This window comes from Aeromonas sp. V90_14 (assembly GCF_029967615.1).
GTDB classification, from domain to species: Bacteria; Pseudomonadota; Gammaproteobacteria; order Enterobacterales; family Aeromonadaceae; genus Aeromonas; species Aeromonas hydrophila.
Genome location: NZ_JASCAS010000008.1, coordinates 1 through 57,671, shown reverse-complemented (window position 1 = coordinate 57,671; position 57,671 = coordinate 1). Strand labels below are relative to the sequence as shown.

The following is a 57,671-nucleotide window of genomic DNA, read 5'->3' as shown; positions in this document are numbered from 1 at the left end:
GGGGCGGCCGGAGCCGCTATGCTGGCGGCACGCGCATCCGCGCCACAGTCTGGGTGTCATGCCACCATGCAACGCATTCTTTTTGTTGAAGATGATCCCGAGATAGGCCAGCTCATCAGCAGCTGGCTGGCCCGCCACGACATGGAGGTGCTACTGGAGCCGAGGGGCGATCGGGCGCTGGCCAGGGTCGAGGCCGAGCAACCGGACCTGGTGCTGCTCGACATCATGCTGCCAGGTCAGGATGGTCTATCCCTGTGCCGGGATCTGCGCCCGCGCTTTGCCGGCCCCATCGTCATGCTCACCTCGCTGGACAGCGACATGAACCAGATCCTGAGCCTGGAGCTGGGTGCCAACGACTATATCCTCAAGACCACGCCGCCCCCCGTGCTGCTGGCCCGGCTGCGGGTCCAGTTCCGCCAGCAGGGACAGCAGGCCCCGCAGCCCGTGGTCGCCAGCACGCCGCCCCAGCGCCTGCAGTTCGGCCGGCTGCAGATCGACGGCCCGGGCCGGGACGTGCGCCTTGACGGCGACAGCATTCCGCTCTCCACCGCCGATTTCGATCTCTTGTGGGAGCTGGCCTGCCACGCCGGCCAGATCCTGGGGCGGGAGGCGCTGTTTCGCAGCCTGCGCGGTCGCGACTACGACGGCCAGGACCGCAGCATGGACGTGGCCATCTCCCGCCTGCGCCGCAAGCTGGGGGACGATACCAGCAACCCGACCCGCATCAAGACGGTGCGCCAAAAAGGCTACCTGCTGGTGCCCCACGCCTGGGAATAAGCCCCGCCGAATGACCTTGATGCTCTCTGCTCCCTTCTCCCCTTGCGGGAGAAGGGTTGGGGATGAGGGGGCAACAAGGCAATGCCCAGACGCCACCCAGGCAAGAGGAGAGCCCGATGCGCCGCCTGTTTATCCAGTTCTATCTGCTGCTGATCGGCTGTTTCACCCTGGCCATTCTGCTGGTCGGCATGGTCTATCAGGTCACCGCCGAGCGGGCGGGAGATCGCTATCTGGAGCGGATGATGCAGGGCTCCCTCGGCCTGCTCACCGGCGAGCTGGCCCGCTTGCCGCCGGAGCACTGGCCCGCCCGCATGGCGGAGCAGAGCCGCCAGCTCACCCTGCCGCTGCAGATCGGCGCCCTCGCCAACCAGCCGCTGGCCAACGAGGATCAGGCCTTCCTGGAGGCCGGCAACATCGTCATCGTCGAGGAGGATGACACCTTCCTGCAGCGCATTCCGGGCACCGATCAGGTGCTGATCGTCGGCCCCGTCCCCTATCTCTCCTACCTGCACGAACTGCACTGGGTCGACGTGGGGCTGCTGCTGGTCATCGGTCTCTCGCTGGGGCTGCCGATCCTGCTCTGGCTGCGCCCGCACTGGCGCGGCCTGCAACAGCTCGAACAGACCGCCCGCCGGGTCGGCGACGGCGATCTCTCCTGCCGCACCCGTTTGCCGCCCGGCAGCAGCCTGGGCCGGGTCGGCCGCACCTTCGACCAGATGACCGAGCAGCTGCAAGCCATGCTGGCCAGCCGCAAGCAGCTGACCGACGCCATCGCCCACGAGCTGCGCACCCCGCTGGTGCGGCTGCGCTACCGGCTCGCCATGCTGGATCCGGCGCCCTCGGCCGAGGAGCAGCAGGGGCTGGAGCGGGATCTCGGCGCGCTGGACGCCCTCATCGAGGAGATGCTCACCTACGCCAGGCTCGATCGCCCCGAGCTGCCGCTGCAGTGCAGCGAGCTGGAGCTCGGCAGCTGGGCCGGCAGCCGCCTTGCCGACTGGCAGGCGCTGCGGCCGGACAAGCGGCTCGACTTCGTGCGCCCGGCCATGGCCCTGCCCTGGCGCGGCGATACTCGCCTGCTGGATCGAGCGCTGGAGAACCTCATCGGCAACGCCCTGCGCCACGCCGCTGGCCGGGTCACCCTCAGCATGGCGCGTCAGCAGGATCACTATCTGCTGGAGGTGGCCGACGACGGCGCCGGCATCGATCCCGCACTGGCGCCGCAGATCTTCGAGCCCTTCGTGCGGCTGGATCAGAGCCGCGACCGACGTACCGGCGGCGCCGGGCTGGGGCTGGCCATCGTACGCAGCATCGCCCGCCACCACGGCGGCGAGGTGCAACTGCTGCCGAGCAGCAGCGGTGCCCGTTTCTGCCTGATGCTGCCTGTACATTTGGATACAAACCGTCACCAGTCACTCACTGAACCGCAGGTCGAACAGCCCTAGGATGAAGTCATGGAGAAACGCTCCATGTCATCAACCCGAATGAGGAACTGGAATATGAACAAGCTGATCCCCCTGAGCCTGGCTGCTGTCTTCGCCCTGACCTCCGGCTTCACCATGGCTGCCACCCCGACCAAGGCTGCCGCTCCCCAGACTACCCAGACCAAGGTCGTGAAAAAACACCACAAGGCTGCCCACGCCAAGGCGCCGGCCGTCAAAGTTGCTCCCAAGACCAAGTAATCGACCAACAAGCTTCCCGTAATAAAAAGGGGCCCCGACATGGGGCCCCTTCTGTTTTCTGCGCGCTTGCCTTGGCTCAGCCCAGCATATAGTCCGCCGGCAGGGCGATGCGGGCCACCCCGGACTCCACCGCTGCCAGTGCCACGGCACGGGCGACGCGCGGCAGCAGACGGGCATCCATCGGCTTGGGAATGACGTAGTCCTTGCCGAAGGCGAGCTCGCTGACGCCGGCGGCGGTCAGCACCTCGGCCGGTACCGGCTCTTTGGCCAGACCACGGATCGCCTCGACCGCGGCGATCTTCATGGCATCGTTGATGCGGCTGGCACGGGCGTCGAGGGCGCCGCGGAAGATGAAGGGGAAGCAGAGCACGTTGTTGATCTGGTTCGGATAGTCGGAACGACCGGTACCCATGATGAGGTCACCGCGCACTGCGTGAGCCAGTGCGGGCTTGATCTCGGGATCCGGGTTGGAGCAGGCGAAGATCACCGGGTTGGTGGCCATCAGCGCCACCGCCTCGGCGGGCAGCACATCCGGGCCGGAGACACCGACGAACACGTCCGCCCCGTCGATCACCTCCATCAGGGTCCGCAGGGGGGTGTCGTTGGCGAAGCGCTGCTTGTACTGGTTGAGATCGGTGCGACCGCTGTGGATGACGCCCTGACGATCCAGCATGAAGATGTTGTGGGGCTTGGCACCACACTTGATCAGCAGGTCCATGCAGGCGGTGGCGGCAGCCCCGGCGCCCATGCAGACGATGCGGCTGTCGCCAATCTGCTTGCCCTGCACTTCCAGCGCGTTGAGCAGGCCGGCGGCGGTGACGATGGCGGTACCGTGCTGATCATCGTGGAACACCGGGATGTCGCAGCGCTCGATCAGTGCCTGCTCGATCTCGAAGCACTCGGGGGCCTTGATGTCTTCCAGGTTGATGCCGCCGAAAGTGTCAGCGATGGCGGCAACGGTGTCGATGAACTGCGCGCTGGTCTCGTGCTTCACTTCGATGTCGATGGCGTCGATGCCGGCAAAGCGCTTGAACAGCAGGGCCTTGCCCTCCATCACCGGCTTGGAGGCCAGCGGACCCAGATTGCCCAGCCCCAGAATGGCGGTGCCGTTGGAGATGACGGCCACCAGGTTGCCCTTGCCGGTGTAGCGGTAGGCATCGGCCGGGTTGGTGGCGATCTCGCGCACCGGCTCGGCAACGCCCGGGCTGTAGGCCAGCGCCAGATCGCGGGCGGTTTCGGCCGGCTTGGTGAGGGCGATGGCGATTTTGCCCGGTACGGGCTGGGCGTGGTAATCGAGTGCTTGTTGACGAAGATCGTGACGCTGATCGGACATGGGGGACCCCGATACGGTAGTGAATTGAGTGGTGCATTGGCTCGCCCACAGGCGAGGGCTGGGGATCATAAAGAAAACCATCGGGCTTTCACAGAGGAAAGTATCGTCATCCAGCCACTGACAAGCCAGTAATTAGCATGTCATGCCAACCTAGAATACCCATTTAGTTATAGATATGGTTTCACCCCATCACCGGGATGCCGGCTTTCGCCTCCGCCTGTCTGGCGATCGCCTCCGTCATGCCCTGGAAGATGAAGAGGTGGAACGGCAGCATGGCGAGCCAGTAGGCCAGTCCCCAGGCTCCCTGTGGATGCCAGTGGGCCGTTACCTTGAGCCGGGTCAGCCCCGACTCCTCCGGCAGGATGTTGAACTCCAGCCGGCCGACGCCGGGGGCCCGCATGTTGAACAGCAGATCCAGCCTGCGCCCCTCGTCCACCCCGAGGATCTGCCAGGAGTCCAGCATGTCCCCCTTCACGAAACGATCCGGATTGGTGCGGCCGCGAGTCAGCGCCGGGCCGCCGATCAGGTGATCCATCCATTCCCGCACCACCCACAGCTGGTTCATGTAGAAGTAGCGCTGCTCTCCCCCCAGCTGCTGCAGCACCTGCCACACCACCTCGGGCGAGGCGAGGCAGATGGCATCGCCGCTGGCGGTGCGGTCATAGAAGCCGTACTCGGGGTGGCGCCAGCGCAGGCCGAGCGGGGTCTCCTCCCCCTGCTGCTCGGCGCCCAGCTGCTGCTCCAGAGAGAGGCTCTCGGCCAGCGCCTCGTCGAAGCTGAGCAGGGTTTGCGGCAGCAGGGCCCGCAGCGGGCCGTCGTCGGCCGGGATGTCATGCTTGAGGCCGCCCACCAGCGCCTTGGCCACCGGCTGCGGCACCGAGGTTACAAACTGCAGCCACCAGGCGGAGAGGCGCGGGCTGAGAAACGGCAGCGGGATGATGGGGCAGCGCTTGCCGATGTGGGCGGCGAACTTCTGCAACTGCTGCTGATAGCTGAGCAGCTCGGGACCGGCGGCGTTGAAGATCTGGCCGTCCACCCCGTCGGCTTCCACCAGTCCGCCCAGATAGTGCAGCAGGTTGGAGAGCGCAATGGGCGGCGTACGCGAGCGCACCCATTTGGGCGTCACCATCATCGGCAGGTTGAACACCAGATCCCGCATCACCTCAAACGCCGCGGAGCCGGGCCCCACTATGATGCCGGCGCGCAGCTCCACCGTCGGCACGCCGGCGCTCCGAAACAGCTCGCCGCAATAACGGCGGGAGTTGAGGTGACGGCTGTTGCACTGCGCCGGCTGGATGGCACCCAGATAGATGATGCGGCGCACCCCGGCGGCGCGGGCGGCGGCGGCGAAGTTCTTCACCCCCTGCTGCTCCAGCCGGTGGAAGTCGGCCCCCGCCCCCATGGCGTGCACCAGATAGAAGACGGTGTCGATGCCGGCCAGGGCGGGCAGCAATGTGATCGGCTTGAGGCTGTCGGCAAGGCGAAACTCTACCCCGGGCGGCAGACGGCAGGGGCGCCGCGCCCCGGCAATCACCCGATAACCCAGTTCTTGTAGATGGGGCACCAGGTAAGAACCTATGTAGCCCGCCGCCCCCATCACCAGACAATCACGCATCTGCACACTCCCTGTTTTGCCCATGTTACCGCCCCTCATCTCCGCCCCTGCTCCCGCGAAGGGAGAAAGGAGAGTTCCACCATAGGGCAAAGCGGGCCGTTACAGAACGCCGACCAATAAAAAAGGCGCCCATCGGGCGCCTTTTTCAGAATTCTTCAGAAGTAAAATTACTTCTTGGTGGTCATCGCACCGAAACGCTTGTTGAACTTGTCTACGCGGCCGCCGCTAGAAACTTCTTTCTGCTTGCCGGTATAGAACGGGTGGCACTCGGAGCACACGTCCAGGTTCAGATCTTTACCCAGGGTAGAGAAGGTGTTGATGACGTTACCGCAAGAGCACTTGGCGGTGATGGCTACGTAGTCAGGATGGATACCAGCTTTCATGGACAACCTCAATTATCAGGCCGTGTCGCTATCCGATCTTCTGTCGGACACCACACGATTGTTGAACACAGTTTCAAAGGCTGCGAATAATATAGGAAATGCCTGAGTTCAGGCAAGTGGCTTCGCAGAAAAAATAGGCAATCTCTGGTGAATTCTTCCCAAACGCTGGATCTGGTTCGTGTGGCTGTGCCGGTGCCGTTACGCCGTCACTTCGACTATCTCTCCCCCCTGCCTTTGCCTGCCCCCGGCTGCCGGGTCGAGATCCCGTTCGGCCCGCAAACCCTGGTCGGGCTGGTGGTGGATCATCCGGTCGACAGCCAGGTGCCGCGCAACAAGCTCAAGCCGATCAAACGCGTGCTTGATAGCGCCCCTGTGCTGGGGCCTGACATTCTGGCGCTGATGAACTGGAGCGCCAGCTACTACCAGCACCCACTGGGGGAGGTACTGCCCCACGCCCTGCCGGTGCTGGTGCGCAAGGGGGAGCCCGCCGCCTATCGCGAGCTGGAATTCTGGTTCGCCACCGAGGCCGGCATGGCGGTCGATCTCAACGAGCTCAAGCGGGCAGCCAAGCAGCAGCAGGCGCTCGCCCTGCTGCGCAAGGGGCCGCAGACCCCCTCCGCCCTCAAGCAGGAGGAGATCCAGAGTGCCGCCCTCACCGCGCTGGAGAAGAAGGGACTGCTGGAGAAGCGCTCGCTGGAGCCGAGCCATGACGGCGACTGGGCCGCCCGCTTCGAGCCGGGTGAGGGGCTGCGCCTCAACGGCGAGCAGGCGCTGGCGGTCTCCGCCGTCACCAGCCAGAGCAACCAGTTTGGCGCCTTCCTGCTGGATGGCATCACCGGATCCGGCAAGACCGAGGTTTACCTGAGCATCCTCGAGCCCCTGCTCAAGGCAGGCAAGCAGGCGCTGGTGATGGTGCCCGAGATCGGCCTCACTCCGCAGACCATCAACCGCTTCCGGCGCCGCTTCAACGTGCCGGTGGTGGCGATGAACTCGGCCATGAACGATCGGGAGCGGCTCGATGCCTGGCTGGCCTGCCGCGACGGCGGTGCCGCCATCCTGATCGGCACCCGTTCTGCGGTGTTCACCCCGTTTCACAACCTCGGCATCATCATCATCGACGAGGAGCACGACGGCTCCTTCAAGCAGCAGGACGGTTTTCGCTACCATGCGCGGGATCTGGCGGTGATGCGGGCTCATCGCGCCGGCATCCCCATCCTGCTTGGCTCGGCCACCCCGTCGCTGGAGACATTGCACAACGCCCGCAGTGGCAAGTATCACCACCTCACTCTCACTCGCCGCGCCGGCAATGCCCAGACCGCCCGCCAGGTGATCCTGGACATCAAGAACGTGCGGCTGCAGGCCGGGCTCTCCCCCCAGCTGGAACAGCTGATGGCGGAGCATCTGGCGGCGGGCAACCAGGTGATGCTGTTTCTCAACCGCCGTGGCTATGCCCCGGCCCTGATTTGCCACCAGTGCGGCTGGAGTGCCGCCTGCGAGCGTTGCGACGCCTGGTACACCTGGCACCAGGCCGGACGGCGGCTGCACTGCCACCACTGCGACAGTGTGCGTCCGCTGCCCCACCACTGCCCCGAGTGTGGCAGCAACGAGCTAATCGGCTCGGGAGTGGGCACCGAGCAGCTGGAGCAACTGCTTACAACAGTGTTCCCCCAATATCCGGTGGTGCGCATCGATCGGGACAACACCCGTCGCAAGGGGGAGCTGGAGACCCACCTCGGCGACATCAAGGCGGGCAAGTACAAGATCCTGATCGGCACCCAGATGCTGGCCAAGGGCCACCACTTCCCGGATGTGACGCTGGTCGGACTGCTGGATGTGGATGGCGCGCTGTTCAGTGCCGATTTTCGCGCCGCCGAGAAGCTGGCCCAGCTCTACACCCAGGTGGCGGGCCGTGCCGGCCGCGCCAGCAAGCCGGGGCTGGTGGTGCTGCAGAGCCACCATCCCGAACACGCTCTGCTGCAGGATCTGACCCAGAACGGCTATGGCCATTTCGCGGATACCGCGCTCAAGGAGCGTCGCCTGCTGGGGCTGCCGCCGTTCAGCTATCAGGGGCTGTTTCGGGCCGAGGCCAACGGCCGCGACGAGGTGCAGTTGTTCCTCACCCGTCTCGCCGATACCCTGCGCAGCGCCCGTTATCCCCATGTTCAGGTGCTGGGGCCCATCAGCGGTTTCATGGAGCGCAAGGCGGGCAAGTTTCGCATGCAGTTGCTGGTACAGGGGCCGAACCGGGCGCCACTGGCCCAGCTGCTGGATTGGGCGGTGAAGGAGCTGGAGGGGTGGCCCGAGACCAAACGGGTGCGCTGGAGCCTAGACATAGACCCCACCGAGCTGAACTGAGTCGGATTCTGGTCGCTGACGGTGAAGCGGTCGCGGGCGCGGGCGCGCGGCGTCAGCGACCGGGTTTGCCATGCGGGTGCAGGGTTCAGACTCGCAGGTCGACCTGCTGCACCCAGCCGCCCTTGCCCTGCTCGGTCACATAGAGACCGGACTGGCGCAGTACCCCCTGATTGCCGCTTTCCCCCAGATGGTTGAAGGGGGTGTCGAGGGGATGCAGCAGGATGGCGCCGATCCCCAGCTCCACCAGGGCGATGGGGGACTGCTCCGGCTGCCAGAACTGCAGCGCCGAGAACTGGCTGTCCCGCTCGTCCAGCACCCCGTTGCCATCCTCATCCAGGGTCGCCAGCTCGCCAAAACCGTTGCCGGAGCGGGCCCCGAACAGCTCGCCGCCGTCATCTATGGTGCCGTTGCCGTTGCGATCCAGCGCCACGAAGCCGCTCCCTTCACTCAGGCCGGGCAGGCTGTCCGCCTTGCCATCCTGATCGATGTCGAAATTGACCCGGGCGTCGGTCAGGCCGGCTATCTTGCCGTCCAGGCTGAGCACCAGCGGATCCTTGAGGGCATTGAGGGTGGTGCGACGCTGGCTGATATCGAGCTGACGCCAGTCCAGCACAAAACCGAGATCCAGCTGCAGGGTCTGGCCATCCTGGGTCTGCACGTTTGCCGCCGCCACTACGTTGAGCTGCTCTTTTTGCAGCAGGCTGTCGGTCACCTCCACCAGCTGATCCGGCTCGGCGGCGGGCGGGGTTCCCTCGCCCGTCGGCGCAGGGACTCCCTCCGCGCTCTGGTCGGCCGGTTTGATCGGGTCCGGCAGCTCTATCTCGTGGCCCAGCATCGCCTCGATCATCAGCTTGATGAGCCGCTGGCGGTTGTCGAGCCCATCGTTGGGAATACCATCCTGTTCGCCCTTGTCGGTCTCGGCAGGCTTGGTTGGCGCCGGTGTGGGGGCCGCGGGCACCGGGCCGGCCGCAGTGCGGCTGGCCATCTGCAGCGTCAGCAGGCTGCTGCGGGTGAAGGTGAGCTGGCTGCCACCGGCCGCCGCTGGCGTCGAGTCCGCCGGCGCCGTGGCAGGGGACTGCGCCTGGCTGGCAGCCGGAACGGGGCCGAGCCGGCGCACCTTGCGGGACTGCGCCTGTTGCTGCTGGTATTGCACCTCCCCCTGGAGGTCGTAGTGATCGATGCGCATATCTTCGCCCTCGGCGCCATACATCTGGTCAGTTATCGACCAGTTGTCGGGGTAGGCTTAACACCGATTGGCTATATCAGGAGGCTGCGGCATCGGCCTCTGCACATAACCGCTCCTGCTGGCGGCAATGAAAAGGGAGGCCTGGGCCTCCCTTGTCGTTCATGCTGTCACCGTGGTCATTGCGCCGGTTGGGAGACCCCTTCCAGCCGCACTTCCACCCGCCGATCCGGCGCCAGACAGGCGATCAGCGCCGGTTTGGAGCCGCTACTGCAGTTGTTGCCGGTGATCGGGGAAGACTTCCCACGCCCCTCGACCCGCACCTTGTCGGCAAACAGTCCCTTGGCAATCAGGTAGTCGGCAACGCTGCGGGCGCGCTGCTCGGAGAGCGCCTGGTTGTAGGCGTCGGAGCCGATGCGATCGGTGTGGCCGATCACGGTCGCTACCCCGTCTTTCGGATTGGCCGCCACTATCTGGCTGAACAGGTTGTCGAGCGCCTGGCTGGCGGCCGGCTTCAGGGTCGCCTTGTTGAACTCGAACAGCACGTCCGAGCTCAGGCTGAAGGTCTTGGGCACCACCACCACGGCGGGAGCAGGCGCCGCAGCCGGGGCCGGTGCGGGCGCAGCCACTTCGCCGCCCTGCTGACCGAAGCGATAGAGCATGGCAAACGCCAGCATGCCGTTGTCCATCTCGATGCCGGCACGATCGAGGGAGGTATCCCCGAGCGGGGTGGTGTACTGGTATTCGAGGCGGGCGGCCCAGTCACGGTCGATGGCGTATTCGGCCCCCAGCGCCCCGACGAACACGGCGCCATGCTTGTTGCCGGTATCCTTGATGAAGTCGGTGGCCGTCTGGGCCGACAGTTCGCTGTTGGTCCAGGCGTAGCCGCCGCCGATCCGGCCATAGAGATCCAGCGCATCGTTGACCGGGAACCCTATCTTCATGGTGGTCTGGATCATCTGGCTCTTGGCTTCCCCTTCCACCCTCACCCCGCTCAATTCGCCGGACGAGGTGTACTTGCCGAACCAGTCATAGCCGAATTCGAAGCCCAGGTTGGGGTTGAGCTGATAGCCGGCAAAGGCGCCCAGCCCGAGCGTATCCTTGCTGGTACTGGTGTTCTGCAGTGCCCCCAGGGTATCGGAAACGACCTGCTTCTGATCCACGTCGAAGAACTTGGACCAGCCGGCCTTGCCGCCGGCGTACCAGGTGTTGTCCTGAGCGGCAGCCTGCACGGCCCCGCTGACGAGCAGGCCGCTGACCAGCACGGCAAGTATCGATTTGTTCATGGTGAAAGCCTCTGCAATGAGTCGTGATGGGCGCTCTTGCGCCTCTCTTCCCTGATGGGGCAAACCCGGCCCCGTCCATCAGGTTATCCCATCTGTTGCCAGCCTCAAATGACTTGGGACTCAAGAGTGTGAAGCGCACGGCATTCCCGGCAGGAAAACGCCCCATGCAGGGGGTATCTGCAGATGTGCCGGCCAGCACCATGAAAGAGGGAGGCCGATGGCCTCCCTCTTGTTGCTTGCAACCCACCTAGCTGGCCAGAAACAGCCGGTAGGCGGGGTCGTCGCTCACCTCTTTCCAGCCGTAGCCAATCTCGTGCAGGTAGTCGTGGAAGGCGGCCACGTCCTCGTCCGGCAGCTCGAAGGCGCAGAGCACCCGGCCGTAGTCAGCACCGTGGTTGCGGTAGTGGAACAGGCTGATGTTCCAGCGACAGCCGAGGGTCTCCAGAAAGCGCATCAGGGCGCCAGGCTGCTCCGGAAACTTGAAGCTGTAGAGGCGTTCACCGAGGGGCCGGGCCGGGCGGCCGCCAATCATGTAACGCACGTGGTTCTTGGCCAGCTCGCTCTCGGTCATGTTGACCACCGGATAACCGTTGCCGCCGAGTTGATCGATGATCTGGCCCAGTTCCTCGTCACCGCCGGTGAGGCGCACCGAGACGAACAGCGATGCCTGCTCGGCATCGGCGTAGCGGTAGTTGAACTCGGTCACCATGCGCGGCCCGAGCTGACGGCAGAAGTCGAGGAAGGCCCCCTTGCGCTCGGGGATGGTCACCGCCAGCATGCCCTCGCGCTTCTCGCCGATCTCGCAGCGCTCCGACACGTAGCGCAGGCTGTGGAAGTTGACGTTGGCGCCGGAGAGAATGGCCGCCATTCGCCCCCCTTTAACCTGCTCCCGCTCGCTGTAGGCCTTGAGGCCGGCCAGCGAGAGGGCCCCCGACGGCTCGGCAATGGCGCGGCAGTCGTCGAAGATGTCTTTCAGCGCGGCGCAGATCTGGTCGTTGGAGACGGTCACCACCTCGTCCAGATACTGGTTGCACAGGCGGAAGGTCTCTTCGCCGATGCGCTTGACCGCCACCCCGTCGGCAAACAGCGAGACCCGCTCCAGATTGACCGGCTCGCCGGCCACCAGTGCGGCCTTGAGGCAGGCGGAGCCTTCCGCCTCCACCCCGATCACCTTCACATCCGGCAGCAGCTGCTTGATGTAGACCGCCACCCCGGCGGCCAGTCCGCCGCCACCCACCGGCACGAACACGTGGGTGAGGTGGGTATCCTGTTCCAGCAGCTCCTTGCCGATGGTGCCCTGGCCGGCGATCACCTCGACGTCATCAAACGGCGGGATCAGGGTGTAGCCCTCCAATTCAGCGAGACGGCGGCTCTCGCCGTAGGCCTCGTCGAAGCTGTTGCCAAACAGCATGACGTTGCCGCCCTGACGGCGCACCGCGTCAATCTTGATATCCGGCGTGGTCTTGGGCATCACTATGATCGCCTTGATGCCGAGCTTGGCGGCCGACAGGGCGACCCCCTGGGCGTGGTTGCCGGCGGAGGCGGCGATGACGCCGCGCGCCTTCTGCTCCTCGGTCAGGGTGGCAATCTTGTGGTAGGCACCGCGCAGCTTGAAGGAGTGGACCGGTTGCAGGTCCTCCCGCTTCAGACTGACGTGATTGCCGAGCCGCTCGGAGAGTTTCTTCAGGGTTTGCAAGGGGGTAACCCGCGCCGCCTCATAGACGGGGGAGAGCAACACCTTGCGTAGATAATCCGCCGCAGAGACCATGGTTTATTCCCCCAGCATCGAGCGATCGCGCCACACCAACCCCTTGTCGGCACAAAGGCCGACCAATCGGGTCGATTGCTCATATTTCATATTGGAATTCATCTTTATTCCCCCAGCATCGAACGATCGCGCACCGCACCTTTATCGGCGCTGGTGGCGAACATGGCGTAGGCGCGCAGGGCAAAGGAGACCTGACGCTGGCGATCGAGCGGCTTCCAGCCCCGAGCCTCGACGGCGACGCGGCGGGCAGCCAGCACGCTGTCGGCTACCTCCAGCACCATGCTGCGGGCCGGGATGTCGATGTTGATGATGTCGCCATCTTCCACCAGACCGATAGTGCCGCCGGAGGCCGCCTCCGGCGACACGTGGCCGATGGAGAGGCCCGAGGTGCCGCCGGAGAAGCGGCCGTCGGTGATCAGGGCGCACGCCTTGCCGAGACCCATGGATTTCAGGTAGGTGGTGGGGTAGAGCATCTCCTGCATGCCGGGGCCCCCTTTCGGGCCTTCGTAGCGGATCACCACCACTTCACCGGCCTTGACGGTGCCGTCCAGAATGCCGGCAACCGCCGTGTCCTGGCTCTCGAATACCCGGGCCGGGCCGCGGAAGGTGAGGTTCTCCTCATCCACCCCGGCGGTCTTGACGATGGCACCGTTCAGCGCCAGGTTGCCGGCGAGCACGGCCAGGCCCCCTTCCAGGCTGTAGGCGTTGTCCAGCGAGCGGATGCAGCCCTCGGCGCGGTCCAGATCCAGCTCCGGCCAGCGGCAATCCTGGCTGAAGGCCTTGGTGGTGCGGATCCCGGCCGGGCCGGCGCGATAAAAGTCCACCACCTCCTGACTCGGTTGGCGGCTGACGTCATATTCATTGAGCTGTTCGACGAGGGAGCAACCCAACACGGTACGGGTATCGCCATGCACCAGACCCGCTTTTTCCAGCTGGCCCAGAATTGCCATCACCCCACCGGCGCGGTGCACATCTTCCATGTGGTATTTCTGGGTAGAGGGCGCCACCTTGCACAGCTGTGGCACCTTGCGCGACATGCGGTCGATATCGGCCATGGTGAAGTCGACGCCCGCCTCCTGGGCCGCCGCCAGCAGGTGCAGCACGGTATTGGTGGAGCCGCCCATGGCGATGTCGAGCGCCATGGCGTTCTCGAACGCCGCCTTGGTGGCGATGTTGCGCGGCAGGGCCGAGGCATCGTCCTGCTCATACCAGCGTTTGGCCAGGGTCACGATGCGCTGGCCCGCCAGCTTGAACAGCTGCTCGCGGTCGCTGTGGGTCGCCAGCAGCGAACCGTTGCCCGGCTGGGAGAGACCCAGCGCCTCGGTCAGACAGTTCATGGAGTTGGCGGTAAACATGCCGGAGCAGGAGCCGCAGGTGGGACAGGCACTGCGCTCCACCTGTTCGCTCTGGGCGTCGGAGACCTTGGGGTCGGCGCCCTGGATCATGGCGTCCACCAGATCCAGCTTGATGATCTGGTCGGAGAGCTTGGTCTTGCCCGCTTCCATCGGGCCGCCGGAGACGAAGATCACCGGGATGTTGATGCGCAGGGCGGCCATCAGCATCCCCGGGGTGATCTTGTCGCAGTTGGAGATGCAGACCATGGCGTCGGCGCAGTGGGCGTTGACCATGTACTCCACCGAATCCGCGATAAGCTCGCGCGATGGCAGGGAGTAGAGCATGCCGCCGTGACCCATGGCGATGCCGTCATCCACGGCGATGGTGTTGAACTCCTTGGCCACCCCGCCGGCGGCTTCGATTTCGCGCGCCACCAGCTGGCCCAGATCCTTGAGGTGGACGTGACCCGGCACGAACTGGGTGAAGGAGTTGACCACGGCGATGATGGGCTTGCCGAAATCCTGATCGGTCATTCCGGTGGCGCGCCACAGGGCACGGGCCCCGGCCATGTTACGTCCGTGGGTGGTGGTGGCGGATCTCAACTTCGGCATGTCTCTACTCCCTGAATGCCCAGCGGGCTCATTATCTTTGGAAATGAAAAAGTGACTCTCGGATCGGGAATCGATCCTGGTGAGGACACAGCGCAGTGCCCTGACCGGAAGCGACTCGGGGAGGCATGACGCCTCCCCTCTCTCATCAGTCGTTGACTGGCGTCAGCCAGCCCCACTTGTCTTCGGTCTGACCGTTGAACAGGCCGAAGAAGGCGTTTTGCAGCTGCTCGGTCACCGGGCCGCGGCAGCCAGCGCCCACCTTCATCCGATCGACGGAGCGTACCGGGGTCACCTCGGCCGCCGTGCCGGTCATGAAGATTTCGTCTGCGACATAGAGCGCCTCACGGGGCAGCGCCTGCTCGCGCACCTCGTAACCCAAGTCACGCGCGAGTGTCATGATAGTGTCACGGGTGATGCCGGGCAGGATGGCGGCGGTAGCGGGCGGGGTGAACAGCACACCGTTCTTCACCAGGAACAGGTTCTCCCCCGCCCCTTCGCTCAGGTAGCCGTTCACGTCCAGCGCCAGCCCCTCGGCGAAGCCGTTGCGCTTGGCCTCGCGGCTGATCAGCTGGGAAGAAAGGTAGTTGCCGCCCGCCTTGGCGCCGGTGGGAATGGTGTTGGGAGCGAGCCGGTTCCAGGAGGTGACGCAAACATCCACCCCGTTTTTCAGCCCCTCTTCCCCCAGATAGGCGCCCCACGGCAGGGCAGCCACCATCAGGTCGGCCTTGGCATCCAGCGGCGGATGCAGCCCCAGCCCCACGTTGCCGACAAAAGCCAGCGGGCGCAGATAGCCGCTCTTCAGGCCGTTCTCGCGCACCACGGTGCGGCAGGCTTCATTCACGTCGGCCTCGCTGTAGGGAACGTCCATCCAGTAGATCTTGGCGGAGTCGAACAGGCGGCGGGTGTGTTCCTGCAGGCGGAAAATGCAGGTGCCCTTGGGGGTGTCGTAGGCACGTACCCCCTCGAACACCGAGGAGCCATAGTGCAGGGCGTGGCTCATCACGTGCACCTGGGCATCCTGCCAGGGCACCAGTTTGCCGTTGAACCAGATGTATTGGGGGTGAGTGGCGGATTGGGAAGGCTGTGACATTGGCTTGGCTCCTTAAGCTCTGATCCGGGGTTGCTGTTCCAGTGCATCGACCCGGGAAACGTCCACCAGCTTCACCAGCTGGCTCCACAACTGCTGGATGGGACGCACCGACTCGACAGTAACCGTGATCCGCAGTTGTTGGCAATCCTGCTCCATGTTGAGGGCGCAGAGGTTGAAACCGCGGTGACGAACCACCCGCAGCACCCGCTCCATCACTTCGGGTCTGGGCTGGGCATGGATTTGCAAGGTATTGAACTGACTCATGGGCGTTGCTCCATCATCTGGTGGTTGGCGACTCCTGGCGGAACCAGGGGCCAGACGTTTTCTTCCTCTGAAATGGCCACATGCAGCAGGTAGGCACTCTCGCTTGCCAGCAAGCGATCGAGAGCGCCGGCTATCTGATCCTTGCATGTGATGGTTTCGCCGGGGATGCCGAAGGCGGCAGCCAGGGCGATGAAATCGGGGTTGTCGGAGAGGATGGTCTCGCTGTAGCGGCCGTCGAAGAACAACTCCTGCCACTGGCGCACCATGCCGAGGCGCTGGTTGTCCAGCAGCACCATCTTCACCTTGAGCTGGGCCCGGCGGATGGTGCCAAGCTCCTGCACATTCATCATGAAAGAGCCGTCACCGCTCACCAGCACCACTTCATCCTCCGGGCGCGACATCTTGGCGCCGATGGCGGCCGGCAGGCCGAAGCCCATGGTGCCGAGACCGGCGCTGGAGAGGTGGTTGCGCGGGCTGGTAAAGCGCATGTGCTGGGCCACCCACATCTGGTGCTGACCCACGTCGCAGGCCACCACGCTGCTCTCCGGCAACCTGGTGGAGAGCTGCTTGAGCAGCGCCGGGGCATAGATGGGCTGGCCAGGATGGTCGTAGCGAAAGGCATACTCGCGGGCCATGTTCGCACAGTGCTCACGCCATGGCTCGATGGAGAGGGACATGGCGATGCGCGGCAGCACCTGTTTGAGATCCTGAGTGATGCCCACCTCGGCGGCGCGGCGCTTGCCAAACTCGGCAGCGTCCACATCCAGATGGATCACCTTTGCTTCGGGGGCAAACTCCTCCAGCTTGCCTGTCACCCTATCGTCGAAACGGGCGCCCACCACCAGCAGCAAGTCGCACTGCTGCACCGCATAGTTGGCGGCCTTGGTGCCATGCATGCCGAGCATGCCGAGATAAACGGGGCTGTCGGGGTCGAGTGCACCTATCCCCTTGAGGGTGGTGACCGCAGGCATACCGGTTGCGGCAGCAAAGTCACGCAACTGCTGCTCGGCATTGGCCATGCCCACCCCGCCACCGACGTAGAGCACCGGGCGCTCGGCGGCGGCCAGCAGGGTGCGGGCGGCCGTCAGTTCGGCCTGGCTCAGATGCTCGGGCTCTGCCACCGCAAACAGCGGGCTCTGGGTTGGCACCTTGGCCAGTTGCACATCCTTGGGCAGGTCGATCAGCACCGGGCCCGGGCGCCCCTCACTGGCGATGGCGAAGGCTTCGGCGATCACCTGCGGTAGATCGGCCACATCGGTCACCATGAAGGAGTGCTTGGTGCAGGAGAGGGACATGCCGAGCACATCGACCTCCTGAAACGCATCGGTCCCGACGGCGGCGCAGGGCACCTGACCGCTGATGGCCACCAGCGGCACCGAATCGAGCAGCGCCTCCGCGAGGCCAGTCACCAGATTGGTGGCGCCGGGGCCGGAGGTGGCGATACAAACCCCCACCTGACCGGAGGCGCGGGCATAACCCACCGCCGCCATGGCGGCACCCTGCTCGTGGCGACAGAGCTGATGGGCCAGGCCACCGTCATACAGGGCATCGTAGACCGGCATGATGGCCCCGCCCGGGTAACCAAACACCTGAGTCACACCCTGTTGCTTGAGAGCCTGTACCAAAAACTGCGCGCCGTTCATCTGGAAAATCCTGTCCTGTGGTCGAAAAAAAACCCCCGAGCTGTGAGGCTCGGGGGTCGCTTGTTTCGTTCTGTCCGGTGGTGGGTCTATCCCTTGTTCCGTGCAGCTAAACGAGCCCCGAGCGGTGAGATAATAATCACCACTAGGACCACAATAATGCTGACGAAACGGGAGGCCATGTTCATAGTTACAACCGGAAATCCTGTGAAATTGGGCGGTTTTTACCGCGAATGGCTATTAGAACTAGCACGGTGATTTTTATTGGGCAAGCGTTTTTTGCCTGACAAGACTCTGATTTTGACTGAGTCCGAACGCGTCGATTGGAACAAAAAACTAATAAAAAACGGTTAACCAGCACATACATCAAACCAAGGACGGGATTTATGTCATTAGCTGTGGTTTATAGCCGTGCCAGCTTAGGTGTCGCGGCCCCGCAAGTGACGGTGGAGGTGCACCTCTCCAACGGTTTGCCCGCCTTCAACATGGTGGGCCTGCCGGAAACCTCGGTGAAGGAGTCACGGGATCGGGTGCGCAGCGCCCTGCTCAACGGCAATTTCGAGTTCCCGAGCAAACACATCACGGTCAATCTGGCCCCCGCCGATCTGCCCAAGGAGGGGGGCCGCTTCGATCTGGCCATCGCCATCGGCATCCTCGCTGCTTCCAAGCAGATACCCGCGAAATACCTGCTCGATCACGAATTTTTAGGGGAGTTGGCCCTGACCGGCGAGATCCGTCCCGTGCTCGGGGTGCTGCCCGCCGTGCTCGCCTGCCGGGATGCGGGGCGTACCCTGCTGGTACCGCGAGAGAACGGTCCCGAGGCCTCGCTGATCCAGGATGCCGAGGTGCGCACCGCCCATCAGCTGCTGGCCGTCACCGCCTGGCTGGCGGGCCAGTACGAACTGCCACTGCCGGATCCCCAGACCACGGATGCCCTGCCCGATGTACCAGACCTGCAGGACGTGATCGGCCAGTCCCAGGCCAAGCGGGCGCTGGAGATCGCCGCCGCCGGCAGTCACAACCTGCTGTTCATCGGCCCGCCCGGCACCGGCAAGAGCATGCTGGCCAGCCGCTTGCCCGGCATCTTGCCGCCGCTGAGCGAACAGGAGGCACAGCAGACCGCCGCCATCCACTCCATCGGTGGCCTCACCCCGCGGGCCGGTCACTGGCATCACAGGCCCTATCGCACGCCCCATCACAGCGCCTCGGCGGTGGCGCTGGTGGGCGGCGGCAGCCACCCACGGCCCGGTGAAATATCCCTGGCCCACAACGGGGTGCTGTTTCTGGATGAACTGCCCGAGTTCGAGCGCAAGGTGCTCGACTCCCTGCGCGAGCCGCTGGAAACCGGCCACATCACCATCAGCAGGGCCGCCCGCCAGGTGGATTTTCCCGCCCGCTTCCAGCTGGTGGGCGCCATGAACCCCAGCCCTTGTGGTCACTATGGCGATGGCCAGACCCGCTCCAGCCCGGATCAGATCCTGCGCTACCTCGGCAAGCTCTCCGGCCCCTTTCTCGACCGCTTCGACCTGACGGTGGAGGTGCCACTGCTGCCCAAGGGCAGCCTGACCGGCAAGGCGGAGCGGGGGGAGTCAAGCCAGCAGATCCGCGAACGGGTGCTGGGGGCGCGGGAGCAGATGCTGAACCGCAACGGCAAGCTCAACAACCTGCTTGATAGCCGTGAAATCGAAGAAATTTGCCGCTTATCGCCGCAGGATGCCGAGTTTCTGGAGAACGCCATCCAGAAGCTGGGGCTCAGCATCCGGGCCTGGCACCGCATCTTGCGGGTATCACGCACCATCGCGGATCTGGCAGGACGACAGGCCATCGAGAAGGAGCACCTGATCGAGGCGCTCGGCTACCGGGCCATGGACCGGCTGCTGTCACGGCTGCGCAGCGGCTGATACGGGGCAGGAGACGACCGCGATGGTCCCTCGCATGGTCTCGCGGGCCGTCGGCTGATATTATGGCCACAGATCTGACCACTTGATGGCCCCTTATCGACAGCAAGACGGACCCGACCCATGCCCAACAAGCTGATTGAGCGACTGCGCGGCAGCCTCTCGACCCTGCTCTATTTTCTCAACACCCTGTTCTGGTTTATCCCCATCCTCACGCTGGGCCTGCTCAAGCTGTTGCTGCCCCTCAAGGGCTGGCGCACCCTCTGCAACGCGCTGCTGGATGGCAGTGCCAGCTGCTGGATCGGTTTCAACAACCTGATCCAGAAAACCATCATCAAAACCCCTTTCGATGTGGTCGGAGTGGACAAAGGGCGCCGGAATGAGTGGTATATGGTGATTGCCAACCATCAATCCTGGGTCGACATACTGGTACTGCAGCGGATTTTTAATCAAAAAATCCCCTTCCTGAAGTTTTTCCTCAAGAAAGAACTGATTTGGGTACCTTTTCTCGGCCTGGCCTGGTGGGCGCTGGATTTCCCCTTCATGCGGCGATATTCGCGCAAGTTGCTGGAAAAGAAGCCGCATCTGAAAGGAAAAGACATAGAGACCACGCGCCAGGCCTGTGCCAAGTTCCGCCATATTCCGGTGAGTGTGATGAACTTCGTGGAGGGCACCCGCTTCACCGCCCGCAAACACGACAAACAGGCAGCACCCTATCGCCACCTGCTGCACCCGCGGGCTGGCGGCATCGCCTTCACTCTGGCGGCCATGGGTGATCAGCTGCACAAGCTGGTGGATGTAACCATCGCCTATCCGGACGGCATCCCCAGTTACTGGGACTTCATGTGCGGTCGGGTCAAGGAGATCAAGGTTCGAGTCCGCTTTTTGCCGATCGAACGCAATCTGGTGGGGGATTACTTCAATGACCCCGAGTTCCAACAAGAGTTTCAACAGTGGCTGAACGGGATCTGGCACGAAAAGGACCAGACCCTGGATCAGCTGCTGGCGGACAAGACGCCCTCAACGACGCCATGCTAACCCTGCTCCCGGGTCCGCTGGTGCTGCTCATCAGCGCCGGCCTGACCATACTGTTTACCGCCCTGTGCGCCAGCCTCATCCTGCTGGTGTCACTGGCCAAGCTGCTGCTGCCGAGCCCGGCCTTTGGCCGTGCCTGCAGTCGCCTCAACAACCGTTTCATGCGCCTGTGGCTGGCCTGCAACGCCCTGGTGATCCGCCTCACCACCCGCATCGACTGGCAGGTGGAGGACGACACCCGGCTGCGCAAGGATGGCTGGTACCTGATCGTCAGCAACCACATGAGCTGGACCGATATCGTGGTGCTGGGTCATCTGTTTCGCGACCGGCTGCCGGTGCCCAAGTTCTTCATGAAGCACGAGCTGATCTATATCCCGCTGCTGGGGCTGGCCTGCTGGGGGCTCGACATGCCCTTTATGCGTCGCTACTCACGGGAGTTTTTGCTGAGGAACCCGCATCTGCGGGGCAAGGATATCGAGACCACCCGCAACGCCTGCGAGAAGTTTCGCCACATCCCCACCACCGTCATCAACTTCGTGGAGGGGACCCGCTTCACCGAGGCGAAGCGCGACGCCTCCCGCTCCCGTTACCAGCACCTGATGTCACCCAAGGCGGCAGGGCTGGCCTTCACCCTGGCGGCCATGGGAGAGCAGTTCGACAGCCTGATCAACGTCACCATCAGCTACCCGGACAACCCAGAAACCCCCTTCAAGGATTTCCTGATGGGGCGGATGAAGCGCATCCGGGTACGGATCGAGGAGCTGCCAGTGGATGAGCAGCTGGTGGGGGATTATTTCAACGACAAGCAGTTCAAACGCGGCTTCCAGCAGTGGCTGAACCAGCGCTGGCAGGAGAAGGACACCGTGCTGGCGCAGTGGCAGGCAGCCGATGCGGCGGCTCAGGCCGAGCCGCAGGCAGCCAAGGCGAGTGCCGAGGCCAGCTCGGGCAGCTGATCCTCGCTGAACACCCGGATGCCGTGGCGGCGCAACAGGGCCGTGGTCATGCCCTCACCCGCCACAGAGACACCCTCGAAGCGGCCGTTGTAGATGCGGCCGCTGCCGCAGGAGGGGCTCCCCTCCTTCAGCAGGGCGAAGCGAATGCCCTGAGCCTGGCAGAGTTGCAGCGCCAGCCGGGCGCCGTGATCGAACTCTGCCGTCACATCCAGTCCCCCCTCGGTTACCACCCGCTCGCCTTGCCGTTCGGCAGGGGGGCGCGGGGTCGGCAGGCCGCCCGCCACCTCGGGACAGAACGCCAGCGCGCGTCCTTCAGCCCCCAGCTCGCGCAGCCAGTCGCTGACAATGCCCTTGCTCTGACCGTCGTAGCGCACCGGCTGGCCCAGCAAGCAGGCGCTGACCAGCACCTTGTGCACGCTGGTCTCACTCATGCTTTGCTCCCCGCTGGCTAAAACCTGGGCCACTCATGCCTCCGCTCCGTTCATCACCTGATCGAACATCACGCAGCAGGGGCTCTCCATCCGGTAGAGAATGGCGGGGCGCTGCTTGCCGGTGCGCTTGCGACCGGTATCCAGCAGGATGCCGGCGCGGTGGATCCGCTTGCGAAAGGCTGCCGTGTTCATCGGCGTCTGCAGGATGATTTCGAAGGCCCGCTGCACTTCGGAGAGGGTGAACTCGGCCCCCAGCAGTTGCAGCGGCAAGGTGCTGTAGCGGCTCTTGATCCGCAGCCGTTCCAGCCCCCGGGCGATCAGCTGGGTGTGGTCGAAGGCGAGGCTGAGCCCCGGCAGGTCACAGAGCGGGTGCCAGCAGCCGTGCACCACTTCGACCTCGGAGTCCACCAGGCAGAGATAGACCAGGGTGGTGGACCAGCCACGGGGATCCCGCTCCAGATTGCCGAGGGTGCAGACCTGCTCGCTGTAGCAGTGGCCCAGCCCCCACTCGGTCAGCAGGCGATGGCGAGCCGCGTCCAGATCCCGATCCCGGGTCTCGTCGATGCGCAGCGCCGGCAGTTGCCAGCAGTGGGCAAAGGGTGGGCGATCGCGGGTCTCAAGCAGCAGCTCGAGCCGCTCCTCGTTCAACCGCAGCACCACCATATCCAGACTCATTCTCAACATGCCGATCGCCCTGCTCGCCTTCGATTAATGTTTGGTAGATAATATCACACGAATAGTATGTGCAGGAGCCACTCAATGGGAACCGTCGCCAGCCTGGATATTGATGCGCAGAAGGGCTTTACCCCCCTCTGCCCGAACGAACTGCCCGTCGCGGGCGGGGATGATATTGTGGCTGCGCTCAACGCTCAGGCCACCCTCGCCAGCCTGCGGATTGGCAGCAAGGATTCGCATCCCGCCAACGCCGCCTGGGCCGTCAGCGATCCCGCCGGCATGTTGCTGCCGCTGGACTTGCCCAACGCCGACCTCACCTGGCCGGTGCACTGCGTGCCGGGTACCCGCGGTTTCGAACTGCTCGACGGCCTGCCGGCCCCGGTCGATTACGACTTCTTCGTCTGGAAGGGGGTCGAGCCGGATCTGCACCCCTACGGCACCTGCTTCCACGATCTGGCCGAGCACCGCAGCACCGGACTCATCGAGTTTCTGCACGCCCGCGGTGTCACTACCGTACTGGCCGGCGGCCTTGCCACCGACTACTGCGTCAAGACCAGTGTGCTGCAGCTGCGCCGCGCCGGTTTCCGGGTGATCGTCCATCTCGATGCCTGCCGTGGCATCGCCCCCGAGACGGTTGCCAGCGCCCACACCCAGATGATCGAGGCCGGCGCCGAACTCGCCCAGAGCCTGATCGATGTACAACGCCTGCTGGACGCCTGATATGCCCCTCATTCTCATCAGCCTGCCCGATACCGGCGTCTGCAATCTACAAAAGCGGCAGGGGAGCGCTCTTGCGTTCACCCGCCTGCGGGGAGTCTGATATGCCACCCATACTCAACAGCCTGCTCGATACCGATGCTTACAAGCTGCACATGCAGCAGGCGGTGTTCCATCGCTATCCGGATGCCGAGGTGGTGGCCGAGTTCCACAGCCGCAACGAAGAGGATCTGCTGCCCATGATGGGCCAGATCGAGGAGCAGCTGCACCTCGCCGGCTCCTTGCGGCTGACCAGGCCCGAGCTCAACTTCCTGGCCGAGCGCCCCTTCTTCACCGCCGATTACCTCGACCACCTGCGCCGCAAGCCTCTCGATGCCTCCCTGCTCAAGGTGTTCGAACAGGACGGTCGCATCAACGTGCGGGTCGAGGGCCCCTGGCAGGACGTGATCCTGTGGGAGATCCCGGTGCTCGCCATCATCAGCGAGATGCGCAACCGCTTCCGCTACCCCCAGTTTGGCGTCACTCAGGCGCTGGAGCGGCTCGATCAGAAGATCGACAAGCTGGAGCGGGAGCTGAGCCGGGAGGAGATGAACGAGTTCAACCTCATCGACTTCGGCACCCGGCGCCGTTTCTCCCTCGCGGTGCAGGATGCGGTGGTGGGTCGTCTCAAGGAGCGGCTGCCGGCGTTTCGCGGCACCAGCAACTACCTGCTGGCCCAGAAATACGGCCTGCCGGCGGTGGGCACCCAGGCCCACGAGTGGTTCCAGGCCCACCAGCAGCTCGGCTTCCCGCTCGAGCACAGCCAGCGGGCGGCCCTCACCAGCTGGCTGGATGAGTTCACCAATCACCTCGGCATCGCGCTCACCGACTGCATCACCATGGATGCCTTCCTGCGCGACTTCGACTTCGAGCTGGCCAGCCGCTATCAGGGCTTGCGCCACGACTCCGGCGATCCCGTGGTGTGGGGCGAGAAGGCCATCAGCCACTATCAGCGGCTCGGCATCGACCCCACCGAGAAGACGCTGGTGTTCTCCGATGGCCTCAACCTCGACAAGGCGGTCGAGTTGTTCCGTCACTTCCGCGGTCGCATCAACACCAGCTTCGGCATCGGCACCAAGCTCACCTGCGATCTGCCCGGCGTCAGCCCGATGAACATCGTGTTCAAGCTGATGGAGTGCAACGGCGGCCCGGTCGCCAAGATCTCCGACAGCCCCGGCAAGACCCTCTGCCGGGATGCGGACTTCATCCGCAACCTCAAGCAGGCGTTCCACGTCGGGGTGTAACGCGCCTTTTTGCGGGGCCCATCTTGCGCAGAGCGCCGCTGGCCCCCTACCATGACCCCTTTGCAAGGTCCGACTCGTGTCGGGCCTTTCTCTTGCCCGCACGACAGACCACAAGGAACTGCCCATGACCTCAAAATGGATATTTGCCCTCACCACCCTGCTGACCTGCCTGGGCGCCACCGCCGCCGAGCCGCTGCGGGTCTCCGCAATCCCGGACGAAGCCCCCACCGAACTGCAGCGCAAGTTTGCCCCGCTGGGCGAATACCTGGCCGAGAAGACAGGGCGCGAGGTGGTGTTCGTGCCGGTCAACGACTACGCCGCCGTGGTCGAGGCGCTGGCCGCCGGCAAGCTCGACATGGCCTGGCTCGGGGGCTTCACCTATGTGCAGGCCCATCGCCGGGCCGACAAGGTGGTACCGCTGGTCCAGCGTCAGGAAGACGCCCAGTTCACCTCCAAGTTCATCGCCAACGCCGACAGCGGCATCAAGACCCTGGCCGACACCAAAGGCAAGGACTTCGCCTTCGGTTCCCCCTCCTCCACCTCGGGCCACCTGATGCCGCGCCACTTCCTGGCCGAACAGGGCATCAACCCTGAGCGTGACTTCGCCCACGTCGCCTTCTCCGGCGCCCACGATGCCACCGTCGCCTGGGTTGCCTCCGGCAAGGTACCTGCAGGCGCGCTCAATGCCTCGGTGTGGGACAAGCTGGTGGAAGAGGGCAAGGTCGACACCGCCAAGGTCAAGGTGATCTGGACCACGCCGACCTACTTTGACTACAACTGGACGGTGCGCGGCGACCTGGACCCGGCGCTGCAGGAGAAGATCAAGCAGGCCTTCCTCAGCCTGGATCCTGCCGTCCCGGCCCAGGCCGAGATCCTCAAGCTGCAACGGGCCAGCCGCTTCATCGAGACCAAACCAGAGAACTACCAGGGCATCGAAGCGGCCGCAACCCAGGCCGGTCTGCTGAAGTGATCGCCGTTGCGCTGGACGGGACAGGGCTGCGGCTCGGCGAGAGTCGCATCCTGCATCCGCTTTGCCTGCAGATCGAGGCGGGGGAGTGTGTCGCCATCATAGGACCGAGCGGCGCGGGCAAGACCAGCCTGCTGCGGCTGATCGGCACCGAACTGCGCGGTGAGCTGGCCCTCTCCCTGTGGGGGGAGGACCCCTGGCTCCTCTCCACCCGGGCCCGCCAGCGGCTGCGCAGCCGGATCGGCATGGTCTGGCAGCAGCCCCCGTTGCCCGCCTCCCAGCCGGTGCTGACCGCCGTGCTGGCCGGTCGTCTCGGCCAGTGGTCCCTCGGCCGCGCCCTGCTCTCCCTGCTGCGTCCCTGTGACCCCGAAGGCGCACGAACCGAACTGGCCCGCCTCGGCCTCGCCGACAAGTGGCAGCAGCGCTGCGGCGAGCTCTCCGGTGGCCAGTTGCAGCGGGTCGGCATCGCCCGGGTGCTCTATCAGCAGCCGGACCTGATGCTGGCCGATGAGCCCGTCTCCGCCCTCGATCCCGTGCTCGCCAAAAGCAGCCTGGACGCCCTGCTGGCGCAGGCACGCGCCCGTGGCAGCACCCTGATCGCCAGCCTGCACGCGGTCGAACTGGCGCTCGATCGCTTTCCCCGCATCATAGGTCTGCGCGAGGGGCGGGTGCAGTTCGACTGCCCCGCCACCGCCGTCACCCCGGCCATGCTGGCCGAACTCTATGCCGGCGAGCAAGAGGCGCTGCCGTGCATCGGCTGATGAACCGCTGGCGCCATCCCCTGCCCTGGCTGTTGCTGCTGATCGGCTACAGCCTGTGGCAACAAGCCGATGGCTGGCTCGGCCTGCTCGAAGGCCAGAGCTGGCGACAGATAGGAAATTTTCTCGCCGCCAGCTGGCCACCCCGGGTGGATCAGGACTTTCTCGCCCTGACCCTGACCGCCACCCTGGAGAGTCTGGCCGTGGCGACTCTGGGGCTGGCCGGCGCCCTGCTGCTCGGCATCCCGTTCGCCCTGCTCGGCTCGCGCGCCCTGTCGCTGGCCGAGCTGGGCCCCATCCCCAACCCGCTGCGCGGCGCCTTGCGCGCCTTCAGCCGGCTCATCGCCATTTTGTTGCGCAGCCTGCCCGAGCTCATCTGGGCGCTGCTGTTCGTGCGCCTGTCCGGGCTAGGCCCCCTGGCCGCCATCCTGGCCATCGCCGTCAGCTACGGCGGCATGCTGGCCAAGGTCTACAACGAGATCATGGAGAGCGGCGCCCTGCAACCGGCCCGCGCCCTGCTGCTCGGTGGCAGCAGCCGGTTGCAGGCACTCTGGTACGGCGTGTTGCCTGCGGTGCGCCAGGAGCTGCTCTCCTACAGCGTCTATCGCTGGGAGTGTGCCCTGCGCGCCTCCGTCATCATGGGTTTCGTCGGTGCCGGCGGGCTCGGCCAGCAGCTCGAACTCTCCCTGCGCATGTTTGCCGGCGGCGAGGTGGTGACCCTGCTGCTGGCCTTCATCCTGCTGGTGACCCTGGCGGATGGCCTCAGTGCCTGGCTGCGCCACACCCGTTCCCCCGGCCTGCAACTGCTGGCCTGCCTGGGACTGGCCAGCACCATGGCGGTGCATCAGCTCGACTGGCGCATGCTGAGCTTCTCCCTCGGCGGACTGGGCCAGTTCATCGGCGAGTTTCTGCAACCGGACTGGTCACCCCCCTTCCTGCTGACGGTCGGCACCGGCCTGCTCGATACGGTGCAGATGGCGCTGCTGAGTACCCTGTTGAGCGCCCTGCTGGCGCTACCGCTGGCCTGCCTCGCCCGCCACTGCTGGCCGCTGCGGCTGTTGTTCAACCTGCTGCGATCCGTGCCCGAGCTCATCTTCGCCAGCCTGCTGGTGATCGCGGTCGGACTGGGGCCGGTGGCGGGCATACTGGCGCTCACCCTGCACACTACTGGGGTGCTGGCCCGGCTGTTCGTGGAAACGCTGGAGAACGCGGATCAAAACCCTCGCCTCGCCCTGCAATTGAGCGGCGCGGGCCCCGTTGCCAGTTTCTGGTACGGTCTGTTTCCGCTGGTATCACGCCAGTGGCTGGCCTACAGCCTCTATCGTGGCGAGATGAACCTGAGGGCCGCCACCATACTCGGGGTGGTGGGCGCAGGCGGGCTGGGGCAGCAGCTCTATGTGTCGCTGAGTCTGTTCCGTTACGATCAGGCGGCCACCCTGATGCTGGCCATCCTGCTGCTGGTCTGGCTGGCGGAGGCCATCAGCAGACGCACCCGGTTGCCGCGCCCCGCCCCCTCCCAGCGAGACTGCCAGATCTAAGGCAGCGCCATGCTGGCCAGGCTCAGGCCAGGAAAAACAAAAAGCCCGCCGGTTTACACCGGCGGGCTTTTTTCATCGGGTCGGGCGGGATCAGTCTTTCTTGGCCAGCAGGAATTTCACCAGCTGGTTGAACTGCTCCTGGGAAGTAATGGATTCGATCTTCACCATGTACTTGCCGTTGACCAGGAAGGCCGGTACACCGCGGATGTTGTAGCTCTCGGTGTTGCGGTCAAACTGGGAGACCATGCCAGAGACGGCGAAGCTGTCAACGGCACCGTCGAACTCCTCGGCCGGCACGCCGTTGTCCACGAAGATCTGCTTCACGTCGGCACGGCTCTGCGGGTACTGACGCTGGGTGTGGATCTTGTCGAAGATGGCCGGGGTCAGCTTGCCTTCAACATTCAGCAGGCTGGCAACGGCGTAGGCACGCTGCATCTCCGGGCCCATCTCGCGGCCCAGGAAGGCCACCGGGTTTTTCTTCATCGGCACGCCTTCCGGCAGGTTCTTCTTCAGATCCTCGGCAATCGGCTCGAACTTGGCGCAGTGGGGGCAGTAGTAGGAGAAGAACTCCAGCACTTCCGGTTGGGCGCTACCGGTCTGTTTGACCACATCGTAGTTGACGCCTTCCTTGAATTCGGGGGCGGCGTGAACCATGGGGATCATCAGCATGGCAGCAAGGAAAAATAGTACTTTTTTCATGACGTTTCCTGTTAAGGGATCACTGTGAGGCACGCCCGGCGAACCGAAGCAGTGCCAAGCCTATTGCGTCACCACTGCGCAGTCAATGGTCAAGCTGGGTGTGCGAGTCCCGTCTGCCGCCCGCTCTCTTTCCCTCATCACCAGCCGGGTGTCAGCGTCAGGGGTGGTGCCTTGAGCGCTTCCAGCTGGTCGTGCAGGGTCGCTATCTGCTGGCGCCAGTAGTGATCGGTGTTGAACCAGGGGAAGTGGCGCGGGAAGGCAGGGTCTTCCCAGCGCCGGGCCAGCCAGGCCATGTAGTGAACGATGCGCATGGCCCGCAGCGGCTCGATCAGCGCCAGCTCGCGCGGGTCGAACTCCATGAACTCTTCGTAGCCCGCCAGCAGGGTATCGAGCTGGATCAGCTGCTCGTGACGCTCGCCGCTCAGCATCATCCAGAGATCCTGGATGGCGGGGCCGCTGCGACAGTCATCGAGATCGACGAACATGGGGCCGTCGCGCCAGAGGATGTTGCCCGGGTGGCAGTCGCCATGCAGGGAGATCTGGGCCACGTCCAGGGTCATGGCGTCACTGACATGCTTGATCAGCTCGTCCAGCACCCCGAAGAATTGCTTGGCCAGCCCGCTCGGCAGCCACTCGCCGGACGCCAGCAGCTGACGCGGTTCGTGCAGCATGCTCTCCACATCGAGCCGGACTCTGTGGTGGAAGGGACGGCTGGCACCAATCTGATGGATGCGGCCGAGGTAGCGCCCCACCCACTCCAGCTGGTCTAGATTGTCCACCTCGAACTGGCGGCCTCCCACGCTCTGCCAGATGGCGAAGGGGTAGCCCTGATGCTCCAGCAGGGTCTCGCCGGCAAAGGCGATGGGGGCGGCAACCGGGATCTCCGCCTCATTGAGGCGGGCGGCAAAGTCGTGCTCTTCGAGGATCTGGGCCCGGCTCCAGCGACCGGGACGGTAGAACTTCACCACGTAGCGGCGACGATCTTCATCCTGAAACTGGTAGACCCGGTTTTCGTAGCTGTTGAGTTCGATGAGACCGGAGTCGATACGCAGGCCGCTGAGGTCCAGCGCATCCATGATGAGATCGGGATTGAGGTCGGAATAGTTGAAACGCATGTCATCCACCATGAGAAAGGGGCGCCGTTGCGCCCCATTCTATCACTACTGCTTATCATTGCCGCGCCAGATGACCGGCTAAAACCGGCCATGGCGACGGCGGTCACAGCCGGCTGATGAACTTGCTGGGCTGGCGCAGGATCCCCTTGCTGTCGTCCGCGGCCGCCCCTTCGCGTTTGAGCACGAAGCGGATGTCCAGGGTCGGTTTCTTCAGATTGAAGGGATCCACCGCCACGCTCACCGGCAGGGTGAAGATCTCGCCCGCCTTCAGAGTCACCTCGCGCGGGCCAAACCATTCGTGCTCCGGCAGCCCCTCCACATCCAGCTGATAGGTCTGGGGATGCAGGGTCTTGTTGAGGATCTTGAGGGTGTAGGTGTTCTCGATGAGCCCCTCGCTGTTCTCGCGGAACAGCTGGTTGCGATCCCGCAGGATATCGAGCCCCATCGGCATGATGGACATGGCGTTGTAGACGAACACCCCCAGCATCACCGCCATCACCAGGCCATAGCCAATCAGCTTGGGCCGCGCCACGTGGGTGGAGTCGTTTGCCAGCTTGTGCTCGGTGGTGTAGCTGATGAGCCCCTTCGGATAGCCCATCCGCTCCATGGTCTGATCGCAGGCATCGACGCAGGCACCGCAGTTGATGCACTCGTACTGCAGGCCGTCGCGGATGTCGATGCCGGTCGGGCAGACCTGCACGCAGAGGTCGCAGTCGATGCAGTCCCCCAGCCCCAGCGCCTTGGGATCAGCCTTGCGGGCACGGGCGCCACGGGTTTCACCGCGCTTGGCGTCATAGCCGACGATGAAGGTGTCCTTGTCGAACATGGCGGACTGGAAGCGAGCATACGGGCACATGTGAATGCACATGATGGCGCGCATCCAGCCGGCGTTGCCGTAGGTACAGGCGGCGAACAGCACCACCCAGAAGATGACCCAGCCACTGGCCTGCAGGGTGAAGAAGTCCGGCACCAGCTGGAACACATCCTGAAAGTAAGCGACAAAAGTGAGGCCGGTACCCAGCGACAGCAGGATCCAGGCCAGATGCTTGGCCCCCTTGCGGGCCAGCTTCTCGGCATTCCAGGGCGAGGCATCCAGCTTGCGGCGCTTGTTGGCCGCCCCTTCCAGCTTCTCTTCGAACCAGATGAACATGAAGGTCCACACCGTCTGCGGGCAGAGATAGCCACACCAGACCCGGCCGAGGAAGGTGGTCACGAAGAAGAGCCCGAAGGCGGCGATCATGAAGATCCAGGCCAGCAGGGTCAGGTCCTGCGGCCAGATGGTGGCACCGAAGATGTGGAACTGCTGGTGACCGATGTCGAACAGCACGGCCTGGCGACCGTCATAACGCAACCAGGGAATGGCGACGAAGAGCACCACGAAGAACCAGCCCATGGCCTTGCGCACCCGCTGCCAGTAGCCGGTCTGGGCCCTCACGTAGATGCGGTTGCCGGGATTGAACCTGTCATCGCTCGCTTTGAAGGTATTGGGGTTGTATGTCCCCGTTACATCGCCGGTGACATCCTTGATATCGATCTTGTCCTGGTCGGCCATTGCAACACTTCGCTCCACTCATTAATTGTTATGGAGCGGATTATATCTTAAACAGCCTGCTAATTGTGTGGGTAAAATGTATCTAATGTTCGAGTGGCGTCGCAATTTCAAGCAACAAAAAAGACGTATCGCCAGTTGACGAAACGCCTTTTTGAGAGATTCTTTTGAACACCAGTAAAGGCTCCAGTTGGAGCAATCTTTACTTGATGCCGCGGGCCTTGAGCAGGGCTTCCTTGAAGTCGGGCACGTGATCCTTGGCCAGGCCCGGGATCATCGCCTGCTTGTCGGACTCCCGCATCTTGAGGTGATAGATCAGCATGTCGTCGGTCAGCTCGGACAGAGGACCTTCAAATCCCGCTTCCTCGGCCAGTTTGGCAACAAACTGCACCAGGCTGAGATCCTGTTCCTTGATCCAGGCAGGCTGCAACAACTCCAGCAGCTCTTCGATACGATGACATTGCATAGACGACCTCTTTAATCTGTCTTGTGAAACTCAGGCAACCTTACCCATCAAGGCTACTTCGATACGATCCCGCCCATTATGCTTGGCCTGGTAGAGGGCCGCATCCGCTTTTTGAATCAGCTCGCTGATGGAGAGGCTCTGATCCGGCACCAGGGTCGCCACCCCGAAGCTGCAACTGACCCGGCCGGAGACCAGGGATTTCTGATGGGGAATGCTCAAATCCTTCAGCGCCACCCGCACGTTCTCGGCGATCTGCAGCGCCCCCTGCATGCTGGTACAGGGCAGCAACAGGGCGAACTCCTCCCCGCCGTAGCGGGCGGCGAGATCGTCCTCGCGCCTCTGCACTTCCGCCAGCAGGCCCGCCACCTGCTGCAGGCACTCGTCCCCCAGCTGATGGCCGTACAGGTCATTGAATTGCTTGAAGTAGTCCACATCCACCAGCACCAGCGACAGCGGCGCCCGAGCCCGATGACAGCGACGCCAGGCGCGCTCGAGGCAGTAGTCGAGGTGGGCCCGGTTGGCGATGCCGGTCAACCCGTCCAAGCGGGAGGTGAGCTTGAGGTGCTCGGAGACCGCCTTCAGCTCGGCCACCAGATCGGCGTTGGAGAAACGGTGGTAAAGCGAGGCCACTTGATCCCGCCGCAAGCGGCGCAGCAGGGTCGGCAGGAAGACGAACAGGTAGCCCGCCAGCATGCAGGAGACGATCCGCTCCTGCTCGTTGCCCGCCCCCAGCTCGAACAGCATGGCCAGCCCGAGCGGCAAGACGGCACCGTAAAGCGAGCGGCGGCTGCCAAACAGCATGATGGCGCTGCCGGTGAGAATGAGGCTGGAGAGCATCATCATGGCGGCACGATAGGTGTCGGGCAGTTTGTCCATGTAGAGCAGCACGCCCAGCGCCCAGATGATGGAGGTGATGGTCACCCCGATGAAGAGCTCACGCTCCAGCACCGGCAGCGGGATCTGGGCCAGCCTGGGCTGGCGCCAGCGCAGGTGCCAGCCTCGGCAGATCAGCAGCAGCAGCACCCCGGCCAGCCAGCCGAGCGCTTCGGCGGCGGGCAGGTAGTCGTGGAACAGCAGGCTCCAGCCAAGCGCCAGCAGACCCAGGCAAGGCAGGCTGAATGAGGCGTGGGTATAGAGCTGGGCCATGATGGCCTGCTTCACCTGACGTGTCACACTCTGGGTCAACTGCGTACTCCCTGTACAAGAGCCGCACAGTCTACCACTACCCCTTCGGAGCCAACAATAAAACGTCCGTTATTAAGCGGTTAGTCAGTCGATGATACCAGGCCCCGGCCTGCCGGCAGAGACGGCTCAGCCGCGTTCCAGCTCGTCGAGGATCGGGCATTCGGGGTTTTCATCCCCGTGGCAGCAGCCGACCAGCCCCTCGAGGGAGCTGAGCATGGCCTGCAAGCCGGCGATGCGGGCGCGCAGATCGACGATCTTCTCCTGCGCCAGCTTCTTCACCTGGGCGCTGGTTCTGTGCTCGTCCCGATAGAGCGCCAGCAGCTCCTGGCACTCCTCCAGATTGAAGCCGGTCTCCCGCGCCCGCTTGACGAAGCGCAGCTCGCGCAGCGCCCCCTCGGTGTAACTGCGGTAGCCGTTGTCGCTGCGCACCGGCGCCGAGATGAGGCCGATGCTCTCGTAGTAGCGAATGGTCTTGGCGGTCAGTCCCGTCGCCTTGGCTACCTTGCTGATGTTCATGGATGACTCCTTAACGGTTCGATTCTGTGCTGAGATTGTGGCCGACCTGGGCAAGTGCCCGCGGCTGCCAACGCTTCAATAACAGGGAATTGCTCAATACTGTGATGCTGCTCAGGGCCATGGCAGCCCCCGCCAGCTCGGGGCTGAGGTAACCCAGCGCCGCCAGCGGAATGCCGATGATGTTGAACACGAAGGCCCAGAACAGGTTCTGCTGGATGGTGCGCCAGGTGGCCGCCGAGATGTCGATGGCATCGGCCACCAGCCGCGGGTCAGATCGCATCAGGGTGATGGAGGCGGTCTCCATCGCCACGTCGGAGCCGGAGCCCATGGCGATCCCCACATCCGCTGCCGCCAGCGCCGGGGCGTCGTTTACCCCGTCCCCCACCATGGCGACCAGCCCGCTGGTTTGCGCCCGCAGCGCCTCCACTTTCTCCACCTTGCCGGCCGGCAGCACTGAGTCAAAGGCCCCGTCCAGCCCCAGCTTGGCGGCGATATGGGCCACCGGTGCCGGCGCATCACCGCTCACCAGCCAGCTGGCGATGCCGCGCTGGCGCAGGGTGGCGATGGCATCCGGGCTCTCGGGGCGCAGGGTATCGGCCAGTGCGGCTATGCCGGCCACCACCCCGTCGATGGCCACCCAGACCCGGGTCGCGCCGTCCGCGGCTCGTTCATCCTGTTGTGGTACGTCAATGCCGAGCTGATCCAGCAAAGAACCATTGCCGATGGCGACCGTGTGACCAGCGACCTGACCCACTATACCGGCACCGACCCGCACCTCGACGGCTTCCGGCTGGGGCAACGTAACCTCCTTGCCGACTGCCTCGCGCATGGCCAGCGCCAGCGGGTGTTCGCTCGCCTGCTGCAGGGCGGCGGCGAGGCGCAGTTGTTCGTCGTTGCCGCTCCAGCTGGCCAGCACCGGCCGGCCCTGGGTCAGGGTGCCGGTCTTGTCGAAGATCAGCGCCTTGATGGCGTGGGCCTTCTGCAGGGTATCGACATCCTTGATCAGGATGCCGTGGCGCGCCGCCACCCCGGTACCGGTGACGATGGCCGCCGGTGTCGCCAGCCCCAGCGCACAGGGACAGGCGATCACCAGCACGGCCACCGCCGCCAGCAGCGCCTGACCGAAGTCGTTGCTGATGGCGTACCACACCAGCAGGGTGAACAGGGCGATGGCCATCACCACCGGCACGAACACGGCGGAGACCTTGTCCACCAGCTGCTGCAGCGGCGCCTTGCCCATCTGGGCATTCTCCACCAGTGCGATGATCTTGCTGAGGCTGGAGTCCTCCCCCACCGTGGTGGCCTCGATCTCCAGCACGCCGGAGCGGTTGATGGCACCGCCCAGTACCTTGTCACCCTCGCCACGGGGCACCGGCAGGCTCTCGCCGGTGAGGATCGACTCGTCCAGCTCGCTGGCGCCGCTCACGATTCTGCCGTCCACCGGCACCCGCTCACCCACCAGCACCCGCAGTCGATCGCCGCGCAGCACCTCGTCGATGGCCACACTCTGCCAGCTCTCGCCACGCCAGACGGTGGCGGTTTCCGGCCGCAGCGCCATCAGTTCGCGAATGGCGGACTGGGTGCTGCGTCTGGCCCTGGCCTCCAGCAACTTGCCGAGGGAGATCAGGGTGATGATGATGGCGCTCGCCTCGAAATAGAGCTGGCCGCTGGCGGCCATCCCCAACGTCAGCAGCAGATAGAGGCTGTAGAAGTAGGCGGCACTGGTACCGGTCGCCACCAGCACATCCATGTTGGCGGAGCGGTTCTTGATGGCGAGCCAGGCACCGCGATAGAAACGGGCCCCGATCCAGAACTGCACCGGGGTGGCGAGCACCAGCTCCAGCCAGGCGGGCAGATGCCAGGGCAGCAGACCGGCCATGGCCAGCATGCCCGCCAGCAGCGGCAGGGTGAGCAGGGCCGAGACGATGACCCGGGTTTGCGCCTGACGGGCGCTGGCAGCCTCCTGCGCTTCCCGCTCCAGCAACTGCTGGCGGCGGCCGCTGGCCGAGCCCTGCGCCAGTTGGGCGCCAAAGCCGAGCGCCTCGATCTGCTCGCGCAGGGCAGCGGGCGTCTGCATCCCGGGTACCAGCACGATACGAGCCTGCTCGATGGAGAAGTTGACGTCGGCGGAGATGACGCCGGGCAGCGCAGCCAGCATCTTGTTCAGGCGGGCCGAACAACCGGCACAGGTCATGCCGGTGATCTGAAACAGTATGGTCTCGCTGCCGTAGTCGTAACCCTGCGCCTTGATACTCTCCAACACCGCCGGCAAACGGTCGGGACTGGCAAGGTCGATGGCGGCTTGCTCCAGTGCGAAGTTGACGGTGGCCTCTACCCCCTCCAGCTTGTTGAGGGCGGTCGTGATGCGGCCGGCGCAGTTGGCGCAGCTCATGCCGCTGAGCGGCAACTGCAGATGAATCGGTGATTGAAGATGAGTGGTCATGTTGTTCCTCCCCGGAACCAGTCGGCCAGAATGAGCGCCGACCAACAAACCCTAACCTTTACTGTAAGGGTAAGCTCAAGCCACATGCTCCACTTTTTGCGGATGAAAAAAACGGCGCCCGTCTGCTGCCAGAGAGCAAACGGGCGCCGCATTCAGCTATTGCGCGGTGTGAGCAGCGACTCAGATACCGTACTGGGCGCGGTAAGCCTTCATGGCGGCCAGTTGCGCCGCCAGCTCCGGCTGCTCGGCCTGCTTCTCTTCCAGATAAGCGATCAGGTCGCTCATCTGAATGATGGCGATGATGTGGGCGCCGTAGTCACGCTCCACTTCCTGAATAGCGGAAAGTTCGCCCTTGCCCTTCTCCTGACGGTCCAGCGCGATCAGCACGCCGGCCAGCGAGGCGCCGTTGGCCTGGATCAGATCCATGGATTCGCGGATGGCGGTACCGGCAGTGATGACGTCGTCCACCAGCATGATGCGCCCCTTGAGCGGGCTGCCCACCAGATTGCCGCCCTCGCCGTGATCCTTGGCCTCCTTGCGGTTGAAGCACCAGGGCACGTCCACATCGTGCTGCTCAACCAGCTGCACCGCGGTGGCGGAGGCGATGGGGATCCCCTTGTAGGCCGGGCCAAACAGCACATCAAACTCGATGCCGGCATCCATCAGGGCAGCGGCATAGAAGCGGCCGAGACGGGCCAGATCGCGGCCGCTGTTGAACAGGCCGGCGTTGAAGAAGTAGGGGCTTTTACGACCGGATTTCAGGGTAAATTCACCGAATTTGAGGACCTGCTTCTCCAGGGCGAACTCGATAAATTGACGCTGGTAGGCTTTCATTCTGGCTCCTTGCTTGGCTTGTCGTTTACTTTCGTGGGGTATAAAAAAACGCGGTCAATGCCGCGTTTTTAAAATCATGCAAGTGACTGCTTCTGCAGCGCAATGATGTCGGCGATGCCGCCCTTGGCGAGCGCCAGCATCGCCAGCAACTCTTCGTGGGTGAAGGGTTCGGCCTCCGCGGTACCCTGCACCTCGATGATGCGACCATCCTCGGTCATCACCACGTTCATGTCGGTCTCGGCGGCGGAGTCTTCGATGTACTCCAGATCGCAGATGGCTTCCCCTTCATACATACCGACGGAAACGGCGGCGATCATCTGCTTGAGCGGGCTCTGCTTGATCATGCCCTTCTCGACCATCCAGTTCAGCGCATCCACCAGCGCCACGCAGGCACCGGTGATGGCGGCGGTACGGGTGCCGCCATCGGCCTGCAGCACATCGCAGTCAACGGTGATGGAGTGCTCGCCCAGCGCGGTCAGGTCTACCGCAGCGCGCAGGGAGCGGGCGATCAGCCGGGAGATCTCCAGGGTGCGGCCACTCTGCTTGCCGGAGGCCGCTTCGCGGTTCATCCGGGAGTGGGTGGAGCGCGGCAGCATGCCGTACTCGGCGGTCACCCAGCCCTGATTCTTCCCTTTCAGGAAGCGCGGCACGCTGGTGTCGACGCTGGCGGTGCAGAGCACGCGGGTGTTGCCGAATTCCACCAGCACGGACCCTTCAGCATGCTTGGTGAAGTGGCGGGTAATGGTGACCGGACGAAGCTGCGCGGCTGTGCGATCGCTGGGACGTGACATGGGACGGACCTCTGGGCTGGCTGAATTGGCGCAGGAGTATAGGGTCTGCTGGCGCTTTGGCGCAAGCCGCGTTGCTGCGACAAATGACGTCAAGCTAGGCGCCGGGCGCAGGCAATGGCCACCACTCCCTTGACAAGCCCTGCAACAACGCATGACGTCATTTGCAGCGCAACCCGTAGGGACGGGCCAGTTTTTTGCGCGTAACGTCGTTACTCGGCGGCTCATGTGAACGACCACACTTCACGCCTCGCGCCTAGTCCCGCACAAAAACTGACCCCGTCGCGGTCGTGACAAAGCACCAGCAGACCCCAAGCCATCCCAGCCCAAATATCAGCCGCTAAAACCACGCTGTCGGCTGACGGAGCAGGGCTGGCTGAGTATACTGGCCCCACACTTCATCAAGCCCGGAACAATCAATGATTCACAGCATGACCGCCTACGCCCGCAAGGAACTCAAGGGCGACTGGGGCACAGCCGTTTGGGAAATTCGTTCGGTCAACCAGCGCTATCTGGAGACCTACATTCGCCTGCCGGAACAACTGCGCAGCCTGGAGCCGGTTCTGCGTGAGCGCTTCCGCGCCAAGCTGCAGCGCGGCAAGGTGGAGTGCAACCTGCGTTTCGAGGCCGCGCAAGCCGCTGCCAGCCAGCTGCACATCAATGAAGAGCTGGCCAAGCTCATCATCGACAGCGCCAACTGGGTAATGAAAGAGGCGGGCCAGGGCCAGCTCAACCCGGTCGACGTGCTGCGCTGGCCGGGCGTGATGGCTGCCGCCGAGCAGGACATGGATGCGGTCGCCACCGAGCTGCTCGGCGGGTTTGACCTGACCATGGAAGATTTCCTTGCCTCCCGCGCCAGCGAAGGGGCCAACCTCAAGGCCCTGATCGAACAGCGCCTGGCCGGCATTCAGGTGGAAGTGAAGAAGGTGCGCGTGCACCTGCCGCAGATCATCGAGTGGCAGCGCCAGAAGCTCACCGACCGCCTGGCCGAAGCCAAGGTGGAGCTGGATCCGGCCCGCATCGAGCAGGAGATCGTGCTGCTGGCCCAGAAGATCGACGTGGCCGAAGAGCTGGATCGCCTGGAGATGCACATCAGCGAGACCAACAAGATCATGAAGAAGGGTGGCGCCTGTGGCCGTCGTCTCGACTTCATGATGCAGGAGTTCAACCGCGAGTCGAACACGCTCGGCTCCAAGTCGATCAACGCCGAGGTGACCCAGTCCGCCGTCGAGCTGAAGGTGCTCATCGAGCAGATGCGCGAGCAAATTCAGAACATCGAGTAATCGATACAAGAAGCCCGTCAACGACGGGCTTCTTTCATTTGACGACACACCCGGTTGGCGGCCTGCGCCAGATCGGATTTTCACGTTGCACCGACAGCATCTGACTCACTTGTGCGGTATGCTGTCACGCTGACGATCAACCATGACCTCTGTTGAGGCCTGCCTTATGAAATACCTTGTAGTTCAAACCAAACAGATAGGGGATGTGCTGATCTCCACCGCGCTGTGCAACAACCTCAAGCAGAATGACCCAAGCGGCGAGGTTCACTATCTGGTCATGGATTATTGCGCGGGTATGGCGCAGGGCAATCCCAATATCGATCGGCTCATCATCATCGAGAAGGCCAGGCGCAACCAGTGGCGCTACATGAAGGATCTGCTGCTGACCATTCGCCGCGAGCGCTACGACGTGGTGGTCAACAGCCAGGGCCAGATGATCGGCCTGCTCAGCTGCCTCTTCTCCGGCGCCCGCCTGCGCATCGGGTTTGACTCCTTCCCCTGGCGGCTCGGCCACAACCGCATCGTGCGTTTTCGCAAGGACACCGAATTCCAGGGCAACAGCACCCTGGTTGACGATCGCTTCTCGCTGCTCAAACCGCTCAAGCTGGCCAGCGAAGATCGCAACTACTACCTCTGGCTCAGTGAAGAAGAGAAGCAACAAGGCAAGGATGCCCTGCTGGCCGCCGGCGTCGACCTGAGCCGCCCGCTGATCGCCATGGGCGTCAACTCGCTCGGGCACTACAAGCGCTGGCCCATCGACTGCTTCGCCAAGGTCGCCCAGTGGCTTATCGAGCAACACAACGCCCAGATTTTGATCTACTGCGGACCGGGGGAAGAGGAGTACAACCGCGGCCTGAAACCGCTGCTGCCCGTCGCCCTGCAAGCCAGCGTCTTCGACCACATCAAGACCCGCTCGGTACGGGAATTGGTGGGGCTATTCGCCCACTGCCGGCTGTTTGTCGGCAATGACACCGGCCCCCGCCACATGGCGCAGGCCATCGACCTGCCCCTGCTGACCATAGTGGCCCCGGGCGGCGACAAGATCATCGCCAACCCGGTCAACCACCCCCGTTATCAGGCCATCGATGTGTTCGATGCCAAGGGACCCGACTTCCAGCTGCCGCAGAACGCGGAAAAGGACTTCATCGACGAAGCCCTGCTGCGCGCCATCACTCCCGAGCTGGTGATGGAACGGCTGACAGCGCTGCCTGGTTGGCAAGCAGCCACGCCCTGAAAGTACGCTCGAATTCGGCCAGATCGAGGGAGTTGATATCCTGCTCCCGGGTATTGGTCGAGAACAGCACGGTGGCTGACGGGGAGTTGGGGTGCCACTCCAGGAAGTTCTCGTTGCCGCCCCCTATGTCCGGGTTGTAGAGGCCAAGAATGGGCTTGTGCAGCCCGGCGGCGATGTGCACCGTCGCCGTGTCCACCGAGATCAGCCCCTGACACCGGCGCAGCTGGGCAAACAGCCCGGCCAGCGAGGGTGCATCCGGTGACAGCAGCAGGCGCTCCGGTTGGCTCAAGCAGGTCCGGATCCCGGTCACCTCCTCCTCCATACCCGGCGGATAGAGCAGGCAGATGGAGCAAGATCCGGCCGTCAGCATCTGCTCAAGCATCTGGCTGATAAGCTCGGGCCGCAGGCGGCGGGAGCTGCCACTGCCGTACGGGTTGAAACAGATAACCGGCTCGGCTGGCCACCAGCTGGCCAGCGCATCGGGCGGACTCATGGTCGGGACTATGTATTGCTGGTCCGGATTGGTCACGCCGAGCCGCTGCAGCAGCAGGGCGAACTTGTCGGAGAAGTGCATGCCGCTGGAGGCCTTACCCAGCTTGAGGTTGACTGCCTGCAGGGCGTCGTCCATGCCAGCAACCCAATCCGCCCTCACCTGGCTGATGAAGTAGATGTCCTTCATTTTCAGCATCTTGCCAAAGTGCACCAGACACTCCACCTCCCCCAGCGAGTGCGCCAGGCGCTTGAGCTGGCCATAGCCTGGCCGCTTGGGCACCTCTATCACCTTGTCCATGCCGAAATGATCACGAAACAGGGGAGCCATGGCCGCAGTCGTGACGATCCACACTTCCCGCTCCGGGCTGGCGCGCTTGATTTCGCGGGCCACCCAGGACGAGACGATGGCATCGCCCAGCTTGGCATCCCAGCGCAGCAACACTATCTTCCCCTTGCGCTCATGCAGCGGGACCGGCCGCTTGCGATCGAACAGCAGCTGCCCCAGCTTGCGCCGAAGAATGTCACGCTGGAGTTGCAGATCGTTGATTAATGACATGAATCCACCAGAAGGGCCGTTGAGTTGGAAAAAGGATGATAACAGGCTGACGCGACTAGAGCGCCATCAGGGCATCGACCTGGCGGCTGATCTCCGCCGGTAACAGGGCCGCCAGATTGTCCGTGGTCGAGCGCAGGATGATATTGCGACCCGCCAGCGGAATGAAGGCTTCGCGCCAGCGCTCGTTGTTCATCAACACCAGGGTGGGCACCCCGAAGGAAGAGGAGATATGGATGATGGAGGTATCGGTCGAGATGACCCCTCGCGCATCCTTGATGATCTTGGCGGCATCGAGAATGGTGTCGGGAAACAGCACTCTCATGTCCTGCCGCGGGCACGCCACGGGCTGCCTGGAGAACACCAAGTAGGAGATCCCCTGATAGGTCGGCAACTGTGCCAGGATCCCGTCGATCTGTGCCTCCGTCATCGAGTTGCCGACCTGGCTGCCCGTCAGGTTGACCAGCAGATAGCGGCCATATACGCCGGTATCGAGCTGCTCATTGCAGGGGGACGGTACTGTGGCCGGCACGCCAGCCACATCACCTGCCACGCTGAGCATGCGATAGACGAAGTGATCCCGGACTGGGCGTGACGACACTATGGTGGCCTTCTGGTTGAACAGCGGCAGCAACTTCTGCTGCCCTTCGCTCTTGAAGCGCAGGGGCAACGACTGCAAGCGCCCGTTGGCCAGCAACAACAACTTGGCCATGGCGATATCGTCGGGCTCGTCAAATAGATTGATCACCAGATCATACTGCCGTTGCCTGAGTTCACGCAGCTTGCACCACATGCTCGCCGGCCACAGGGTGTCGTTCAGGGTGATCACGTGACACTCATCGATCCCGGCGACCGACGCCGCCAGCAACTGGTTGCGCTGGCTGCACACCAGCTCGAGACGCGCGGCGGGGTAGCTCTCTCTGAGCCGGGCAATGGCGGGCAGGGTGAGAATGAAATCGCCGATGGCGTCATAACCGACCACCAGCACCCGCTTCACCTTCGCCCCGGCGGGGCATGGGGCGGCACCAGGCGCTCTGCCGATCAGCCATCTGGCAATGGAATGGGTAAGCAACTTCTTGAGATTCATGGGTTATCCAGCATGTATGGCCCGCAGCGTTGGCAAGGCTGGCGAGGCAGCCGACCAACAGCCGCCGCCGGCACGCCCAGTGCTATTTCAGATAGTGACCGTAGGCTCTGTCATCGATGGTGGTGGTGAACAGATCCACATCCAGACAGCAGGGCTCCACCCCGGAGGCAGACAGGCCGTTGAGCTGCAAGCGGCCGGTCAGATAGTCGGAGGGCATCCGCAGCGGATAGGCGCACTGCAATAATTTTTTCGCCCCGGCCAGGGTCAGCACATACCCAGCGGTAGAGAGCACTCCTCGCTTGGAGGAGCTGCTGGGCGCCAGGTATCTGGCAAGCCGGTAGCCACCGGGCAGGGATGACAGGAATGGCCAACGTTTGGCTTTGCCATGATGCAGGAAGACGATCTCGGACTGGCAGGCGTGCACTATCGTCTCGATGATCGCCTTGCTGTGCATGTGCAGGTAGATGTCATCTTCAAGCACCACACAGCGTTCAATACCCTCGGCGACAATGCGCTCATAAACTCGAATATGGCTCATGGCGCAGCCAATCTCGCCAAAACTCAGTTCATGGCCACACACTTCTTTGGCCAGCTCCAAATCCACCTTGGCCAGCTCGGCATTGCTCAGCGCCTTCCCGTCTGTTGCATCTACAAACTCGAAATCTATGCCCAGATGCGCCATCTGCTGAACAACCATCGCCCGTCGCTCAACGCTGCGAGCCAAACTGATGACAAAAACCGGAATCATGACGTGCGGGTATCCTTTTTAGACTCATGGGCAAACCAGATGAAAACCAGGCTGAGCGTGTACAGATAGAGCACCCCTTGATGCTCAAACGGCACATCGCTTAGGGAGTTAATGGCAAACGCGAGGGGAACCAGCACACCCGCAGAAATCCTGCTTATATTGTTCGCCGCCAGATAGAGCGGCAGGCCAAGAAAGATCACCAGTGCAATAAATCCTATGCTGCCGCGAACGACCAGATTCTGCATATATTGATTATGGGCATGAGTTAGTACTGGGTTCAGAATTGACGCAGGGACTAATTCATTCCTAACTTGGCTTAGCTTCAATGCGTCGAAGCCATCCGTGCCCACCCCTGCCACAGGTGAATCCAAAAATCCCAGCCAGGCACTCTGCCAGGCAATGACGCGCAAGCCCCATGATGAGTCGTACGAACCTTTTTCTGCCGAGTTGAGATCCGAGACTGCCTCTGCGACCCGAACCTGAACCAGCTGGTTGGTCTGATAGATGGCGCCCGTCGTGGCCATGCAAAGCACGGCGACAGCAATATATTTCCAGGGTTTGAAGTAGGCCTTGTAACAGATGACGTAGGCAAGAATGACCCCGAAGGCGAGCCAGACCCCCCGGCTCTGGGAGAGATACAGCGCAAACAGGGCCGCAATCAAGCCAAACAGGCTCCCCCCCCTCAACCATCCAGGCAACTGTTTTTGCTGGAAGACAAACCAGTTGAGGATGGCCAGCGTCAGCGCAGCCTGCGAGAAGAGGATCGCGTTGGTAAACCCTTCCACCCTGGCAATGCCGTGCTGGTATTGCCAGATGCTGAGAATGCCCAATCCCATCCCGCCCAACACGATGGCCAGATAACCCAGCACCAACAGGATCGGCTTGCGCGGCATCATCAGCGCAAAGACGACGACATAAAACAGCCCGCGCATGACTCCGTATTGATCACCGTGGATCAACCGGTTGACGAAGATCATGGCGGCATAGACCAGCAGCCCCCAGAGAATGCGACGGTCTTTGAGCCCCACATCCCGTTGTTTGCCAACAAAGTAATTCAACAAACCGAATATGCCTGTCACGGCCAGCAGATTGGATTGAATACTCTGGCCGAAAGGGGCCAGAAACAGGCCGCAAAAGGAGAACAGGATAGTCAGCGCAAACAGGGCTGTGGTTGTTCTATCGAGCAAGGCAAGGCTTTTGCTGAGCATCAATCAAGACTTCCTGAAGACATAGTTACCCCGGATTTTGCGCCACAGGCCAAAAACATCGGTACGAGGGAAAATGGCAATGCGGCGGATCCGGAAAGGGTCCTGGTGCATGGCTCTGGGCCCGCTGTTGGTGGCAACCGCAAAACGGTAACCCGCCGCCATTGCCTGCGCCTTTGCGCTCTCATCCATATCCCCATAAGGGTAGGCGAACGACAGCAGAGGGTGGCCGAGCAGGGCTTCAAGTTGTCGTTTGTTCTCTTGGATTTCATGAGCTTGCTGCTCGGGCGCAAGTTTGCTCAACCTGGGATGGGTCAGGGTATGCCCGCCGATCTCCACATGGCCGGAGGCCGCCAGCGCCTTGAGCTGATCGCCATTCATCAGGTCCACCCGGGTGTCCGGATTGCTCGCATGCTCCACATCCCAGCGGTTATACCCTTCCCCCGTGACCACGTATACCACCGCTTTGTAACCATATTTTTCCAGCAGCGGCAGCATGCGGGTCAGGTTGTCCTGATAGCCGTCGTCGGCGGTGATCATCAGGTATTTCTTGCCGTACTGCAGCCGGTGAATGAAGCCCTTGTCCGCCAGATCGCGGAACGTCAGGGTCTCATAGCCCAGCCACTTCAGCAGGCGCAGGTGCTTCTCGAACATGGCGATCGGCATCCAGGTGCCGTGTACCCCCTTCTCGCTGTCATGCTCGATGAAGCGGTGGTACATGATAACCGGCATCTCGCGGCGCAGGGTCTCGACCACCGCATCCTGATAGATGGATTCCAGGTCGGCGACCACTCCCGCCAACCCATATTCGGCCTGAATGCGCTGACGAATTGTGGCTGAAATGGTGCCACTGGCCAGGGCCGGGGCAATCTGCGCCTTCAGTGCGGCAAAATCGATCGCCAGGTCCTGGGGGCCGATATCACCGAAGTTGCTGGCCAGCGCCTCGTCCAGATTGTGCTCGGTCACCAGGCCAATGGCCTTCGCCTCACCGATGGCAAAGGCGGGACGACCGCAGAGCAGGGCCTCCATCGCCACCCGACCGGCACCGATCACAAGATCGCATTGCGCCATCAGCGCAGGGACATCTTCCACATAACCGACGAAATCGACCCGCTCCTGAAAACGCTGGAAACGCGCCGGCAGCTGGCTGCCGCTCACCACCTTCACCTGGCAGGCGTCCAGATCCAGCACCTCATCCAGCAACCGATAGCAGAGCTCACCCTTGGGGCCGCTCAGCCGGCCTACGATGGCGATCACCGGCCTGGCATTGGTCGGGGCAGGCACTGGCTGGAACTTGTCGGTTTCGATGCCGTTGCGCAGCACCTGCACGATGGCCGGGTCAACGCCAAGGTTGTCGATGATCTGGTAGGCGATATCCTCGCAAACGGCAACCGCCCTAAACCCAAGGGCATGGAAGGCCTTGCGGGAGGCATGCACCGGCTGGCGGCCGTGCACCGTGGTGATCATGGGGGTGCCGGTCAGCTTGCAGGCCACATAGCTGCTCCAGCCGGAGGCGCGGGAGTGGGCATGCACCAGCTGGATATGGTGTTTCTTGATCAGGTAGACGAGATAAAACACGTGCCAGAAGCGGCGCAGAATGCTGCGCTTGTTGAATCGCAGCTTGAACACCTCACCCAGAGTGGGCTTGGTCAAGGTGTCCGATACGTAGAAAACCTGGTGGCCACGCCGGGTCAGTTCGTTACCGACCGTGGTGGCATAGACCTCAGCGCCCGTCACTTCGAGCTGGGAGAGTGCCATCAATATGTTCATTGCGTGGTTACCCGGTAGAAACTGAGAAAAACCGTGACAAACAACAGCGCCGGAAGCAGGTATGGCCTGCTTCCGGCTTGTCTGCACATGGCTGTGTAAAACTCACCCGTTAACGGTTGAGCCACGCCATATAATCCGCGACCCCTTCGGCCACGGTTTTGAACTCGGCGTCATAACCGACGCCGCGCAGCTTGGTCATGTCTGCCTGGGTGAAGCTCTGATAGTGGCCCTTGAGGTGATCCGGGAAGGGAATGTACTCGATGGCACCCTTCTGATGATGCTTGATCACCGCTTCGGCCACGTTCTGGAACGGTTCGGCCCGGCCGGTACCGCAGTTGAAGATGCCGGAGTGCTGCGGATTCTGCCAGAACCAGAGGTTCACCTTGCAGACGTCATCCACATAGATGAAATCGCGCATCTGGCCGCCGTTGGGGAAGCCGTCGCAGCCTTCGAACAGCTTGGGATTCTCGCCCTTCTTCACCTGAGTATTGAGGTGGAAGGCAACCGAGGCCATGGAGCCCTTGTGCTGCTCGCGCGGGCCATAGACGTTGAAGTACTTGAGACCGACTACCTGGGAGTTGATCTCCGGCATCCAGCGACGCACGTACTGGTCGAACAGCTGCTTGGAGTAGCCGTAGACGTTGAGCGGCTGCTCGAACTTCGGATCTTCGATGAAGTTGTCGTTGCGCCCGCCATAGGTGGCGGCAGAGGAGGCGTAGATGAACGGAATTTCCCGCTCGATGCAGTAGTGGAACAGATCCTTGGAGTACTCGTAGTTGACCTCCATGATGAACTTGCCGTTCCACTCTGTGGTGGCGGAGCAGGCGCCTTCGTGGAAGATCACCTCGATGCCGCCATCCCACTCTTCAAATTCGTCGCCGGAGACGATCCGCGCCTGGAACTCATCCTTATCCATGTAATCGGCAATGGTCAGATCGACCAGATTGACGAACTTGGTGCCGTCGGTCAGGTCATCGATGACCACCACATCGGTCCGTCCTTGAGCGTTCAGCTGCTTGACCAGATTGCTGCCGATAAAGCCAGCACCGCCAGTTACTACGATCATGGAGTTTGCCTCGCGTACGTTGATGGCCACGTGTGACTGCCTGTTAAAGCTGTGTATAGTGAGCCAATTTGAAATTGCCGAAAAGTTTATCACGGGCCGCAAGGGGATTCGACCTTGACGATTTCACCGGCCAGGGGCCCGGCAGAGGGAACAGCGATGAAAACCAGAGACAGGATCATTCACAGCGCCACCGAGCTGTTCAACGATCAGGGTGAGCGCAACATCACCACCAACCACATTGCCGCTCATCTGGGCATCAGCCCGGGCAACCTCTATTACCACTTCCGCAATAAAGAAGACATCATCCACTCCATCTTCGACCAGTACGCCCGCCACCTGAGCGAGAGCTTCACGCTGGCGCGCAGCGACGAGATCAAGCTGGAAAACCTGATGGGCTATCTGGATGCCATCTTCTATCTGATGTGGCAGTTCCGCTTCTTCTACGCCAATCTGCCGGACATCCTCAGCCGCGATGAGCCGCTGCAGCAAAAATACCTCAAGGCCCAGGAGCAGTTGCGCGCCGCCGTGGTGGCCCTGCTCAGAAGCCTGCGCGAGGGCGGCATCATAAATGTCAGCGACGAGGATCTGCCGGATCTGGGCCAGACCATCAAGATGGTGGTCACCTGCTGGATCCCGTTCCAGATTGCCCAGGCCCCCAACACCCGCATCACCAAGCCGTTGCTCTATCAGGGCGTCTTGCGGGTACTGTTCCTGCTGCGCCCCTATGTGCAGCCCCAGGTGGCCGACCAGATCCGCCAGCTGGAACAGCACTATCGTCAACTGGCCCAACCAGCCGGGTGAGATCTGTTTCACAATTGTTGAATGTCAGCACAATCATTTGAATTCACCGCAACAGATTGCAGTAAAATACTGCCCATTGTTGATAATCAGCTGAAATAGCCAATAAGGATCGAGGATGTCTAACGGATTCTATCGTCACCTGACCGAGCAGCTTGAGCAGGTGCAGGCTGAAGGGTTGTACAAGCAGGAGCGCGTCATCACCTCGGCCCAGCAGGCCCGGATTGCGGTGGGCGGCGAGCAGGTGCTGAACTTCTGTGCCAACAACTATCTGGGGCTGGCCAACCACCCTGACCTGATCGCAGCGGCTCATCAGGGGCTGGACAGCCACGGCTTCGGCATGGCCTCGGTCCGTTTCATCTGCGGCACCCAGGATCAGCACAAGGAGCTGGAGCAGAAGATGTCTGCCTTCCTGGGCACCGAAGACACCATCCTTTACTCCTCCTGCTTCGATGCCAATGGCGGTCTGTTCGAAACCCTGTTCGGTGCCGAAGACGCCATCATCTCCGATGCCCTCAACCACGCCTCCATCATCGACGGGGTCCGGCTGTGCAAGGCCAAGCGCTATCGCTACGCCAACAACGACATGGCCGAGCTGGAAGCCCAGCTCAAGCAGGCTGACGCCGACGGCGCCCGCTTCAAGCTGATCGCCACCGACGGCGTCTTCTCTATGGATGGCGTCATTGCCGACCTCAAATCCATCTGCGATCTGGCCGACAAGTACGACGCCCTGGTGATGGTGGACGACTCCCACGCCGTCGGCTTCATCGGCGAGAACGGCCGCGGCACCCACGAATACTGTGGCGTGATGGACAGGGTCGACATCATCACCGGCACCTTGGGCAAGGCGCTTGGCGGCGCCTCCGGTGGCTACACCTCCGGCAAGAAGGAGGTGATCGACTGGTTGCGCCAGCGCTCCCGCCCCTATCTCTTCTCCAACTCGCTGGCCCCCTCCATCGTCGCCGCCACCATCAAGGTGATCGACATGCTGGCCGAAGGGCATGCGCTGCGCTCCAGCCTCAAGGAGAACAGCCAATACTTCCGCGAGCGGATGAGCGCCGCCGGTTTCACCCTGGCCGGGGCCGATCACGCCATCATTCCGGTGATGCTGGGTGACGCCAAACTGGCCGCCGAGATGGCAAGCCGCATGCTGGCTGCCGGCATCTACGTGGTGGGCTTCTCCTTCCCGGTCGTGCCCAAGGGCCAGGCCCGCATCCGCACCCAGATGTCCGCTGCCCACACCCGTGAGCAACTGGACAAGGCCATCGATGCCTTCATTCGCATCGGCCACGAACTCGACATCATCTGATTTGAATCAAGGGGCCTGGCGCCCCTTCTTTCTGCATTCATCGTGAAGGAACAACCATGAAAGCGCTCTCCAAACTGCACAAAGAAGTCGGCATCTGGATGACGGACGTACCGGCCCCCGAACTCGGCCACAACGACCTGCTGATCAAGATCCGCAAGACCGCCATCTGTGGCACCGACATCCATATCTACAACTGGGACGAGTGGTCACAGAAGACCATCCCGGTGCCCATGGTGGTCGGCCACGAATACGTCGGGGAAGTGGTCGCCATCGGCCAGGAAGTGCGCGGCTTCGCGGTCGGAGACCGGGTATCCGGTGAGGGGCACATCACTTGCGGCCACTGCCGCAACTGCCGTGCCGGCCGCACCCACCTGTGCCGCAACACCATAGGTGTCGGCGTCAACCGCCCCGGCGCCTTCGCCGAGTATCTGGTGATCCCGGCCTTCAACGCCTTCAAGCTGCCCGACAACGTCCCCGATGAACTGGCCGCCATCTTCGATCCGTTCGGCAACGCGGTGCACACCGCCCTCTCCTTCGACCTGGTCGGTGAAGACGTGCTGATCACTGGCGCCGGCCCCATCGGCATCATGGCCGCCGCCGTCTGCCGCCACGTGGGTGCCCGCCACGTGGTGATCACCGACGTCAACGAATACCGGCTCGAGCTGGCCCGCAAGATGGGCGCCACCCGCGCCGTCAACGTAGCCAAGGAGCAGCTCAGCGACGTGATGAGCGAACTCGGCATGACTGAAGGGTTCGACGTGGGGCTGGAGATGTCCGGCGTGCCCAGCGCCTTCCAGGACATGATCGACAAGATGAACCACGGCGGCAAAATCGCCATGCTCGGCATCCCCCCCGCTACCATGGCCATCGACTGGGGCAAGGTGATCTTCAAGGGACTGTTTATCAAAGGGATCTACGGTCGTGAGATGTTCGAGACCTGGTACAAGATGGCCAGTCTGATCCAGTCCGGGCTGGATCTCTCCCCCATCATCACCCACCGCTTCCACATCGACGACTTCCAGCAAGGGTTCGATGCCATGCGCTCAGGCCAGTCCGGCAAGGTGATCCTCAGCTGGGACAAATAAGCCTTTCGGCCCGCCATGAGATGAAACCCGGTGAAAACCGGGTTTCTTTTTTTCGGGCCGGTCTCGCCAGTTTGTGATCTGACGAAGAAACTTTGCACGCAGAGTGCTTAACACTTCACACACAAGCGTTTAAATGGCTGTAACTATTCGGTTATAATCCAGTCGTTTTCTAGGGATAATAAAAGCCTGCTGGGAGTACATGAGCGTGTTGAAAAAACTGAGCTATTTGCTGGCGGTCGGGATGACGGCCGCCAGTTTGTCCGGCGTGGTGCTTGCTGCCGATGATATGTCACCGGAGGCAATTGCCGAGCGGATCAAGCCTGTCGGTCAAGTCTATACCGCCAAGGATCTGGAAGGGATTGCGACCGCAGGCGCAGCCCCTGCGGCGGCAGCGGCATCTGGTCCGCGCGACGGCGAAGCCGTGTTCAAGGGCGCCTGCTTCGCCTGCCACGATGCTGGCATTGCCGGTGCACCCAAGCGGGGTGACAAGGCCGCCTGGGAACCACGTATCGCCCAAGGCATTGAAACACTTAAGAAACACGCCATTGCCGGCTTCGCAGGCAAGACCGGTGTGATGCCGCCACGAGGAACTTGCGCCACCTGTAGCGATGAAGAGATCGAAAACGCCATTCACTACATGATCGACAAGCTCTAAGTGTTTGAAAGGGCCGCATTTGCGGCCCTTTCAATCTGATGACTTCCGGCTACTCTTTGTAGGGTAGGTAAACCGGGAGTTTCTCATGTCAGCGCAACCAATAGCACCCCATTACTCGACTCCCTTGCTGGCGTTGGTCTCCGCTATTATGGATTTCCCCGCCCCCTCCGCCGCCACTTCCAAAGATTACGACACCCTGATCCAGCAGTTGAACCAGCTCTGTCCGCTGCAGCATTTCGGCATGCTCGGCTTGTCGGAAGCCGGCCTGCAGTGGGTATGCGAATATCAGATCTCTGACAGTTTCAAGTTGCAGCTGGGGCTGGAAGAATCGCGCATCACCGATCAACTGACCCAGCTCGATGAAGCCGATGGCTGGTGCTCGCTGCCGGTCGAACATGGTCAGGTCCAGTGGTTACTGGCCTGCTGCCAGCCCAAGGAGCTGCCAACCCTGCGCCTGTTGCTGGAGTGCCTGGCCAAGCGATTGAACGAGACCCAGGCAGGCTCCCAGCTGTCGGAGCTGGCCTCACCGCTGATCCGCAAAGACCCTGACTGGCAGAAGAAGATAGAGAGCATCAACCGTATCATCCGGCTGGCCAACACTCTGCCCAGTCAGGCGCTGTTCTCCCAGCTCGAGGCAGTCCTGCGCCAGATGCTGGCCATTCAGGACATGTTGCTGGTGCGCATCGACAGCCACCGGCTCGAGAAGATCTATCCGGAGCAGCCCCCCCACAGCGACGAATTCATCACCGGGTTGTGCCACAGCACCAACAACATGGAACAGCACAAGGAGCAGCTCTATTGGTACAGCCAACCGCTGCGCCTTCAACAGCAGTACTTCGCCCACTTTCTCATCAGCCTGCAGCATCCACTGGAAACCGATGACCGGCTGTTTCTCGACTTCCTGCGCAGCCAGCTCACCCTGCTGCTGGAGCTGAGGCGGATCCGCCAGCAGCTGCACGACATCAACTCGGAAGATTCCATCAACCAGCGCCTGCAGCAGCTGCGTCAGACCAACCTCCGGCTGCAAAAGCAGCTCAAGCAGCATCAGGAGCTGGAACGCCGGCTGCAGTTCGACGCCCTGCACGATCCGCTGACCCAGCTGCCCAACCGGGCCCTGCTGATGAATCACCTCAACCATGCCATGACCCACTTTCACCGCTACAAGTCGCCCGGTTTTTCGCTGATCTTCATCGATGTGGACCACTTCAAGCAGGTCAACGACACCCTGGGCCATAGCGCCGGTGACCAGCTGCTCAAGGAGATGAGCCGCCGCCTGCAGACCTGCATTCGGCAAAACGACATGGTGGCCAGGCTGGGCGGGGATGAATTCGTCATCTATCTGGACAACAGCAAGACCGAGGAGGATATCAGCCCGGTGCTCAACCGCATCATCAGCCGCCTCTCCTACCCTTTTCGACTGATGGGCAACGAGCTGGGCATCACGGTCAGTCTGGGGGTAGCCAGCGTATCGGAACAGACTTCCGACATCAGCCAGCTGCTCCATCAGGCCGACTTGGCCATGTATCAGGCCAAACGCAACGGCCGCAGTCGCATCGTCAGCTATTCGGAAGAGTGCTCGGTCCAGACCTGGGCCTCGCCGGAAGAGATGCTGGCAAGAGCATTGCGTGAAGGGCGCATCGTCCCCTATTTCCAGCCGGTGATCCGGCTCAAGGACAGCCGGCTGACCGGGCTGGAGGTGATGGCCCGCTGGATCACCGAAGAGGGAGTGCTCAAGGATGCGTTCGACTTTATCCCGCTGGCGGAGCAGTGCGGTCTCATTCAAGAACTGGATTACCAGATCCTGAGCCACACCTGCCAACAATTGAAGGAGTGGCTGCCGCTGTCAGGTCAGAGCAAGTTCAAGGTGGCCATCAACTTGTCCGGCAAGCATCTGGTCAGTCATGAGCAGATCATGAAGTTGGTTGAAATCATCGAATCCGAGGGGATCGCCCCCGGCTATCTGATCTTCGAGTTCAACGAGCGGGAGCTGTCACGGCAGGACTCCGATGCCCTCACCTCTTTGCACGAATTGAGAGCCAAGGGTATCCAGATAAGTCTTGATGACTTTGGTACCGGGTTTTCGTCCCTCAACGCCCTGTTCCACTTTCCGGTGGACTACATCAAGGTGGATGACAGCTTCACTCATCGCATGCTGCAGTCACCGAAGGATCTCGCCCTCATCCGAGCCATGCGCGACATCTGCCAGGATCTGGACTTCACCCTGGTGGTGGAAGGCATCGAAAATCAGCAACAGCTGCAGAAACTGATCGATCTCGGTTGTCTGATGGGCCAGGGGCGCTATATCTCGCCCCCCATGCCCGGTGCCGATATCACGCCCCTGCTCACCCAGACCAAGAGTGAGCGCGGCTAACCGCCACTCAATCCTTCTTGAATAGCGCTCTCAGGTTGGCGACCCCGACCTGCCCCTTCTGCTGACGCTCCTCGGCCGTCACCTTCTTCTGGTTTTCCCACTCCAGATCATCCTGCGGCAGTTCCAGCAGGAAGCGACTCGGCTCCGGCCGCACCGACTCGCCGTACTGGCGCCGCTCCTTGCAGAGGGTAAAAGTCAGTTCGGTCTGGGCCCGGGTGATGCCCACATAGGCTAGGCGCCGCTCCTCCTCCACGTTGTCTTCATCGATGCTGGTCTGATGGGGCAGCAAGCCCTCCTCCATGCCCACCATATAGACATAGGGAAACTCCAGCCCCTTGGAGGCGTGCAGGGTCATCAGCTGCACCTGGTCAGCCTCGTCCTCTCCCTCGTTGCGCTCCATCATGTCACGCAGGGTGAGCCGGGTAACCACCTGAGCCAGAGTCATCGCTTCCTCCAGCTCATCCCCTTCCAGCATCTCGGTGATCCAGCGGTAAAGGGTGGAGACGTTTTGCATCCGCATCTCTGCCGCCTTCGGGCTGGGAGAGGTCTCATAGAGCCACTCTTCGTAGTGGATCTCCTTGATCATGTCCCGCACCGCCTCCACCGGATTGCCGCGCTGGGCCTGATCGCCGAGCCGCACCAGCCAGTTGGTGAAGGCCTGCAAGGCGGATAGGCCGCGCCCGGAGAGGTGTTGCTCCAGCCCCAGCTCGAAGCTGGCGGCAAACAGGCTCTTGCCGCGCTGGTTGGCATACTGGCCCAGTTTTTCGAGGGTAGTGGGGCCAATCTCGCGGCGCGGCAGGTTGACCACCCGCAGGAAGGCGGTGTCCTCGTCCGGGTTCACCAGCAGCTTGAGGTAGGCCATGATGTCCTTGATCTCGGTACGAGAGAAAAAGGAGGTGCCGCCCGAGATACGGTAGGGAATGCGGTTGGTCATCAGCGCCTTCTCGAAGATGCGCGACTGATGGTTGCCCCGATAGAGGATGGCGTAATCCTTGAACCGGGTGCGGTTCATGAACTTGTGGCCCATCAGCTCGGCGGCGATACGCTCCGCCTCGTGCTCCTCATTCTTGGCAAACAGCACCTTGAGCTTCACCCCTTCATCCAGTTCGGAGAAGAGCGCCTTGTCATAGACGTGGGGGTTGTTGGCGATCAGGATGTTGGCGCACTTGAGGATCCGCCGCTTGGAACGGTAGTTCTGCTCCAGCTTGATGAGTTTGAGGCTGGGAAAATCCTCGTTCAGCAACACCAGGTTCTGCGGCTTGGCACCGCGCCAGGAGTAGATGGACTGGTCATCGTCCCCCACCACGGTAAAACGGGCCCGCTCGCCGACAATCTGCTTCACCAGCTCGTACTGGCTGGTGTTGGTGTCCTGATATTCGTCGACCAGCAGATAACGGATCTTGTTCTGCCAGCGGGTGCGTACCTCCTCGTTGCTCTTGAGCAACAGGGTCGGCATCACGATGAGATCGTCAAAATCCAGCGCGTTGTAGGCCACCATCTGGCGGTGATAGCGCTCATAGAGCTGGGCCAGCAACACTTCTTCCGGGCCGCGGGCGATGCGCATGGCGCGAGCCGGCAGGATGAGGTCGTTCTTCCAGTTGGAGATCTGGCTGATGAGGGCCGAGAGCTTGTCCTTGTCGTTGTCGAGCTCCGCCTCGGTCAGCTCTTTCAGCAGCGCCAGCTGGTCGGTATCGTCAAACAGGGAAAAATTGGCCTTGAGGTTCAGGCTCTTGTGCTCGCGGCGGATGATCTCGAGCCCCAGGGTGTGGAAGGTGGAGACCATCAGCCCCCGTGCCTCCTTGCGACCCAGGGTCTGGCCGACCCGTTCTTTCATCTCCCGCGCGGCCTTGTTGGTGAAGGTGACGGCGGCGATGTTGCGCGCGTTGTAGCCGCACTGCTGTACCAGATAGGCAATCTTGTTGGTGATGACGCGGGTCTTGCCCGATCCGGCACCCGCCAGCACCAGGCAAGGGCCGGAGACAAACTTGACCGCTTCGTTCTGATTGGGGTTGAGCTTCATGGGCCGGATCTCTTGGCTTATGATGAGGGGCGGCATTGTAACAGAGATCCCGCAGGCAGCCGAAACCGCAGGCAATATCCCGCCACTGCGCCTTGTGTTTGACCGCCATTTTCCGGATCATGGCCGACTTTTCCAGATGATATGAGGGGAGCATGAACCAGCAACAGCACGCCCGGCTGCGCAGCCAGTTTCCGGCCTTGGCGCAAGAGGTCAACGGCCACCCTCTGATCTATCTGGATAACGCCGCCACCACCCAGAAACCCCAGGCGGTGCTGGACGCCATCGCGCACTACTATCGGGCTGACAACGCCAACGTGCACCGCGCCGCCCATGCCCTGAGCGGCCGCGCCACCCGAGCTTTCGAGGCCGCCCGCGAGACGGTTGCCCGCTTTATCAATGCGTCTCACAGTCGCGAGGTGATCTGGACCCGTGGCACTACTGAGGCGATCAATCTGGTGGCCCAGAGCTGGGGCATGAGCGAGCTCAAGGCGGGGGACGAAATCATCCTCAGCACCCTGGAGCACCACGCCAACATCGTCCCCTGGCAGCTGATTGCCGAGCGCACCGGCGCCCTTATTCGGGTCATCCCCCTCGATGAGCGGGGTGATCTCGATCTAGCGGCCTATCACGCCATGCTGGGGCCACGCGCCCGGCTGGTGAGCGTGGCCCACGTCTCCAATGCCCTTGGCACCGTCAATCCGGTCAAAGAGATGGTGGCAGCGGCCAAGGCGGTCGGCGCTCTGACCCTGATCGACGGCGCTCAGGCGGTGGCCCACCTCGAGGTGGATGTGCAGGCCATCGGCTGCGACTTCTACGCCTTCTCCGGCCACAAGCTCTATGGCCCGACCGGCATCGGCGTGCTGTGGGGCCGTACCGAACTGCTGGAACGGATGCCGCCCTGGCAAGCGGGGGGCGAGATGATCGACAGAGTCAGCTTCGCCGGCACCACCTTCAATACCCTGCCCTTCAAGTTTGAAGCTGGTACTCCTCATATTGCCGGCGCCATCGGCCTCGCCGCCGCCATCGACTTTGTGATGGCGCAAGACCGGCAATGGCTCGCCAACCATGAGCAGGCACTGACAGACTATCTGGTCGCGGGTCTGCAACAGGTACCAGGGCTGCATCTGGTCGGCGAACCTCGCCGACGCGCCGGCGCCGTCTCCTTCCTGCTGGAGGATATCCACCCGCAGGACGCCGCCACCCTGCTCGACATGCAGGGGATCGCGCTGCGGGTCGGCCATCACTGCGCCATGCCGCTGATGGAATCGCTCGGTATCGGCGGTACCCTGCGCGCCTCGCTGGCCTGCTACAACAATCGGGACGATGTCGACGCCCTGCTGGCCGCCCTGCACAAACTCAGTGACTTCTTCTAAGGCAGACAATCCAATGAACAGCCTCGCAACCTATACCCGGATAGGCGTTGAGCCCGACGCAAATAGTATCCGTCAGCAGTTTGCGGCAGCAAACGGTTGGGAAAACCAGTACCGGCTCATCATCCAGCTCGGCAAACAGCTCCCTGCCCTGCCCGGCGAATGGCAGCAGGAGGCATTTCGCCTCAAGGGGTGTGAAAGCCAGGCCTGGCTGAAGGGGGAGAAAGGCGAGGATGGTAACTGGCACTTTGCTTGCGATTCCGATGCCCGCATCGTGCGGGGCCTTATCGTCATCGTGCTGGCGGCGCTCAACCACCAATCGTCTACGACGATCCAGGCGTTTGATATGGAAGAGTATTTCAGCGAACTGGGGCTTGAGAAACACTTGAGCCCGTCACGAGGTAACGGGCTCAGAGCTATCGTGTTGGCAATCCGGGAGCAGGCCGTCTAACCCGCCTTGTCCAGTGGTCGATCAGGCTTCGCCAATCGATCCTGCCTCTTCATTCCCGGCCTCTCTCGGCACAGGCTCCCCGCTCGGCAATCTTCTTTAATACCCGGGAAGCCGCGACCAAGCCAAAGGTAGCCGTCACCGGCGTCACGGCGCCGAAGCCGGAGGCGCAATCCATCTTCATATTGCCGTCACTGGCCGCCTTGGCCTGACAGGTGCCGCCATTGCCATCCGGATAACTCAGCTGCTCGGTTGAGAAGACACACTCCACCCCGAACTTGCGCGCCGGATTCTTGCTGAAGTTGTGCAGCCGGCGCAGGTCGGAGCGCACCTTGGCGGCCAGCGGGTCCTGGATAGTCTTGGCCAAGTCGGCCACGGTGATCTGGGTCGGATCCATCTGCCCGCCGGCGCCACCCGCCACGATCACCGGGATCTTGTTGCGCTTGCAGAAGGCAATCAGCGCCACCTTGGCCTTGACCGAGTCGATGGCATCCACCACATAGTCAAACTCCCACTTGATATGCTCGGCCAGATTATCGGCGGTGACGAAATCATCCACCTCGATCACTTCGCAATCCGGATTGATGGCACGGATGCGCTCGGCCATCACCTCCGTCTTGAGACGGCCGACCGTCCCATGCATGGCGTGGATCTGGCGATTGGTGTTGGTGATGCAGATATCGTCCATGTCGATCAGAGTGATCTGGTTGATACCGGCCCGGGCCAGCGCCTCGGCCGCCCAGGAGCCGACGCCACCTATCCCGACCACACAGACTTTCGCCTGGCTGAAGGAGCGCAGCGCACTCTGACCATAAAGACGGGCAATGCCCCCGAATCGCTGTAGATACTCTGCTTTCATACCACCACCTTGCTTGAGGGCGGCCATTATAGCGGCAACCTCTCTCAGGGGCGATGGTCGGATGATGACGGTGTGAGGTGAGGGAAAAGGAGTACGGTGTCGGAAACGAAAAAAAGCCCAGTCTTTCGACTGGGCTTCTTAAGTAGTGG

49 protein-coding genes and 1 pseudogene are annotated in these 57,671 nt (G+C 62.7%); 21 read left to right on the top strand and 29 right to left on the bottom strand.

The window, feature by feature from the left end; translation table 11 throughout:
* Window positions 1-66 precede the first annotated feature (66 nt).
* From rstA to QLG02_RS08360, 3 genes are all read left to right on the top strand, one after another.
* Complete coding sequence (gene rstA / locus QLG02_RS08370) at window positions 67-777, top strand: two-component system response regulator RstA (protein ID WP_025202500.1); 711 nt, start codon at window positions 67-69, stop codon at window positions 775-777.
* Between the two features lie 116 nt (window positions 778-893).
* Window positions 894-2,219 (top strand): two-component system sensor histidine kinase RstB, encoded by a 1,326-nt coding sequence (gene rstB, locus QLG02_RS08365; protein ID WP_113994441.1) that lies wholly within the window; start codon window positions 894-896, stop codon window positions 2,217-2,219.
* Between the two features lie 54 nt (window positions 2,220-2,273).
* Entirely contained in the window at window positions 2,274-2,456 is a 183-nt protein-coding gene (locus QLG02_RS08360; protein WP_282464956.1) for a hypothetical protein, read from the top strand.
* 76 nt (window positions 2,457-2,532) lie between these two features.
* Here QLG02_RS08360 and QLG02_RS08355 read toward each other — a convergent pair whose 3' ends face one another.
* The 3 genes from QLG02_RS08355 to rpmE all read right to left on the bottom strand — a co-directional run bounded on the left by QLG02_RS08355 (window position 2,533) and on the right by rpmE (window position 5,787).
* Window positions 2,533-3,789: a malic enzyme-like NAD(P)-binding protein gene (locus QLG02_RS08355; RefSeq protein ID WP_282464955.1), complete on the bottom strand. Its 1,257-nt coding sequence runs from the start codon at window positions 3,787-3,789 to the stop codon at window positions 2,533-2,535.
* A 181-nt stretch (window positions 3,790-3,970) separates the two neighbouring features.
* On the bottom strand, window positions 3,971-5,404 hold the full coding sequence (locus QLG02_RS08350; protein ID WP_162516707.1) for a DUF2867 domain-containing protein: 1,434 nt from the start codon (window positions 5,402-5,404) through the stop codon (window positions 3,971-3,973).
* Window positions 5,405-5,571: 167 nt separating this feature from the next.
* Complete coding sequence (gene rpmE, locus QLG02_RS08345) at window positions 5,572-5,787, bottom strand: 50S ribosomal protein L31 (RefSeq protein ID WP_016352348.1); 216 nt, start codon at window positions 5,785-5,787, stop codon at window positions 5,572-5,574.
* Between the two features lie 147 nt (window positions 5,788-5,934).
* On the opposite strand from rpmE, the gene priA reads away from it, so the two are divergent.
* Window positions 5,935-8,142 carry a primosomal protein N' gene (gene priA / locus QLG02_RS08340; protein ID WP_282464954.1) on the top strand — a complete coding sequence of 736 codons (2,208 nt, stop codon included), beginning with the start codon at window positions 5,935-5,937 and terminating at the stop codon, window positions 8,140-8,142.
* Window positions 8,143-8,227: 85 nt separating this feature from the next.
* On the opposite strand, the gene QLG02_RS08335 is transcribed toward priA, so the two are convergent.
* From QLG02_RS08335 to ilvG, 7 genes are all read right to left on the bottom strand, one after another.
* Entirely contained in the window at window positions 8,228-9,352 is a 1,125-nt protein-coding gene (locus QLG02_RS08335; protein ID WP_282464953.1) for a hypothetical protein, read from the bottom strand.
* Between the two features lie 152 nt (window positions 9,353-9,504).
* Window positions 9,505-10,611, bottom strand: a complete 1,107-nt coding sequence (gene ompA, locus QLG02_RS08330) for a porin OmpA (protein ID WP_016352351.1) — start codon at window positions 10,609-10,611, stop codon at window positions 9,505-9,507.
* Between the two features lie 247 nt (window positions 10,612-10,858).
* Complete coding sequence (gene ilvA, locus QLG02_RS08325; protein WP_282464952.1) at window positions 10,859-12,379, bottom strand: threonine ammonia-lyase, biosynthetic; 1,521 nt, start codon at window positions 12,377-12,379, stop codon at window positions 10,859-10,861.
* A 104-nt stretch (window positions 12,380-12,483) separates the two neighbouring features.
* Complete coding sequence (ilvD, locus tag QLG02_RS08320) at window positions 12,484-14,325, bottom strand: dihydroxy-acid dehydratase (protein WP_282464951.1); 1,842 nt, start codon at window positions 14,323-14,325, stop codon at window positions 12,484-12,486.
* 145 nt (window positions 14,326-14,470) lie between these two features.
* A complete protein-coding gene (locus QLG02_RS08315; RefSeq protein ID WP_024945526.1) occupies window positions 14,471-15,415 on the bottom strand; it encodes a branched-chain amino acid transaminase in 945 nt (314 codons plus the stop codon).
* Window positions 15,416-15,427: 12 nt separating this feature from the next.
* Window positions 15,428-15,679 carry an acetolactate synthase 2 small subunit gene (gene ilvM / locus QLG02_RS08310; RefSeq protein WP_005306810.1) on the bottom strand — a complete coding sequence of 84 codons (252 nt, stop codon included), beginning with the start codon at window positions 15,677-15,679 and terminating at the stop codon, window positions 15,428-15,430.
* Window positions 15,676-17,322 (bottom strand): acetolactate synthase 2 catalytic subunit, encoded by a 1,647-nt coding sequence (ilvG, locus tag QLG02_RS08305; RefSeq protein ID WP_282464950.1) that lies wholly within the window; start codon window positions 17,320-17,322, stop codon window positions 15,676-15,678. The genes ilvM and ilvG overlap by 4 nt, the downstream gene beginning before the upstream one ends.
* 383 nt (window positions 17,323-17,705) lie before the next feature.
* Between ilvG and QLG02_RS08300 the strand changes: the two genes are divergently transcribed.
* From QLG02_RS08300 to QLG02_RS08290, 3 genes are all read left to right on the top strand, one after another.
* Window positions 17,706-19,220 (top strand): YifB family Mg chelatase-like AAA ATPase, encoded by a 1,515-nt coding sequence (locus tag QLG02_RS08300; protein ID WP_282464949.1) that lies wholly within the window; start codon window positions 17,706-17,708, stop codon window positions 19,218-19,220.
* Between the two features lie 120 nt (window positions 19,221-19,340).
* Window positions 19,341-20,255, top strand: coding sequence for an acyltransferase (locus QLG02_RS08295; protein ID WP_282464948.1), 915 nt, complete (start codon window positions 19,341-19,343; stop codon window positions 20,253-20,255).
* Entirely contained in the window at window positions 20,249-21,205 is a 957-nt protein-coding gene (locus QLG02_RS08290) for an acyltransferase (protein WP_282464947.1), read from the top strand. The genes QLG02_RS08295 and QLG02_RS08290 overlap by 7 nt, the downstream gene beginning before the upstream one ends.
* Here the strand turns inward: QLG02_RS08290 and QLG02_RS08285 are convergent.
* Together QLG02_RS08285 and QLG02_RS08280 are read right to left on the bottom strand one after the other, a co-directional pair.
* Entirely contained in the window at window positions 21,151-21,636 is a 486-nt protein-coding gene (locus QLG02_RS08285) for a DUF523 domain-containing protein (RefSeq protein WP_043164003.1), read from the bottom strand. The genes QLG02_RS08290 and QLG02_RS08285 overlap by 55 nt on opposite strands.
* A 33-nt stretch (window positions 21,637-21,669) precedes the next feature.
* A complete protein-coding gene (locus QLG02_RS08280; protein ID WP_043164002.1) occupies window positions 21,670-22,320 on the bottom strand; it encodes a DNA mismatch repair protein MutT in 651 nt (216 codons plus the stop codon).
* A gap of 75 nt (window positions 22,321-22,395) precedes the next feature.
* Here QLG02_RS08280 and QLG02_RS08275 point away from each other — a divergent pair, with 75 nt between their 5' ends.
* The 5 genes from QLG02_RS08275 (at window position 22,396) to phnE (ending at window position 27,574) form a co-directional block, all read left to right on the top strand.
* Window positions 22,396-23,031, top strand: a complete 636-nt coding sequence (locus tag QLG02_RS08275; protein WP_045525914.1) for a nicotinamidase — start codon at window positions 22,396-22,398, stop codon at window positions 23,029-23,031.
* 101 nt (window positions 23,032-23,132) lie between these two features.
* Window positions 23,133-24,311, top strand: coding sequence for a nicotinate phosphoribosyltransferase (gene pncB, locus QLG02_RS08270; protein WP_011707868.1), 1,179 nt, complete (start codon window positions 23,133-23,135; stop codon window positions 24,309-24,311).
* Window positions 24,312-24,435: 124 nt separating this feature from the next.
* Entirely contained in the window at window positions 24,436-25,281 is an 846-nt protein-coding gene (locus QLG02_RS08265; protein ID WP_016352361.1) for a putative selenate ABC transporter substrate-binding protein, read from the top strand.
* On the top strand, window positions 25,278-26,039 hold the full coding sequence (locus tag QLG02_RS08260) for an ATP-binding cassette domain-containing protein (protein WP_045525915.1): 762 nt from the start codon (window positions 25,278-25,280) through the stop codon (window positions 26,037-26,039). The genes QLG02_RS08265 and QLG02_RS08260 overlap by 4 nt, the downstream gene beginning before the upstream one ends.
* Entirely contained in the window at window positions 26,039-27,574 is a 1,536-nt protein-coding gene (phnE, locus tag QLG02_RS08255) for a phosphonate ABC transporter, permease protein PhnE (RefSeq protein WP_282465019.1), read from the top strand. Before QLG02_RS08260 ends, phnE begins: the two co-directional genes overlap by 1 nt.
* 90 nt (window positions 27,575-27,664) lie before the next feature.
* On the opposite strand, the gene QLG02_RS08250 is transcribed toward phnE, so the two are convergent.
* From QLG02_RS08250 to rph, 9 genes are all read right to left on the bottom strand, one after another.
* On the bottom strand, window positions 27,665-28,273 hold the full coding sequence (locus QLG02_RS08250; protein ID WP_011707872.1) for a thiol:disulfide interchange protein DsbA/DsbL: 609 nt from the start codon (window positions 28,271-28,273) through the stop codon (window positions 27,665-27,667).
* A gap of 137 nt (window positions 28,274-28,410) precedes the next feature.
* Window positions 28,411-29,400, bottom strand: a complete 990-nt coding sequence (locus QLG02_RS08245; protein WP_029302346.1) for a serine/threonine protein kinase — start codon at window positions 29,398-29,400, stop codon at window positions 28,411-28,413.
* Window positions 29,401-29,491: 91 nt separating this feature from the next.
* Window positions 29,492-30,940 (bottom strand): cytochrome c oxidase accessory protein CcoG, encoded by a 1,449-nt coding sequence (gene ccoG / locus QLG02_RS08240; RefSeq protein ID WP_016352365.1) that lies wholly within the window; start codon window positions 30,938-30,940, stop codon window positions 29,492-29,494.
* A gap of 199 nt (window positions 30,941-31,139) precedes the next feature.
* Window positions 31,140-31,403, bottom strand: coding sequence for a YihD family protein (locus tag QLG02_RS08235; protein ID WP_005306857.1), 264 nt, complete (start codon window positions 31,401-31,403; stop codon window positions 31,140-31,142).
* A gap of 30 nt (window positions 31,404-31,433) precedes the next feature.
* A complete protein-coding gene (locus QLG02_RS08230) occupies window positions 31,434-32,588 on the bottom strand; it encodes a GGDEF domain-containing protein (RefSeq protein ID WP_017409683.1) in 1,155 nt (384 codons plus the stop codon).
* Between the two features lie 126 nt (window positions 32,589-32,714).
* Window positions 32,715-33,104, bottom strand: a complete 390-nt coding sequence (gene cueR / locus QLG02_RS08225) for a Cu(I)-responsive transcriptional regulator (protein WP_010635698.1) — start codon at window positions 33,102-33,104, stop codon at window positions 32,715-32,717.
* Between the two features lie 10 nt (window positions 33,105-33,114).
* Window positions 33,115-35,547 (bottom strand): heavy metal translocating P-type ATPase, encoded by a 2,433-nt coding sequence (locus tag QLG02_RS08220; protein ID WP_282464946.1) that lies wholly within the window; start codon window positions 35,545-35,547, stop codon window positions 33,115-33,117.
* A 180-nt stretch (window positions 35,548-35,727) separates the two neighbouring features.
* Window positions 35,728-36,381, bottom strand: a complete 654-nt coding sequence (gene pyrE / locus QLG02_RS08215; RefSeq protein WP_005356114.1) for an orotate phosphoribosyltransferase — start codon at window positions 36,379-36,381, stop codon at window positions 35,728-35,730.
* Window positions 36,382-36,455: 74 nt separating this feature from the next.
* On the bottom strand, window positions 36,456-37,172 hold the full coding sequence (gene rph, locus QLG02_RS08210) for a ribonuclease PH (RefSeq protein ID WP_045525918.1): 717 nt from the start codon (window positions 37,170-37,172) through the stop codon (window positions 36,456-36,458).
* 416 nt (window positions 37,173-37,588) lie between these two features.
* Between rph and QLG02_RS08205 the strand changes: the two genes are divergently transcribed.
* Together QLG02_RS08205 and QLG02_RS08200 are read left to right on the top strand one after the other, a co-directional pair.
* Window positions 37,589-38,452: a YicC/YloC family endoribonuclease gene (locus QLG02_RS08205; RefSeq protein ID WP_011707879.1), complete on the top strand. Its 864-nt coding sequence runs from the start codon at window positions 37,589-37,591 to the stop codon at window positions 38,450-38,452.
* A 166-nt stretch (window positions 38,453-38,618) separates the two neighbouring features.
* On the top strand, window positions 38,619-39,686 hold the full coding sequence (locus QLG02_RS08200; RefSeq protein WP_282464945.1) for a glycosyltransferase family 9 protein: 1,068 nt from the start codon (window positions 38,619-38,621) through the stop codon (window positions 39,684-39,686).
* Here QLG02_RS08200 and QLG02_RS08195 read toward each other — a convergent pair.
* The 6 genes from QLG02_RS08195 to rfaD all read right to left on the bottom strand — a co-directional run bounded on the left by QLG02_RS08195 (window position 39,622) and on the right by rfaD (window position 46,607).
* Window positions 39,622-40,734: a glycosyltransferase family 9 protein gene (locus tag QLG02_RS08195; protein ID WP_282464944.1), complete on the bottom strand. Its 1,113-nt coding sequence runs from the start codon at window positions 40,732-40,734 to the stop codon at window positions 39,622-39,624. The two genes, QLG02_RS08200 and QLG02_RS08195, sit on opposite strands and share 65 nt — an antisense overlap.
* A gap of 55 nt (window positions 40,735-40,789) precedes the next feature.
* On the bottom strand, window positions 40,790-41,818 hold the full coding sequence (locus QLG02_RS08190; protein WP_282464943.1) for a lipopolysaccharide heptosyltransferase family protein: 1,029 nt from the start codon (window positions 41,816-41,818) through the stop codon (window positions 40,790-40,792).
* An 82-nt stretch (window positions 41,819-41,900) separates the two neighbouring features.
* Window positions 41,901-42,566, bottom strand: coding sequence for a glycosyltransferase family 25 protein (locus QLG02_RS08185; protein ID WP_348994623.1), 666 nt, complete (start codon window positions 42,564-42,566; stop codon window positions 41,901-41,903).
* A complete protein-coding gene (locus QLG02_RS08180) occupies window positions 42,563-43,777 on the bottom strand; it encodes an O-antigen ligase family protein (protein WP_282464942.1) in 1,215 nt (404 codons plus the stop codon). The genes QLG02_RS08185 and QLG02_RS08180 overlap by 4 nt, the downstream gene beginning before the upstream one ends.
* A complete protein-coding gene (locus QLG02_RS08175; protein ID WP_282464941.1) occupies window positions 43,778-45,541 on the bottom strand; it encodes a polysaccharide deacetylase family protein in 1,764 nt (587 codons plus the stop codon).
* Window positions 45,542-45,650: 109 nt separating this feature from the next.
* Window positions 45,651-46,607 carry an ADP-glyceromanno-heptose 6-epimerase gene (gene rfaD, locus QLG02_RS08170; protein ID WP_029302357.1) on the bottom strand — a complete coding sequence of 319 codons (957 nt, stop codon included), beginning with the start codon at window positions 46,605-46,607 and terminating at the stop codon, window positions 45,651-45,653.
* Between the two features lie 156 nt (window positions 46,608-46,763).
* Here rfaD and QLG02_RS08165 point away from each other — a divergent pair, with 156 nt between their 5' ends.
* The 5 genes from QLG02_RS08165 (at window position 46,764) to QLG02_RS08145 (ending at window position 52,825) form a co-directional block, all read left to right on the top strand.
* Complete coding sequence (locus QLG02_RS08165; RefSeq protein ID WP_282464940.1) at window positions 46,764-47,408, top strand: TetR/AcrR family transcriptional regulator; 645 nt, start codon at window positions 46,764-46,766, stop codon at window positions 47,406-47,408.
* A gap of 115 nt (window positions 47,409-47,523) precedes the next feature.
* Window positions 47,524-48,714: a glycine C-acetyltransferase gene (locus tag QLG02_RS08160; RefSeq protein ID WP_029302358.1), complete on the top strand. Its 1,191-nt coding sequence runs from the start codon at window positions 47,524-47,526 to the stop codon at window positions 48,712-48,714.
* Window positions 48,715-48,770: 56 nt separating this feature from the next.
* On the top strand, window positions 48,771-49,799 hold the full coding sequence (tdh, locus tag QLG02_RS08155; RefSeq protein ID WP_016352377.1) for an L-threonine 3-dehydrogenase: 1,029 nt from the start codon (window positions 48,771-48,773) through the stop codon (window positions 49,797-49,799).
* A 199-nt stretch (window positions 49,800-49,998) separates the two neighbouring features.
* Window positions 49,999-50,454 (top strand): c-type cytochrome, encoded by a 456-nt coding sequence (locus QLG02_RS08150; RefSeq protein ID WP_024945508.1) that lies wholly within the window; start codon window positions 49,999-50,001, stop codon window positions 50,452-50,454.
* An 85-nt stretch (window positions 50,455-50,539) separates the two neighbouring features.
* Window positions 50,540-52,825 (top strand): EAL domain-containing protein, encoded by a 2,286-nt coding sequence (locus QLG02_RS08145; RefSeq protein WP_011707890.1) that lies wholly within the window; start codon window positions 50,540-50,542, stop codon window positions 52,823-52,825.
* A gap of 7 nt (window positions 52,826-52,832) precedes the next feature.
* On the opposite strand, the gene rep is transcribed toward QLG02_RS08145, so the two are convergent.
* Entirely contained in the window at window positions 52,833-54,845 is a 2,013-nt protein-coding gene (gene rep, locus QLG02_RS08140; RefSeq protein ID WP_168755201.1) for a DNA helicase Rep, read from the bottom strand.
* 152 nt (window positions 54,846-54,997) lie between these two features.
* Between rep and QLG02_RS08135 the strand changes: the two genes are divergently transcribed.
* On the top strand, window positions 54,998-56,218 hold the full coding sequence (locus QLG02_RS08135; protein ID WP_282464939.1) for a cysteine desulfurase: 1,221 nt from the start codon (window positions 54,998-55,000) through the stop codon (window positions 56,216-56,218).
* Between the two features lie 13 nt (window positions 56,219-56,231).
* Window positions 56,232-56,666, top strand: coding sequence for a SufE family protein (locus QLG02_RS08130; protein WP_199268953.1), 435 nt, complete (start codon window positions 56,232-56,234; stop codon window positions 56,664-56,666).
* Window positions 56,667-56,687: 21 nt separating this feature from the next.
* Here the strand turns inward: QLG02_RS08130 and tcdA are convergent.
* Window positions 56,688-57,522 (bottom strand): annotated as a pseudogene (gene tcdA, locus QLG02_RS08125) (tRNA cyclic N6-threonylcarbamoyladenosine(37) synthase TcdA).
* Window positions 57,523-57,671 lie beyond the last annotated feature (149 nt).

Coding starts and splice junctions, on each gene's coding strand:
- rstA (WP_025202500.1), top strand. CDS start 67: ATGCAACGCATTCTTTTTGTTGAAGATGATCCCGAGATAGGCCAGCTC.
- rstB (WP_113994441.1), top strand. CDS start 894: ATGCGCCGCCTGTTTATCCAGTTCTATCTGCTGCTGATCGGCTGTTTC.
- QLG02_RS08360 (WP_282464956.1), top strand. CDS start 2,274: ATGAACAAGCTGATCCCCCTGAGCCTGGCTGCTGTCTTCGCCCTGACC.
- QLG02_RS08355 (WP_282464955.1), bottom strand. CDS start 3,789: ATGTCCGATCAGCGTCACGATCTTCGTCAACAAGCACTCGATTACCAC.
- QLG02_RS08350 (WP_162516707.1), bottom strand. CDS start 5,404: ATGCGTGATTGTCTGGTGATGGGGGCGGCGGGCTACATAGGTTCTTAC.
- rpmE (WP_016352348.1), bottom strand. CDS start 5,787: ATGAAAGCTGGTATCCATCCTGACTACGTAGCCATCACCGCCAAGTGC.
- QLG02_RS08335 (WP_282464953.1), bottom strand. CDS start 9,352: ATGTATGGCGCCGAGGGCGAAGATATGCGCATCGATCACTACGACCTC.
- ompA (WP_016352351.1), bottom strand. CDS start 10,611: ATGAACAAATCGATACTTGCCGTGCTGGTCAGCGGCCTGCTCGTCAGC.
- ilvA (WP_282464952.1), bottom strand. CDS start 12,379: ATGGTCTCTGCGGCGGATTATCTACGCAAGGTGTTGCTCTCCCCCGTC.
- ilvD (WP_282464951.1), bottom strand. CDS start 14,325: ATGCCGAAGTTGAGATCCGCCACCACCACCCACGGACGTAACATGGCC.
- QLG02_RS08315 (WP_024945526.1), bottom strand. CDS start 15,415: ATGTCACAGCCTTCCCAATCCGCCACTCACCCCCAATACATCTGGTTC.
- ilvM (WP_005306810.1), bottom strand. CDS start 15,679: ATGAGTCAGTTCAATACCTTGCAAATCCATGCCCAGCCCAGACCCGAA.
- ilvG (WP_282464950.1), bottom strand. CDS start 17,322: ATGAACGGCGCGCAGTTTTTGGTACAGGCTCTCAAGCAACAGGGTGTG.
- QLG02_RS08300 (WP_282464949.1), top strand. CDS start 17,706: ATGTCATTAGCTGTGGTTTATAGCCGTGCCAGCTTAGGTGTCGCGGCC.
- QLG02_RS08295 (WP_282464948.1), top strand. CDS start 19,341: ATGCCCAACAAGCTGATTGAGCGACTGCGCGGCAGCCTCTCGACCCTG.
- QLG02_RS08290 (WP_282464947.1), top strand. CDS start 20,249: ATGCTAACCCTGCTCCCGGGTCCGCTGGTGCTGCTCATCAGCGCCGGC.
- QLG02_RS08285 (WP_043164003.1), bottom strand. CDS start 21,636: ATGAGTGAGACCAGCGTGCACAAGGTGCTGGTCAGCGCCTGCTTGCTG.
- QLG02_RS08280 (WP_043164002.1), bottom strand. CDS start 22,320: ATGTTGAGAATGAGTCTGGATATGGTGGTGCTGCGGTTGAACGAGGAG.
- QLG02_RS08275 (WP_045525914.1), top strand. CDS start 22,396: ATGGGAACCGTCGCCAGCCTGGATATTGATGCGCAGAAGGGCTTTACC.
- pncB (WP_011707868.1), top strand. CDS start 23,133: ATGCCACCCATACTCAACAGCCTGCTCGATACCGATGCTTACAAGCTG.
- QLG02_RS08265 (WP_016352361.1), top strand. CDS start 24,436: ATGACCTCAAAATGGATATTTGCCCTCACCACCCTGCTGACCTGCCTG.
- phnE (WP_282465019.1), top strand. CDS start 26,039: ATGAACCGCTGGCGCCATCCCCTGCCCTGGCTGTTGCTGCTGATCGGC.
- QLG02_RS08250 (WP_011707872.1), bottom strand. CDS start 28,273: ATGAAAAAAGTACTATTTTTCCTTGCTGCCATGCTGATGATCCCCATG.
- QLG02_RS08245 (WP_029302346.1), bottom strand. CDS start 29,400: ATGGTGGATGACATGCGTTTCAACTATTCCGACCTCAATCCCGATCTC.
- ccoG (WP_016352365.1), bottom strand. CDS start 30,940: ATGGCCGACCAGGACAAGATCGATATCAAGGATGTCACCGGCGATGTA.
- QLG02_RS08235 (WP_005306857.1), bottom strand. CDS start 31,403: ATGCAATGTCATCGTATCGAAGAGCTGCTGGAGTTGTTGCAGCCTGCC.
- cueR (WP_010635698.1), bottom strand. CDS start 33,104: ATGAACATCAGCAAGGTAGCCAAGGCGACGGGACTGACCGCCAAGACC.
- QLG02_RS08220 (WP_282464946.1), bottom strand. CDS start 35,547: ATGACCACTCATCTTCAATCACCGATTCATCTGCAGTTGCCGCTCAGC.
- pyrE (WP_005356114.1), bottom strand. CDS start 36,381: ATGAAAGCCTACCAGCGTCAATTTATCGAGTTCGCCCTGGAGAAGCAG.
- rph (WP_045525918.1), bottom strand. CDS start 37,172: ATGTCACGTCCCAGCGATCGCACAGCCGCGCAGCTTCGTCCGGTCACC.
- QLG02_RS08205 (WP_011707879.1), top strand. CDS start 37,589: ATGATTCACAGCATGACCGCCTACGCCCGCAAGGAACTCAAGGGCGAC.
- QLG02_RS08200 (WP_282464945.1), top strand. CDS start 38,619: ATGAAATACCTTGTAGTTCAAACCAAACAGATAGGGGATGTGCTGATC.
- QLG02_RS08195 (WP_282464944.1), bottom strand. CDS start 40,734: ATGTCATTAATCAACGATCTGCAACTCCAGCGTGACATTCTTCGGCGC.
- QLG02_RS08190 (WP_282464943.1), bottom strand. CDS start 41,818: ATGAATCTCAAGAAGTTGCTTACCCATTCCATTGCCAGATGGCTGATC.
- QLG02_RS08185 (WP_348994623.1), bottom strand. CDS start 42,566: ATGATTCCGGTTTTTGTCATCAGTTTGGCTCGCAGCGTTGAGCGACGG.
- QLG02_RS08175 (WP_282464941.1), bottom strand. CDS start 45,541: ATGAACATATTGATGGCACTCTCCCAGCTCGAAGTGACGGGCGCTGAG.
- rfaD (WP_029302357.1), bottom strand. CDS start 46,607: ATGATCGTAGTAACTGGCGGTGCTGGCTTTATCGGCAGCAATCTGGTC.
- QLG02_RS08165 (WP_282464940.1), top strand. CDS start 46,764: ATGAAAACCAGAGACAGGATCATTCACAGCGCCACCGAGCTGTTCAAC.
- QLG02_RS08160 (WP_029302358.1), top strand. CDS start 47,524: ATGTCTAACGGATTCTATCGTCACCTGACCGAGCAGCTTGAGCAGGTG.
- tdh (WP_016352377.1), top strand. CDS start 48,771: ATGAAAGCGCTCTCCAAACTGCACAAAGAAGTCGGCATCTGGATGACG.
- QLG02_RS08150 (WP_024945508.1), top strand. CDS start 49,999: ATGAGCGTGTTGAAAAAACTGAGCTATTTGCTGGCGGTCGGGATGACG.
- QLG02_RS08145 (WP_011707890.1), top strand. CDS start 50,540: ATGTCAGCGCAACCAATAGCACCCCATTACTCGACTCCCTTGCTGGCG.
- rep (WP_168755201.1), bottom strand. CDS start 54,845: ATGAAGCTCAACCCCAATCAGAACGAAGCGGTCAAGTTTGTCTCCGGC.
- QLG02_RS08135 (WP_282464939.1), top strand. CDS start 54,998: ATGAACCAGCAACAGCACGCCCGGCTGCGCAGCCAGTTTCCGGCCTTG.
- QLG02_RS08130 (WP_199268953.1), top strand. CDS start 56,232: ATGAACAGCCTCGCAACCTATACCCGGATAGGCGTTGAGCCCGACGCA.